The sequence below is a fragment of the Colwellia sp. BRX8-9 genome (assembly GCF_014077245.1).
In the GTDB taxonomy this organism is placed as follows: domain Bacteria; phylum Pseudomonadota; class Gammaproteobacteria; order Enterobacterales; family Alteromonadaceae; genus Colwellia_A.
Genome location: NZ_JACGVN010000004.1, coordinates 1 through 57,671, shown reverse-complemented (window position 1 = coordinate 57,671; position 57,671 = coordinate 1). Strand labels below are relative to the sequence as shown.

Here is a 57,671-nt window from a genome sequence, read left to right as displayed (position 1 = left end):
TTAGCTATTGCTGTTTTTGTTATTATGTGGGCAAATCAAGCCGAATATAGATTTCTTGCCAAACAACCTACCGAACAATTAATCAAAACAATGGACTTTCTAGACGCTAACCAAGTGGATTACCGTCAAGCAAACAACACTATTTCAGTACAAAGTGATCAATATCAAGAAATTAAAATTTTACTTGCTCGTGAAGGTTTATCTGATGAACCAACAGAAGGTAGTGAAATTATTATGCAAGATATGGGTTTTGGTGTCAGCCAGCGCCTTGAAACAGAACGTCTTAAGTTTTCTCGTGAGCAGCAATTGGCTCGCACCATTGAAGAACTGCAAGCTATCTCTAGAGCAAAAGTTTTACTGGCGATACCCCGCGAAAATATTTTTGCTAAACGTACCCGCAGCGCATCTGGCACTGTGGTACTAACTATGCGTAAAGGGCGGATGTTATCTGAAGAAGAAGTTGACTCTGTTGTTGATATTATTGCTTCTGCCGTTCAGGGTATGGAACCTAACCGAGTTACAGTGACAGATCAAAATGGTCGTTTACTTAATTCCGGCTCACAAACCTCTGTTTCTTCTCGCACACGCAAAGAGTTTGAAATGGAGAAAAAAAGAGAAAATGAATATTTAAACAAAATAGACAGCATACTCATCCCTGTCGTTGGTTTAGGGAACTACACCGCACAAGTTAATGTGACCATGGATTTCACCTCAAGTGAAGAAATGCAGCGTCGTTATAATTCAGATTTACCGGCACTGCGCAGTGAAATGAAAGTTGAAGACAACACGATTGGCGGTTTACTTGGTGGTATTCCTGGAGCGTTAAGCAATCAGCCACCACTTGATTCAAATATTCCAGAAAATGCGAATGGTGGTGCACAACAAAGATCAATGCCTGGTCGTAAACACCTTGAATCAACAAAAAATTATGAATTAGACGAAGCTATCAGCCATACCAAACAACAAGCAGGTGTCGTTCGTCGAGTAAGCGTTTCTGTTGCACTTGATTACTTGGCAACTGCTGATGCTGAAGGCGCGATTACCGATTCACCGAGATCTGTTGAAGAAATGTCAAATATTCGTCGCTTATTACAAGGGAGTATTGGTTTTAATTTACAACGTGGTGATGTATTAGAAGTCGTTACCTTGCCATTCTCTCGTCAAATTATTGAGGATGCTCCTAAAGTTCCTTTCTATGAGAATGCCGACATATTAAAGTTTTTCAAATTAGGCATGGGCGCATTAGTCATTATTGTATTGATACTTGCCGTTGTTAAACCTATGCTTAAACGTCTTATTAACCCTGATCAAACACCTGATGACTACGGTGATAAATCACTCGATAGCCACATTGATTTGGGTGATGAAACCATGGATATGCTAACATCAGACTTTGATGCGGCGGCAGTAGGTTTTGCACCTGATGGTAGTTTACAATTACCTGATTTACATCGCGATGAAGATATACTAAAAGCTGTTCGAGCGCTTGTTGCTAATGAGCCTGAACTTTCCTCTCAAGTGGTTAAAAGTTGGTTGAACGAAGATGAGTGATGAAATGCAAGAGTTAGCCCCTGCACCTAAGGGTTTTGACGTTGACAAACTTGATGGTGCAGAGAAAGCTGCGATATTATTGCTAAGCTTATCTGAAGAAGATGCCGCGCAAATATTAAAACACTTAGAGCCTAAGCAGGTTCAACAAGTGGGCATGGTTATGGCTGCCATGGAAGATTTCACCCAAGAAAAAATTACCGCTGTTCATAAGCTCTTTATCCATGAAATACAAAACTTCAGTACCATTGGCTTCCAAAGTGAAGAATTCGTTCGCAAGGCATTAACTGCAGCATTAGGTGAAGACAAAGCCGGCAATTTAATTGATCAAATTGTCATGGGAGGCGGTGCAAAAGGTTTAGATTCATTGAAATGGATGGACTCAAAACAAGTAGCCAATATTATTCGTAACGAGCATCCTCAAATTCAAACCATTGTACTTTCCTATTTAGACCCTGATCAATCGGCTGAAATTATGAGCCAGTTTGCCGAAAAAGTGCGTTTAGATTTAATGATGCGTATTGCTAACCTTGAAGAAGTTCAACCGGCAGCATTACAAGAACTTAATGAAATTATGGAAAAACAGTTTGCCGGTCAAGCAGGTGCACAAGCCGCTAAAATGGGTGGTTTAAAAGCAGCAGCTGACATTATGAACTATTTGGATACCAATGTTGAAGGTATGCTAATGGATTCAATTCGTGAACATGACGAAGAGATGAGTCAACAAATTCAAGACTTGATGTTTGTTTTCGAAAACCTTGCCGATGTAGACGACCGTGGTATTCAAGCGATATTACGTGAAGTACAACAAGATGCGTTGATGAAAGCAATTAAAGGCGCAGATGATGTACTGAAAGAAAAAATTATGGCGAATATGTCCAAACGTGCCGCTGAAATGCTGGCAGATGACCTTGAAGCTATGGGACCGGTGCGTATTAGTGAAGTTGAAGCCGCACAAAAAGAAATATTATCTGTTGCTCGACGATTATCTGACGCTGGAGAAATTATGCTTGGTGGCGCTGGTGGCGGTGATGAGTTCTTATAAACCTTATATTTTTAGGTCAGTCAAAACTTACTGTTATAAAATATTATGAAATTATTAAATAAATCGAATGCTGAAGTTATTAAACATAATCCCGAACAAGAAACCGATGTTTGGTCATTGCCGACGGTTAAATCTGAAAATAAAATTAAAGATGAAACAACCAATGCTATGGGAAAGAAAGCCGCTTGGCGTTTCGAGCCCCCTGAAGATTTTGTTGAAGAAGAAATCGCGCCATTAACGGCAGAAGATATTGAAAACATTCGTCAAGCTGCATTTGATGAAGGCCTTAATCAGGGCAAGGAAGAAGGTTTTGCTAAAGGTTATGAAGAAGGTAAAGTCTCTGGCCATGAAGAAGGTATGGTACTTGGTCACCAAGAAGGTCTTGAAACTGGCTTAGCCGAAGCAAAAGAAAGTATCGATGAACAATCAGCTGCATGGGCGTCACTTACTGAACAGCTTCATAAGCCATTACTCGATGTCGAAAAAAATGTTGAACAACAATTACTTCATCTTGTCGTAGAACTCACCGAAGCGATTACCTTAGAAGAAGCTAAAACTAACCCTGATATTATTATTGCTGCGATTTCTGCGGGTATAAAAGCTTTACCTAGCCAAGAAGCGCAAACGCAAATTTTATTACACCCCAACGATATTAAACGTGTTGAAAAGCAATTTGGCGCTAAACATGTGCAAGAACAAGGTTGGCGTTTACTCGCTGCCCCGCAATTAGTTCCGGGTAGCTGTCAAATTGAAAATAGCACCTCTAATATCGACCTGAGTGTTAAATCTCGAATAAAAGAAGTATTGGACTCGTTTTTGCAAGATGCACTACATCAGTAATTTCTTGTACAAAAGAGTCAAAATACCGCTATGGTTGATATTTCTCGCCTTAATGAAAGACTAAAAAACTGCCAAGAATTTGTGCACCCGCATAAAGTCTCTGTTGCTGGGCGTTTAGTCCGAGTAGTCGGATTAACGCTTGAAGCTGTTGGCGTAAAAGCGGCAGTTGGTAGCCAATGTTTAGTCGAAACAGCACAAGGCGATTTAATCGCTGAAATTGTTGGTTTTTCTAAAGACATAACTTTTCTAATGCCAGAGCAAAGCTTACAAGGTGTTTTACCGGGTGCGCGCGTTGTGCCACTAACAACTAAAGCTCGCTTACCCTTTTCAATGGATTTACTTGGCCGAGTCGTTGACGGTGTTGGTAAACCACTTGACGGCAAAGGGCCAATCAAGAACTCAGGCAATTATCAAATAAACAATAAGCCGATTAATCCGTTATCAAGGCGTGGTATCACTGAACCACTTGATGTTGGTGTGCGCGCTATTAATAGTTTTCTAACGGTTGGTATTGGTCAGCGTATGGGCTTATTTGCCGGCTCAGGTGTCGGTAAAAGTGTCTTGTTAGGTATGATGACACGCGGCACAACTGCTGATGTTATCGTTGTGGGGCTAATTGGCGAACGTGGTCGAGAAGTTAAAGAGTTTATCGAAGAAATTTTAGGCGAAGAAGGGCGAGCACGTTCAGTTGTTGTTGCGGCGCCTGCCGATAATTCGCCATTAATGCGTTTAAAAGGCTGTGAAACTGCGGTACAAATTGCTGAGTACTTTCGTGATCAAGGTCTGAATGTCTTGCTACTGGTTGACTCGCTAACGCGTTATGCCCAAGCGCAACGAGAAATAGCACTGGCTGTCGGCGAACCACCGGCAACCAAAGGTTATCCGCCTTCGGTCTTTTCAAAGTTACCCCAACTGGTTGAACGAGCCGGTAACGGTGGCGATGGTCAGGGATCAATTACCGCATTTTTCACCGTGTTAACCGAAGGTGATGATTTACAAGATCCGATTGCTGATGCGGCGCGTGCTATTTTAGATGGACATATTGTTTTATCTCGTGCCTTAGCCGATTCAGGGCATTACCCCGCTGTTGATATTGAAGGCTCGATTAGCCGTGTTATGCCGATGGTGACCAGTGATGAGCATCAACAACTTGCTCGGCAACTAAAGCAAGTCTACTCACTCTATCAGCAAAATAAAGATTTGATTGCTATTGGCGCTTATAGCCGTGGTAATGATCCTCGCATTGATCAATCCATTGATTTAATGCCGGTGATCAAGTTCTTCCTACAACAAAAAATGTTGGAAATTATTCCTTATGATCAAAGCTTAACGCAACTTCAAGAAATACTTTCTGCAGCGCAAGCACACGCGCAAGCAAAACAAGGCCAGCAAAATGCCTAAACATAATAACGTTAACGCTATTTTCGAAAAATTGATTAGCTGTTTAGCATTATCTAGGAGGACGTTATGCCATTAAAGCAACTAAATACCTTACATCGCTATGAACAGGATAAAGAAAAAAAAGCAGCGCAAGCACTGCAAACTGCTGAATTTGAATACCAACAAAATCTTGAACGTTTACAAAGTGTCAGCGACTATCGTCTTGAATATATGAAACGTTTGAATGCTCGCTCTATGGTGGGTATTGATAGCGCGACGTTTAGTCATTTTCATGCCTTTATTGCCAAGCTCGACTATGCAGCTGGGCAAGTTGATATTGCGATTATGCAGAGTAAGGCGATGGTGGAAAAGAGCAAACAGCTCTGGCTAGCGCAGCGACAGAAAATTCAAGCGGTAGAATTACTGCTTGATAAAAAAACACAAGCGCTGACTCTTATCGCTAACAAGCAAGAACAAAAAATGTTTGATGAAATTGCTACTCAACAATTTGTCCGTCGTAAAATGCGGGGGTAAAGTGAATTAAATTGTAATTTCTAAGTGGAACAATACTTGCTTATTTAACTAATATAAAAAGTATTCGCAATAAACGACGTTGTCATCATTGTAAATATAGCTCAAATTTACCATTGAAATAAAAAGGTTTACTATGCCGCAAGTTACTCCATTAGCCATAGATATCTCGCCAAGTAAGGACTTTAGCCCTGTTCAGTCAGGAGCGATTAACACATCCAAAAATTCAACTAAAGATTTTGCACAAATGGTTGACCAGCATTATCAAAGTCAACAAAGCGGCAAAAAGCAACAGGCAAGTGGCAATAACATGAAACTTGCTAGCGAAATTAATGCTGAAAAGAAAGCACCCCAAGGAAAATATTCCACAACGGATGTGCAACCAAAAGAAAAGGAAATGGGCGGAGTTTCTGATGAGAAGGTTAATACAGAAATTAACCAAAGCGAAGCTTCAGAAAGATTGCCTTATGATGATACAGCGACTAGTGAAAAAAATGTTCGAGTAGAAAATAGCCAAGAAGAAACACCGGAACACAAAGCTAGCGGATTAATTAATCTTGATACTAATTCCACCGCACCTGAAAATACAGATAAAAGTACCGAGCAATTAATGTCATTGTTATCTGCGTCACAACAACTATTAAATGATACGGTGAAAAATGACGGTGCGATACCATCACAACTTAATGAAAAACCATCAATAGTTGTGGCTGGTAGTAATCAACAAGAAAAAACACAGTTAGCAGCAATGTTAAGGCAAGTGCTTGGTGGCAATAGCCAAGAAAATGTAGCGACCAGTGATAATACCCTAGCAAAAGATAGCCTTGCGCCAGAGTTAGCTAAATCATTAACCGTTCCAGTAACGGTTAACAGTGAAATGCCAGCAAAGAAAGTTGACCTAGCTAGCGAACCCAAAGTCGTTGCTGATAAAGTTGTGCAAGGGGAGGCTGAATTAGCCTTATCTTCATTATTGGAGAAAAAAACAAACAGTGAAGGACAAGATCCCTCGCTAAAAACAACGAATGTTAATGGCCAACTTTCCACGCAATCCGTTCCTCCTGCTCAAAGCGAAACGTCGTTAAAAGCAGAGCCGATTGTAGATAAAACCAATAATGTACCGAAACAGGCGCTGGCTTTAAGTGATCTTGAAGCGCTATTAGCGGATATGGAAAAAGCGCCCACGGATACTGAACTTGAACAAATTAAAGCTGCACTTATCGCCAATCAAGACAAAGCTATAATTCCTGATAAAAGTAATCAAAGTATCAGCAATAGTAAAGCGCCGGTCGATAAAGAGTTGGCCGGAGCGGTATTGCCTGTAACCCTTAAAAATGAAAGCTTGGATAACGAAATAGCAATTGATGCTGATAAGGTCAATACGGATAATGTTGTTTTTTCAAGCGTAGCTGTTCCAGGTGAAAAACAAGCTCAGGAAAATAATGCAAATAATAGTCGTGGGGTTAATCAGGTAAACCAGAAACCCCTTGAAACACAAAATTTAAATGCCGGTGAACAATTTAAAGAGCCAGCTAAAGATCAGTCGGCAGAGCAACAAAACCAAAAACAGGCACAAAGCTTAACTCAGCTTGATAAAGTGGCTAACAATGATGCTCAAGTCAAAGAAAAAGCTATTAATGAAATATTTGATAAGAAACAAGTCAGTACAAGTATTGAGAATACTCTTAATAGAGATATGCATCGAGCCAATAATGAAGTAACCAAATCTACGGCTTCTGCGGAGGAAATGATCACTAAATTAACCAGTGACCATGTGCAATCAACGGCCCAATCAGCAACAAATGCCAAGCAAGTGACAGCGTTACAAAATGAAGCCTTATCGGTATACCGTAAAGACTTTACTGGCGCATTGAATGATAAAGTCATGGTAATGATGAACCAAAAGCTTCAGCAGGTTGAAATTCGTCTTGACCCACAAGAATTAGGTAATGTGAACGTAAAAATAAATCTGCAAAATGAGCAGGCGGTTGTTAATTTTACTGTTCAAAATCAGCAGGCTAAAGAAGCGTTCGATCAAAATTTAGGGCGATTAAAAGAGATGCTTGCTGAAAGTGGCGTCAATGTCGGTGATGCGAATGTCGAACAGCAAAGTAAACAAAATAATAATGAAGAAGAACTCGGTGAAGGTCGCCAAGGTGGTGGTGACGGTAACGAGAATGAATTTTCAGATTTAAGTGATACTCAAACACTACATTTGGTTAAAGGTTCGTCAACTGGTATAGATTACTACGCATAAATGACAAAACTCATTGGCTCGCTGACCATTCAACGATATAGTTGACTGAAAGTAATTTTAACATTTAAATAGATAATAAAGGCTTGATGATGGCTGATGATAAAGGCGAAGGTAAAGAATTAGAATTAGACGGTAAAGGCAAAAGCAAAAAGATGATCATTATCATTGCTGCTGTTGTGATATTGGCTGTTGGCGGTGGAGCGGCTTATTTTTTTCTGGCTGGAGATGATGCTGTTTCTCAAGAGCAACTTGATGCTGAGCTAGACGGTGATAGTGCCAGTGAAGGCGAAGCCGTTGAAAGTGTTAGTGCCAGTACAGGCTCTGCGCTTTATGTACCTATGCCAAGACCTTTTCGCTTTAATGTTCCTGGCGCTGCCCGCGACAGATTTGTAGAAATCAGAGTGCAATTATTAGTACGTGGCTCTGATAATGAAGAAGCGGCAAAGAAGCATGTACCATTAATTGAAAGTACTTTACTAGCGACTTTTTCTCAATCAAATGCCGATGATTTAGCAACCAGTGCCGGAAAAACCTCATTGAAACAGAAATCTTTAATAGAAGTTCATAAAATTATGAAAGAAGTTGAAGGTAGCAATGTGGTTGAAAAAGTATTATTTACCGGTTTTGTAATGCAATAAGGCTATGCGATAAAACAATGCATTTAATTAAAGAGACTATTCAGTGAGTGATTTATTATCTCAAGACGAAATTGATGCGCTATTACACGGTGTTGATGACGTTGAAGAAGAGGAGCTAGTTGAAGACTTTGCCCGTGAAGCTGGCAGCACGTCTGACTATGACTTTTCATCACAAGATCGCATTGTTCGTGGCCGGATGCCAACACTGGAAATGGTTAACGAACGTTTTGCACGCCATATGCGTATCAGTTTATTTAATATGATGCGCCGCACTGCTGAAGTATCAATTAATGGTATTCAGATGATCAAGTTTGGCGAATATGTTCATACCTTATTCGTGCCAACAAGCTTAAATATGGTACGTTTTCGCCCATTAAAAGGCACCGCATTAATTACCATGGAAGCACGGCTGGTCTTTATTTTAGTCGATAATTTTTTTGGTGGCGATGGTCGCTATCATGCAAAAATTGAAGGTCGTGAATTTACGCCAACAGAGCGTCGTATTATTCAAATGCTGTTAAAGTTAATTTTTGAAGATTACAAAGAAGCTTGGTCACCCGTGATGGATGTCTCTTTTGAGTATTTAGATTCTGAAGTTAACCCGTCGATGGCCAATATTGTTAGTCCTACCGAAGTGGTAGTGATCAGCTCTTTTCATATTGAACTTGATGGTGGTGGTGGTGATTTTCACATTGCTTTGCCTTACTCAATGCTCGAACCTATCCGTGAGCTACTTGATGCCGGTGTACAGAGTGATAAAGAAGATACCGACATGCGATGGTCGAAAGCCCTACGCGATGAAATAATGGATGTTCCCGTTGAATTAACCACTAAATTTATCTCTGTAGACCTACCTTTACAAAAGATTATGGACTTAGAGAAGGGCGATATTATTCCTATTGAGATGCCAGAACATATTACGGTATTAATTGAAGGTTTACCGTCGTTTAGAGCAAAACTAGGCCGTAGTCGCGATAATGTTGCGATTAAAATATCTGAAAAAATTAAACGTCCTGAATCAGTGAAAAACGAATTAACGATATTAACTAAAGGAGGTAAGCGCCTAGATAGCGACGCTGAATTACATCTTTTAGAAGACGATTTCGATTATTAATAATTTTATTAAAGCAGCAGTAAACAAAAAAATAAATTTGAGGCCAATGGCATGAGTGATAAAGACGATGATTTAGGCATGTGGGATGAAGCGATGGATGAACAAGCCGAAGCTGCAGCCAAAGCCGAAACTGTTGAGTTAGAAGAGCTTGAAGAAGATGCACCAATAACGGGTGATGAAAAACGTAAACTGGATGCGATTTTAGATATTCCGGTGACTATTTCAATGGAAGTTGGACGTAGTCATATTAGCATTCGTAATTTATTACAGTTAAACCAAGGCTCTGTTGTTGAGCTTGACCGAGTTGCGGGTGAATCCCTCGATGTATTGGTCAATGGTACGTTAATCGCGCATGGTGAAGTTGTTGTGGTAAACGATAAGTTTGGTATTCGATTAACCGATGTTATTAGCCAAATTGAACGTATTAAAAAGTTGAAGTAATACTGATGCGTTTTTTACTTTTTAGCTTGTTAAGCTTACTTACTTTTTTGGGCCATGCTCAAGAAAGTATCGTCGCAACAACCGTCGTTGAAACAGACGACGCTCCCGTGATAGCGCAAACAGCACCGGCGACCGTTGAAGTAGGACGACATGTTATGGGTAATATTGATGCCGGTAGCATGATCGTTTCATTATTGGCGGTACTCGTTGCTATCGTTATTGTTGCTTGGCTATTAAAAAAGCTTCAAGTAGGGGGCACCTCAGTAAATGGTTTGAAAGTGGTGACTAGTTTAAATTTAGGCTCCAAAGAACGATTAGTGGTGGTGCAAGTGGGTAAAAAACAATTGTTACTCGGTGTTACCGGTCAACAAATTAATATACTTGATACGCTAGCCGAACCTATTGAAGTTAAAAGTGGTGTGCCGATAGAACTTAGCCAAACATTAGCACGCTTTAGCCGTAATTCTGCGAATAAAGCCAATAGTGAAAAATACTCATGAAAGACTCGATATTAAACGATGGTGCTAAAACGGCGCAATGTTCTGCTAACGCAATGGCAAAAAGAAATCCACTCGAAAATTTACTGATCCGTTTATTTTCTGTAAAAGGTTTTATTTTTTTATTTTTCCTCCTTGTTGCTTTTTTTGCCAGTCAAACGGTATTAGCCGCTGATGATTTGGGTATGTCGGCATTGAAGCTGACCACTAACCCTGACGGTTCACAAGAATATACGGTAACCCTGCAAATATTAATGTTTATGACCGCATTAGGCTTTATTCCTGCTGCGATTATTATGATGACCTCTTTTACCCGTATTGTCGTGATCATGGCCATTTTAAGACAAGCGATAGGATTACAACAAACACCGTCTAATCAGGTGGTTATAGGTTTAACGCTTTTTATGACCATGTTCATTATGACGCCTGTCTATAATGAAATAAATCAACGAGCGATTGAACCTTATTTAGCCGACCAAATGACATCAGTAGAAGCCATAGATAGTGCAAAAATTCCTTTAAGAGCGTTTATGCTTGAACAAACCAGAATTAAAGATCTACAAACCTTAGCCAATATGGCGGGTATTGTTGAAGTTGATCAACCAACTGATTTACCGATGACCGTGATTATTCCTGCCTTTATTATTAGCGAGTTAAAAACGGCTTTTCAAATAGGTTTTATGCTCTTTATTCCTTTTTTGATTATTGATTTAGTCGTTGCTAGTATTTTAATGGCAATGGGTATGATGATGCTATCGCCGATGATCGTTTCTTTGCCCTTTAAGCTAATGTTATTTGTGCTGGTAGATGGTTGGAACTTGGTGATAGGCACTATCGCAACGAGTTATGGCATGGGGAGTATTTAATGAATCCAGAAGTTTTTGTCGACATACTCAGTGATGCACTATTTTTAGTGATTGTTTTGGTGTCTGCGATTATTATTCCGGGTTTGTGTGTCGGCTTAATCGTTGCTGTATTTCAAGCGGCAACATCGATTAATGAACAAACATTAAGCTTTTTACCTCGATTAATCGTGACACTTTTAGCCCTTATCTTTGGAGGGCATTGGTTAGTACAAAAACTCATGGATTTTACTATCCGACTGATTGCAAGTATACCCAGTGTGGTGAGCTAGTGGAATTCACCGAGTCAGTTGTGATGCAATATATTGCTGACTTTATTTTACCTTTCGCGCGCATTTCTGCGCTTATTATGGCAATGATTGGCTTTGGTTCTAAAATCATTCCAGGTAAAGTTAAAATTTTTCTGTGCCTAACATTAACGGTCGCCGTTATGCCGGCAATCCCGCCAACACAAGTTGGCAGCCTGATTTCTTTTGAAACAGCGCTGCTTATGTTTGAACAAATGGTTATTGGTGTTGCGCTTGGCCTAGTTACCGTTATGGTACTTAATACTTTTACCTTAGCGGGTCAAATTATTGCTATGCAAACGGGCTTAGGTTTTGCTTCACTCGTTGACCCGGTTAGTGGCATGAATGTTCCTGCTGTTGGCCAATTTTTCTTGATTCTATCTACCCTGATGTTTTGGGCAATGGACGGACATTTAGCCTATATACAATTTATTGTTGCCAGTTTTGAAACCTTGCCCATCGGGGAGTACAAGTTTACGGCCGATAAATTTAAAGAAGTGGTTGAATGGGGCGAGTGGATGTTTGTTACCGCGTTATCGTTAGCATTAGCGCCGCTAACGGCTATGTTATTGATTAACTTTTCTTTTGGAGTTATGACGCGAGCAGCCCCGCAATTAAATATTTTTGCGATAGGTTTTCCGGTAACTATGTGTGCTGGTTTGTTAATTATGTGGTTAACTATGGGTAACTTTTTTACGCATTATGAATTGCAATGGCAACGTGCACTCGACTTTAGCTGTTACCTCATTAATTGTAAGGCAAACTAATGGCTGATGCAGGTAGCGGTGAAAAAACAGAAGAACCTACGGCTAAGAAAATTGCTGATGCGAGAAAAAAAGGTCAAATAGCACGTTCAAAAGATTTAGGCACTATGTTTGTGTTGGTGGGGAGTGCTGTTGCAATAATGCTGGTTGGCGGTATGTTAACTGAAAGCTTAGCCGGAATTATGAAACGGTCATTTAGCTTGAGCCGTGAAGAAGTCATGGACATTCATGCGTTATACAATGTGCTTAGGGGCTCGGTAGGCACGTTAGTTGCTCCAATGTTGTGGATATTCTCTATTATTATCGTCGCCGCTTTTATTGGCAATACTATGTTGGGAGGGATGAGTTTTTCTTCTGAGGCTATGGCGCCAAAGGCTAGTAAATTGTCACCTTTAGCCGGTTTAAAGCGTATGTTTGGCATAAAAGCTTTAGTCGAGTTATTCAAGTCGTTAATGAAGTTTTTTGTGGTTTTTATTGTCGCGTATCTGTTGTTGAGTAGTTTGTTTCCAGAAATATTAGGTCTTAGTTTGGAGCTGATCCCACTGAGTTTAGAGCACTCGGTAACTTTATTACAATGGATGTTTTTAGCATTAGCCTTATCGGTAGGTATTATTGCTGCGATTGATGCGCCCTATCAAACTTGGGATCACAACCGTCAGTTAAAAATGACTAAGCAAGAAATTAAAGACGAAATGAAAAATTCTGAGGGTAGTCCTGAAATCAAAGGTCGTATTCGTCGTACTCAATATGAAATGTCGCAGCGTAAAATGATGCAAGAAGTGCCAGACTCTGATGTGGTTATCACCAATCCGACGCATTATGCGGTTGCGTTGAAATATGATGTCACCGCCGGTGGTGCGCCAATGTTAGTGGCAAAAGGTATTGATGAAATGGCGATGCATATTCGTACTATCGCTAAAGAAAATAATGTTGAAATTATTGCTTCTCCGGCATTAGCACGGTCTTTATATTATAGCGCAGACGCCAATCAAGAAATCCCAGAAGAGCTCTTCGCTGCGGTTGCTCAAGTGTTAGCTTTTATTTTTCAACTTAACGAACATAAAAAAGGTAAAGCCAAAAGGCCGACACCGATTGCAAAAAACCTTCCTATCCCCGATGAGTTCAAATATTAATACTCTTTATAATCATTAGGTTAAGTGTTTTGTTGTCGATTTATCCATCACTCTAATTATATTTAATCGACGTTGGTCTACTTATTGCTATTTCATGGTATGCGTCAAAAAAATATCATAAGAGTAATATGCAGTTAATTACTTCATTTAAAGAGTTCAAAAAAAGTAAAATAAACCTATTTTCTGGTTTAGGTACGCCAATATTAATTATGGCGGCGCTTGGAATGGTTATTTTACCTATGCCGGCATTTTTACTCGATATACTTTTTTCTTTTAATATTGCCTTATCTTTGGTGGTATTACTGATCACCGTTTATACCTTAAAGCCTCTTGAATTTGGCTCTTTTCCTGCCGTACTGTTAATTGCCACTATTTTACGTTTAGCACTAAATGTCGCGAGTACACGAGTGGTGCTACTTGAAGGCCATGAAGGGCCTGATGCTGCGGGTAAAGTTATTGAAGCCTTTGGCTCTGTGGTTATTGGTGGTAACTATGCGGTTGGTTTAGTGGTTTTTGTTATATTAATCATTATTAACTTTGTGGTTGTTACTAAAGGTGCTGGGCGTATTGCTGAAGTAACCGCGCGTTTTACCCTCGATGCTATGCCCGGTAAGCAAATGGCAATCGATGCTGATTTGAATGCTGGCTTTATTACCGCTGACCAAGCAAGAGAAAGACGTATCGAAGTCACCAGTGAAGCTGATTTTTATGGCTCAATGGATGGTGCCAGTAAGTTTGTTAAAGGTGATGCGGTTGCCGGCATATTAATTTTATTGATTAATATTATCGGTGGACTCGTTATCGGTATGGTACAACACGATTTAAGCTTTGACAGAGCGGTTGAAATATACACCTTATTAACGATTGGAGACGGCCTAGTAGCGCAAATTCCAGGTCTACTTTTATCGGTAGGTACGGCGATTGTTGTTACGCGACAAAATACCTCTCAGGACATGGGCGAGCAAGTCAGCAGCCAATTAGGTCAAGAACGTTCTTTGTATATTGCTGCCGCCGTTATGTTTGTCATGGGTGTTATTCCGGGCATGCCACACTTTGCATTTTTATTCTTTGCTTTTATGATCGCTGGAACCGCCTTTTTAAGTGGAAAGTACAAAATTGCCAAAGAAAAACAATTAGCGGATAAATCAGATGCTGAACAGGTTGAAACCCAGCAACAAGAAGCAGAAGTAAAAGACTTAGGTTGGGACGATGTTAACCATGTTGACATTATCGGCTTAGAAATTGGTTATCGCCTAATACCTCTAGTAGATAAATCTCAAGGTGGGGAACTCCTTAACCGTATTAAAGGTGTTCGTAAAAAACTATCCCAAGAGTTTGGCTTTCTAGTGCCGGCGGTACATATTCGCGATAATCTTGATTTAGACCCTAATGTTTATCAAATATCATTAATGGGCGTGACTATCGGTGAAGCTGAAATTAGACACGATCATGAATTAGCGATAAATCCAGGGCAAGTGTTTGGCAAACTTGACGGCGTGGCAACAATCGATCCTGCTTTTGGACTAGAAGCAGTATGGATAAAACCAGCACAACGCGAACATGCTCAGTCTTTAGGCTATACCGTGGTTGACGCATCGACTGTCCTTGCCACTCATTTAAGTCAAATACTAACAAATAACGCGGCACAGTTACTTGGTCATGAAGAAGTACAAAACCTTCTTGATATGCTAGGCAAAAATTATCCTAAATTAATTGAAGGGTTCATCCCTGATGTTTTATCACTGGGTACTTTGGTTAAAGTACTACAAAACCTAATGAATGAAGGTGTTGCTGTTCGTGATATGCGCAGTATTATTCAAACGTTAGTTGAGTATGGTCCTAAGTCCCAAGACCCTGAAATTTTAACCGCCGCTGTTCGTATTACCTTGCGTAAATTCATTGTTCAAGAGTTAGTGGGACCCGTGACTGAGGTACCTGTCATAACTTTGGCGCCAGAGTTGGAACAGATGTTGCACCAGTCTATGCAAATGGCTGGCGACGATGGTGCTGGCATTGAACCAGGTTTAGCAGAACGGTTACAGAAATCATTAGCTGATGGTGCTCAACAACAAGAAATGGCGGGTGATACGCCAATATTGTTAACCTCAGGGATTTTAAGAGCGGTACTGGCTAAATTTGTTAAATATACTATTCCAGGCTTGCGGGTGATTTCATACCAAGAAATTCCTGATGATAAGCAGATAAAAATAGTAAGCGCCATAGGTCAATAATTACGATATCAGTAATGAGCAGCAGAAAATATTTGCGGTTAAATGAATAAGTCATTAACAGCGATTGCAGTTGATAAGGGGTTAGTTTTGAAAATTAAACGTTTTGTAGCAAAAGATATGAGAAGTGCGCTGACACAAATCAAAGACGAGCTAGGTGCTGACGCTGTGATTATGTCAAATAAACGCGTACCTGAAGGCGTTGAATTAATGGCTGCGGTTGACAACAACGTCGAAATTAAGGCAACACAACCCGCAATGCAAAATTCTCCTAAAATCAACTCAACAGCGCAAGCAACAAACAGTTTTGACCGTTCGATTGACAATGATGTGGTCAATATTAGACAAAATAATCCTTTGACCAGTCCTAGTGTTTCGCACAACTCTACAGCAGAAGATACTCGCTTACCTTCAGACAGTTTAGCGGCTTTATTAAGCCGTCAAGTTCAGCAAGCACCTGCAAATATTGGTCAAGGTATTAATCAAGCTCAGCATGATAAAATCGTCCAGGCAGCCGCTAAGCTAAATAACCCTAGTAACTCAGCGCAAGTTTCAACGCCAACACCGTCAAGCAATATTGAGCAGCAATTTAAAAGCTTCACCGACCGTTTAGAGCAAAATAGCCAAGAACAAGGTGATGAACAATCAAGCGACTCATATCAACAGCCGGTGATGAACCAAGCACAGTCTTTAGTAAGCGATGGCTTACCGCCACAAAATGTAAATAACGCCGACTTAGAGAAAATGAAACACGAAATGTCTTCTATTCGTGAATTACTAGAACATCAAATTTCGGGGTTAATGTGGCAGGATATGGCGCAAAAAGATCCCGCTCGTGCGATGTTGGTTAATCGACTAATGTCTTTGGGTATGAGCGAACAAGTTTCAGATCAAATTGCAGGTTATATTCCAGCACAAAAAAATGACCAAGATACTTGGTTATTAGCGAAGAAATTTATCAGCCAACAAATTAATACCACTAATAATGACATTATTCATCGTGGTGGCGTGGTTTCATTAGTGGGACCTACCGGCGTAGGTAAAACAACTACCGTAGCTAAACTCGCGGCGCGGTTTGCTCAGATTCATGGCGCAGACCAAGTGGTGATGATCTCAACAGATAACTACCGTATTGCTGGATTTGAACAATTAGCCACTTACGGCCGAATTATTGGTTGTGATGTAAAGCTTGCTGGTGATGCAAAAACCTTAGATACATTGTTGCAACAGTTCTCCAAAAAGAAACTGATACTTATTGATACTGCAGGTATGGGGCAACGTGATATGCGTTTAGCTAAACACCTAACTACTTTAGTTTCTAATGCAAGGGTCAGAATTCGCAACTATTTAGTGTTAGCTGCTAATACTCAACAACGAGTTATGCAAGAAAATGTTGATCGCTTTAAAAAAGTACCTTTAGCTGGCTGTATTTATACTAAACTTGATGAAAGCCTTAGCATAGGAGAAATAATTTCCACTTCGATTCAAAACGGTTTAGCGATAGGCTACTTAACGGATGGACAAAGAGTTCCTGAAGATATTAAAGTTGCAAATGCTGAAAAACTCGTTACGCTAGCAGATAAAATGAGCGCGAAAAATCAAATTAATAATCCAATAAATTGGCGAACAGCACCGATGAGTGCTAATACAGCTGTATTTCCATAACTTGTTCTAAATATGTGAATTTTGAAGCTATAAAAATATGCAGATTAAATGATTATAGGGTTATACTAAATTAAATTGATAGCTATTCGTAAGAAAGTAGAGAAATACGATAAATGAATGATCAAGCAAGTGGCTTAAGAAAAATGCAAAATTCAGCTCCGGTAAAAGTCATTGCTGTCTCTGGCGGTAAAGGCGGAGTAGGTAAAACTAACGTTTCGCTTAATACCGCTATTGCACTTGGACAATTAGGACAACGAGTTTTAGTTTTAGATGCCGATTTAGGCTTGGCTAATGTCGATGTTATGCTAGGTTTGCGGGTAAAACGTAACTTATCACATGTGCTTTCTGGCGAGTGTGAATTAGACGATATAATTATTGAAGGTCCCGCTGGTATTAATATCATTCCTGCTACGTCAGGTTCACAATCTATGGTCGATTTAACGCCTGCTGAACATGCGGGTTTAATTCGCGCTTTTAGTGATATGAACACAAAATTTGATGTACTTATTGTTGACACTGCCGCCGGTATTTCCGACATGGTACTAAGCTTTTGCCGTGCCTCACAAGATGTGATGTTAGTGGTCTGTGATGAACCTACATCTATTACTGATTGCTACGCCTTAATGAAATTATTAAGTCGAGATCATGGTGTATTTAAATTTAAAGTTGTTGCCAACATGGTGAGAACGCCAAGAGAAGGACAACAACTCTTTGGTAAGCTTTCTAAAGTTACCGATCGATTTTTAGATGTTGCACTTGAACTCGTTGCTGTCATTCCATTTGACGAAAATATAAGAAATTCCGTTAGAAAACAAAAAGCAATTGTTGAAGCTTATCCACAATCGCCTGCAGCGGTTGCTTTTAAATCTTTAGCAGGTAATTTAATTAAATGGCCGGTGCCTAAACAAGCGTCAGGTCATTTAGAGTTTTTTATTGAACAATTGTTAGAACATTAATAACAATAGTAATCAGATATGAGTACTTTGTTGAAAGTTCTATATCTTTCCTATAATTTAGCGAGTGAGCGATAGTGGTAAAACCAAATGCTTACAGTATTCAAACTGATAAATCTGCTATAATTTCGCAGCATACAGTTTTAGTGAAAAGAATCGCTTATCACCTATTAGCAAGGTTGCCTGCGAGCGTGCAGGTTGATGACCTTATTCAGTCAGGCATGATAGGCCTGCTTGAAGCGTCTAATAATTTTGATCACGGCAAAGGTGCAAGTTTTGAAACCTTTGCTGGTATTCGTATCCGTGGTGCTATGCTTGATGAAATACGCCGTGGTGACTGGACTCCCCGCTCTGTTCATAAAAATAGCCGCATGGTCAGTGAAGCGATAAAATTGCTTGAAGCAAGTTTAGGTCGTGATGTAACTGATATTGAAGTTGCTGAAAAACTTGATATTTCGTTAAATGACTACCATCATATTCTAAGTGAGGTCAGTACCGGTAAAATAATTGGTATTGAAGACTTAAGTACGGGGGCAGATGCTATATCGAATATGGAAGATGTGAATAATAACGATCCCTATGATAATTTTGAAAAAATAGTTTTTAAAAAATCGTTAACAGCATGCATTTCCACTTTACCCGAACGCGAAGCTCTAGTACTGTCACTATATTACGACGAAGAATTAAATCTTCGAGAGATTGGTCAAGTGCTTGATGTAAGTGAGTCGCGTGTTAGCCAAATTCACAGTCAAGCGATGCATAGGTTAAAAGGACGTATGCAATCTTGGCAAAGTTGAGTAGAATATACATATAATCACAATTTTAAAATGTTCTCACCGGAGGGTGCCTTGGATAAAAATATGAAAGTTCTTGTTGTTGATGATTTTTCAACGATGAGACGTATCGTCAAAAACTTGTTACGAGATTTAGGTTTCACTAACATTTCAGAAGCAGATGACGGTAGCACTGCTTTACCGATGTTAAAAGAAGGCTCTTTTGACTTTGTTGTAACTGATTGGAATATGCCAGGTATGCAAGGTATTGATTTGCTCAAAGCCATCCGTGCCGATGCGAAGTTATCACATATCCCAGTATTGCTGATTACTGCTGAAGCAAAGAAAGAACAAATTGTGATGGCGGCTCAAGCGGGTGTTAATGGCTATATTGTAAAACCATTTACCGCAGCGACGTTAAACGCCAAGTTAGATAAAATATTTCAACGCTTAGGTTAATTCCTTAATTAGATAGATAATTAATTAATCTAAACGTGAGGTTTTTGCATGAGTGCGAATACAAATGTGCATGTTTCTTTGGAAGAAGCAAAGCTACTGGTCGAATATTTAGAAAGTGGTCAACAAGACAAGGCAGATGAATTAATTGCTGAAATTCAAAATCCAATTAATTCTGAATTGTTTGCTGAAATAGGCAAGCTGACTCGCCAACTACATGACTCATTAAATAATTTTCAATTAGATTCCAGGTTAAATGATTTAGCGACAGCAGATATCCCCGATGCTCAAGAACGTCTAAACTACGTTATAACGCGAACGGAAGAAGCCGCTAATAAAACCATGGATGCTGTTGAATCTATTTTCCCCGTTGTGGATACGATACAAAAGCAAATAAAGGCTGTTAATCCGTTATGGCAAAAATTAATGCATAACAAATTGGAATTAACCGAATTTAAAAGTTTATGTGTTGATATAGATTTATTATTAAAAACGACAGATAGAGAATCAGTGCGTATGCATGATTTAATGACTGATGTTTTGATGGCGCAAGATTTTCAAGATTTAACCGGACAAGTTATTCGTAAAGTTATTGATCTAGTTCGTGAAGTAGAGGATAGCTTGATTGGTATGCTAACCGCTTTTGGTATTACGACAGATAGTAATGCAGAGCGAAGTAAACCTAAAGTAGGTGATAACTTAGTTGAAGGCCCGATCGTTAATGCAGCACAACGTGATGATGTTGTCGCTGACCAAGATGATGTTGATGACCTTTTATCAAGTTTAGGATTTTAATAGGAGTTGCTGGATGTCATTTGAGCAAGATGAAGAGATTCTTCAGGATTTTTTAATAGAAGCTGGAGAAATACTTGAAACGCTTTCGGAACAACTCGTAGAACTTGAAAACGACCCCGATAATGCCGAATTATTAAATGCTATTTTTAGAGGTTTTCACACCGTTAAAGGTGGGGCCGGATTTTTAGCATTACATAATTTAGTTGACGTATGTCATGGCGCGGAAAATATTTTCGATCTGTTACGTACCAACCAACGTAGTGTTAGTGCAAGCCTAATGGACGTTATTTTACAAGCGCTTGATGTTGTAAATGAAATGTTTGTACAAGTTCAAAACGGCGAGAAACTTGATAAAGCTGATGCTCAATTACTTGCAGAATTGCATCGTTTAAGCCAACCAGAAGGCAAAGAGCAAGCGCCTGCGCCAGTCGTTGTTGAAGCAGTAGCTACTCATGAAAGCGAAAGTTCTTCTAGCGATGAAATGTCAGAAGATGAATTTGAACGACTTCTCGACGAACTCCATGGTGGTGGCTCAGCTTCTACGCCAGCCCCAGCACCTGAAGCAACAGCAACGTCTTCAGACAGCAATGATATTTCAGATGACGAATTTGAATCCTTACTCGATGAACTTCACGGTCAAGGTGCTTTTTCGCCTGAAGTTGCTGCTAATAATTCAAGTAAACCATCTTCATCGAATAACAGTTCATCAGATGAAATAAGTGACGATGACTTTGAAGCTTTATTAGACGAATTACATGGTCAAGGTCAAGCGCCGAAATTATCTGTTACTCCAGCACCTAGCGCACCAACACCAGCACCAACACCTGTTGCTCAAACACCAGCCGCGAAGCCAGCACCTGTAGCTCCTGCAGCTAAACCTGTCGCTAAAGCGCCAGTGCCAGAAAAAGCACCCGCTAAAGCAATGCAGGGTGAAACAACTGTTAGGGTTGACACTAAACGTCTTGATCAAATTATGAATATGGTTGGTGAGCTTGTTTTAGTGAGAAATCGCTTAACAAGTTTGGGCTTAACCAAAGAGGATGAAGATTTAACGAAAGCTGTTTCTAACCTTGATGCGGTAACGACTGATTTGCAAGGTGCGGTAATGAAAACCCGTATGCAGCCAATCAAGAAAGTCTTTGGACGATTTCCTCGAGTTGTTCGAGATTTAGCGCGCAGTTTAGACAAAGAAATTAAATTAGTGCTCAAAGGTGAAGAAACCGATCTAGATAAAAACCTTGTTGAGGCACTCGCTGATCCATTAGTGCATTTAGTGAGAAACTCTGTAGATCACGGTATAGAAATGCCTGATAAGCGCGAAGCATTGGGGAAACCAAGAGAAGGTGTCGTGGTGCTTTCTGCTTCTCAAGAGGGTGACCATATATTATTAACCATCAAAGATGATGGTGCAGGCATGAATGCAGAAAAGCTCAAAGAAATCGCGATTACTCGTGGTGTTCTTGACGCTGACTCTGCGGCTAGAATGACAGATAAAGAAGCCTTTAGTTTAATTTTTGCTCCAGGGTTCTCTACCAAGACTGAAATTTCAGAAGTTTCAGGCCGTGGTGTTGGCATGGATGTAGTCAAGACTAAGATCACCCAGTTAAACGGTACGGTAAGTATAGATTCTGAAATGGGCGTAGGTACAATCTTAGAGATTAAAGTACCGTTAACGTTAGCTATTTTACCGACATTAATGGTTATTGTTGGTAAGCAAACATTTGCTTTACCACTTGCTGGCGTGAATGAAATATTTCATCTTGATTTAACCACCACCAACGTTGTTGATGGACAATTAACCATTATTGTTCGTAAAAAGGCGATTCCACTCTTCTACTTAGATAAGTGGTTAGTACGTGATTTTGTTGAGAAGCCAAGAGAAAAAGGTCATGTGGTTATTGTTCAATTGGGCAATCAGCAAATTGGCTTTGTGGTCGACAGTCTAATTGGTCAAGAAGAGGTGGTGATAAAGCCACTCGACCGTCTATTACACGGCACACCAGGTATGGCCGGCGCAACAATTACCAGCGATGGTGGTATAGCGTTAATTATCGATGTGCCTAATATGCTGAAGTTTTACGCAAAAAAATCTGTTGTTAATAAAAAATTACGCTCTTAACGTATAATAAAGCCCTATTAAATTTTATTAGGGCTTTTTCATTCATAATAACAAATGAGATAATAAATGCCCTATAAGGTGTTGGTTGTTGATGACTCGAGTTTCTTTAGACGTCGAGTTACCGATATTTTAAATAAAGATCCGAACCTTACTGTTATTGATGTTGCTGTAAATGGTAAAGATGCTGTTGAAAAGGCTGTATCATTAAAGCCTGATGTGATCACCATGGATATAGAAATGCCATTGCTTAATGGTATTGAAGCTGTGAAACAAATAATGGCGAAAGCGCCAACATCAATCTTAATGTTTTCATCGCTCACTCATCAAGGTGCTAATGCGACCCTCGAGGCCTTAGAAGCCGGAGCACTTGATTTTCTCCCGAAAAAATTTAGTGAAATAGCCAAAACAACTGATGATGCAGGTAGTTTGCTGCGTCAACGAGTGGTTCAATTAGCGAAGACTAACGGTTTATTGAAAAGAAAATTGGCAGTAAAAGCTCACGCGTCACGAATTAGCCTATCTTCAACGGCCACTAATCCGGTGAGTAAACCCATAAATAAATTCGACATTCAATCGAGAACTCCGCTGCGAACAACTAAAACTGAACCGAGTCAAAGCGAAAGTATTCGCAGTCAGGTTGTTAAAAGAAGCTCAGGTAAAAGTTACCAACTACTTGCTATAGGTACATCAACGGGGGGACCAATTGCCTTACAAAAAATATTAACGCAATTGCCACAAAATTTTCCGCTACCCATTATTTTAATACAGCATATGCCCGCTGCTTTTACTTTTGCTTTTGCCAATCGTTTAAATACCTTGTGCAATATTAATGTTAAGGAAGCAGCAGATGGGGATATTTTAAAACCTGGTTGTGCTTACCTAGCGCCTGGTGGCAGGCAAATGATTATTGACGGTACGCCAAAATTAGCCAAGTTAAAAATTATAGAAGATAAGTCTGAAAAAATTGCTTTTAAACCAAGTGTTGATGTGAGTTTTGGCTCAGCAGCTAAGGTATTTGGTGGCTCAGTATTGGGTGTTGTATTGACCGGTATGGGCTCTGATGGCCGAGAAGGTGCTCGCATGTTAAAAGGTAAAGGGGCGACAATATGGGCACAAGACGAAGCTTCTTGTGTGGTTTATGGTATGCCGCAAGCCGTTACCGTTGCAGGTATTTCTGTTTTATCTTTAGCATTAGAAGATATCAGCCAAAGTATTATCAAGGAAGTGGACCATGGATAAGTTAACCATTGCCGGTCTTTTTGTCGCAATTACGGCCATATATTTAGGTTTTATTCTCGATGGAGGCTCCCTCGCTGCGTTATTTGAGTTACCTGCCTTTATCATTGTCTTTGGCGGTACTTTAGGGGCTGTAATGTTACAGTCATCTTCAGCGCAATTTTTTCATGCGTTGTCTTTATTAAAGTGGATATTTTATCCACCCAAGTATGATATTGACCAAGGTATTGATTCGATAGTTTCTTGGTCTGAAAAAGCACGAGAATCTGGATATTTATCACTGGAAAATATTGCCGAAGAAGAACAAGATTTTTATACTAATAAAGCGCTTAACTTATTAGTTGATGGTATAGAAGTAGACAACTTGCGTATCTCATTAGAATTAGATTTAGATCTTTATCGCGAGCATAATTTGCGCTCTGCTCATGTTTTTGAGTCTATGGGCGGTTACAGTCCTACCATAGGTATTTTAGGAGCGGTACTTGGCCTCATTCATGCGATGAGTAACCTTACCGATCCCACTTTACTTGGACAAGGCATTGCAACGGCTTTTATTGCGACTATTTACGGCGTTGGTTTTGCCAATTTAATATACCTACCCGTTGCTAATAAAATAAAGGCTATTATTCACCAGCAAACCATGTACCGAGAAATGATTGCTGAAGGCCTTATTTCTATTGCATTAGCAGAAAATCCACATGCCATTGAAAATAAGTTGTCGGCCTTTCGGTTAGAGCAATGAACCACTTAAGGAAACGTCGACATTCAGTCGAAAATGATAATGTCGACAGATGGTTAGTTTCATACGCCGATTATATGACCTTGCTCTTTGCGTTATTTGTTGTTTTATATGCAATGGCAATGGTTGATGAAGAGCCCTATGAAACCGCGACAGAATCGATAGGTAAAGTTTTTCAAGCCAATAATAAACTACCTAAAAATCGGGGGCATGGTGACGATATCCTCGATGTTAACAGCTCAAAAACTAATAAGCGCTTGTATGGTAATGGCATTTTAGATGTCGCTGGCCCTGAACTTTTTGACGGAGAGAAAACACTTTCTAATGTTTCTGACAGTCAGGTAGGCACTAATCTAACGTCACTAGAAAAAGAATTACATACCGCCTTGTATGAATTAATCGAATCAGGTTATGCGCAACTGCAGATTGATGGTGATTGGTTAGAAATAGAATTAAACAGTGGTATGCTTTTCCCCAGCGGCTCATCATCAGCAACCAACAATGCAACAACAATACTTGCGGTTATTTATGATGTAATTGGTTCATCCAGCAATTTTATTCGCATAAGAGGCTATACTGATAACCAACCGATTAATACTGAGATATTTTCTTCAAATTGGGAATTATCAGTTTTTAGAGCAACGGCTATTTTACGAGTGCTTGAAGACTTATCCCTTGATCCTGCTCGTATGGCTATTGAGGGTTATGGGCAATATTATCCACGAGAAGACAATAAAACAGCACAAGGCCGCGCGCAAAACCGTCGTGTTGTTATCGCTATATCAAAATATGGTTTAGAAAAGTCAAATTTACTTGCGACCCCTACCATCAGCATTAAAGACGTCGAAGCCATAAAGCAGATAGATAATGGTGATGATGAGGATAATGAAATACGTATCATAAGACTTGATAATGGTGGCATTAGAATTACAACACGAGAAGATGATAACCCCTCTTCTGAGCAGAACAATAATTAGCACAACGAAATAAGTAGGTTAGCAACTTGGTAGTATGGACCGTAGCAAATCAAAAAGGTGGCGTTGGTAAAACCACAACAACAATCTCCTTAGGTGGCTTATTAGCTGAGCAGGGCTATAAAGTGTTGTTGGTAGATACTGATCCCCATGCTTCTTTGAGTTATTATTTTGGTATCGAATCTGAAGATCTTGAGTTAAGTGTTTACGATTTATTTGTTCAAGTTTCAACGAAAGAACAAATAATGCAAAGTTTATGTCCAACGAAATACGACAATATAGATATACTCCCGGCAACTATGGGCTTAGCTACTTTAGACCGTTCACTCGGTAATAAAGGTGGTATGGGCTTAGTGTTGAAAAAAGCGATGATAAAAATAGCCGATGAATATGATTATGTCTTAATTGATTGTCCACCGATTTTAGGTGTGCTGATGGTGAATGCTTTGGCGGCATCGCAACGTATTATTGTGCCAGTGCAGACTGAGTTCTTGGCCTTGAAAGGCTTAGACCGCATGATGAAAACAATGGATATTATGCAAGTTGAGCAAGATAAGCCGTTTAAATATACCATAGTGCCGACTATGTTTGATAAACGTACTAAAGCATCATTACTGACCTATAGAAAGTTACAAGAGCTATACGATGATAGTGTTTGGGCCGGTGTTATACCGGTAGATACTAATTTTAGAAATGCCAGTTATGCAATGCAGGTACCTTCAGATTACGCACCGTTAACACGTGGTGTTAGTGCATATAAAAAACTACTAAGCAGTTTATTAGAACTGCAAAAATTAGGTTAATTGTCCAATGGCAAAGTCACTCGCTGCAAGTAAGAAACTAATGCAGAATTATTTATCAGAATTGTTGACTGAAGATCAGCAAGAATCGGACCTGCCAATTATTTCTGTAAAAGCAAAATATCAGCAACCGTTAGAAAAACTTTTACAAAAAGTTGATATTACTGAACGTATTGCCGACCCAATAGATGAACCTGTTTATACTGTAAAAAGCTCAGTAAAAAATGAACGACCTAAAATAGTTGAAGAAAAAATTCAGGACAAAGTCGAAGAAAAAACGCAATTGACTCTTGATGAACCGCTTAAGACAAGAAAAAGTGATCAGCCATTAATTGTTCATCAGAGTAAAAATTATCGAAAGGGTAGTTTTCAAGCGATGTTCTTTAATGTTGCGGGTTTAACGATTGCAGTGCCGTTGATTGAATTGGGTGGCATACATAACGAAGACAAGACAACGAGTCTAATGGGTAAGCCTAAATGGTTTACTGGTGTTATGTTACATCGAGATGAAAAAATTAATGTAGTGAATACCGCTTTATGGGTAATGCCAGAAAAATGTGACGAAGCGTTAATAAATTCGCTAAACTATCAATATATTGTCATGCTAGGTAATAGTCATTGGGGATTATCGGCTGAAACATTAGTCGATACAGTGACGTTAGAGCAAGAAGATGTAAAATGGTTAGACCTACCGAACAAACGACCTTGGTTAGCCGGTTTAGTCAAAGAACGTATGTGTGCACTGCTTGATGTCGAGTCTTTGATTAAGTTACTTGACGCAGGCGCAAATATTAACCAAGATTAATGGCTAGATCTCCAGATAGTATTATACTATGTACACTAGACGAATAATCAAACAGATTGATTTTCAATAAGATATTTAAGAGGCAGGCTGTATGGCTGATGATAGACGTAATGCAAATGAAAACGTAGACAACGATGAAGTGTTGCAATGGGTAACCTTTAAGCTTGATAGTGAAACCTACGGTATTAATGTAATGCAAGTGCAAGAAGTCTTGCGCTATAGTGAAATTGCACCGGTGCCAGGAGCACCTACATATGTATTAGGTATCATTAATCTGCGAGGGAACGTTGTTACTGTCATTGATACCAGACAACGCTTTGGGCTTAAACCTGCGGATATTTCTGATAATACTCGTATTGTTATCATTGAAGCCGAAAAACAAGTTATTGGTATCTTGGTAGATAGTGTCGCTGAAGTTGTTTACTTAAAAAATTCTGAGATAGATGATGCTCCGAATGTTGGTAATGACGATAGTGCACGATTCATTCAAGGTGTTTCAAACAGAGAAGGTGAGTTATTGATTTTAGTCGACCTAAATCAGTTACTTTCTGACGACGAATGGGATGAACTTAAACAGTTCTAGGCTGTTTACTGAGTCTCTTTAAATAAAGCCTGGCTTATCAGGCTTTATCTAGTTGTAATGGTTTAAGAAGCGTTTATGTTTATTATCTCGCCACTTTTGATTTTAGTTAGCAGTTTTGTGCTTTTTATAGTGCTAATGGGTTATATTTATCGCCAAAAAACTTATTTTCATCGAACTAATAAAGTGCTGAAAACACAACTTGAAACGCAAGAGTTGTTTATAAATGAGCTACAATCGTCGCAAAATAGCGTAAATAAACAATTGCTTGAGTTTAATAATAAGCTTGAAAGTCTGCAGTTAGAAAACGAGCAAGTCAGTAAACAACTTGAACATCGTATTAAAATACTGCAACAAGAGAGTGGGCTTCAAAAGCAATTAATAGATCAATTTCAAAATCAGCAACCGCAAGATAAACTCTATTCACGTGCTTTTAAACTCGTTGAGTTAGGCGCAGAGATCGATGAGGTCGTTCGAGAATGTGACATCCCACTTGCTGAAGCTGAGATGTTAATATCTGTCCACAGAAATAAAACATCGCCTTCTTAAAACCAGTCATTTTATGGTTTTTCCGCAGATAAATAGTTAAAGCTTTTATGTTGCATTGCATTTTTGCGTGGTAAACTGCGTCATTATTTTTTTACTCAATATCAAGGACGCTAAGTGAAAGTAGCCGCTATATTTTCTTATTTGTTCAATAATCCAACAAAAAAAATTGTTGTCATTCTACTGGCATTAGTTATTTCTGCCTGTTCATCAACACCTGCTGAAAATAGTGCTAGTGTTTCAGATCCTAAAGATCCATTAGAATCAATTAACCGACCGTTTTGGACTTTTACCTGGGATTATGCAGACAAATATGTGCTTAAACCGACAGCCCAAGCGTATGTTGAATATATGCCAACAGACTTTAGGTCCGGGATACATAATGTTGCCTTAAACCTAAACGAACCATCAACGGTTATAAATAACCTGCTGCAAGGAAAGTTTAGTGAAGCGGGTAAAAGTACGGGGCGTTTTATCCTTAACTCTACTATTGGCATATTTGGATTTTTTGACCCAGCAAGTGACTTCGAGTGGATCAGAGCACAAGAAGAGTTTGGTGAAGTCTTAGGCTCATATGGTGTTGGAGATGGACCTTATCTAGTTATACCGGCTCTTGGGCCAAGCTCAGTTCGTGAAGAAGTGGGTGACTATGTTGATAAATACTACTGGCCATTAGCGATTATTGATTTTTGGCCTAACTTACTTCGCCAAGCCGTACTCGGGCTTGAACAACGAGCTGCGCTTGTTGATCAAGAGCAAATTATTAATGAATCTATTGATTCATACGAATTTGTAAAAAATGCTTACTTTCAAAATATGGAATTTAAAGTTTATGATGGTAACCCGCCCATCGTGATTGATGAAGACAGTGAAGACGAAATTAATGCCTTTTTAGAAGAACTCGATAACATGGCAGACGTTGATCAATAAACTTGCTTTGCAGAGTGAAGCTTAAAATACTTCAAGCTTCACTCATTTTTACAAAACTATTAATTAAAAAAAAGGCTGTGGTGTTAATGTAAATCGCGGTTTTTTTGATGTGATAATTAAAGATTAAGCTAATTTATTATACTGCTTGATCGCAACACTGAGATATTTACGGGTAAAAATTAACGATACTGGCCGAAGTAAAATAAAATACACGGCTAGAAAACTAAACAAAGATACCACAAAGAGCAGCCCATCTAATTGTGCCATAAATATAAAAGGTGGCACCAACATGATTAACTTCAAAATATTTAATACGAACTTCTCTGGTGCGGTCAATTTAGCGGCAGCGAGTGTTAAAATCTGCTGTCTTTGCCCAAGCGTATAGCTTTCGAGTTCGGGAAGTTTATTTGTTGAAAATATAAAAGCCATAGGTATCGTATTTTTAGTGAGTAATAGCAGTATTCTACAGTATTTTTACACTTAATTAAGCAAACAAGTACCGAATTGTCTCTGGGTTTGGTAGAATTGCGGCAAATTTTTTGTGAGTGAAATATAAATGAATATCATTGAAGCTAATTTTGACGCAGCAGGTAAAAAGTTTGCCATCGTTGTTTCACGTTTTAACAGTTTTGTAGTTGAAAATTTATTAGAAGGTGCAGTTGATGCACTTAAACGCCATGGCAATGTTGCAGATAACGACATTACTATTGTTCGTGTTCCTGGCGCATATGAATTACCCCTTGCTGCTAAGCGTATTGCAAGTAAAGGCGAGTTCGATGGCATTATAGCTATTGGCGCCGTTATTCGTGGCGGAACTCCACATTTTGATTTTGTTGCGGGCGAATGTAATAAAGGCTTAGCGCAAGTTTCAATGGAATACACTATTCCTGTTGCTTTTGGTGTCATTACAACCGATACCGTTGAGCAAGCAATAGATCGTGCCGGACTTAAAGCAGGTAATAAAGGCGCAGAAGCGGCTTTAAGTGCTTTAGAAATGGTTAATGTTTTAGATAAAATATAAGCGGGAATTTTTGTGAAACCAACTCCTAGAAGGAAAGCTCGTGAGTTAGCTGTTCAAGCTATTTACTCATGGCAGCTTAGCCAAAACTCAGTAACTGATATCGAAGTTAACTTTTTAACTGATAACAGTGCGCGCCGTTTTGATATTCCATATTTTCAACAATTACTCCACGGTGTAACCAAATCAGTTGGTTCTATCGATGAAGCTATTTCTCCACATGTTGACCGTCCTTTAAACGACGTTGACCCAGTAGAAAAAGCTATTTTACGTGTCGCCATTTATGAATTGAAAGATTGTAAAGATGTGCCATACCGAGTTGTTATTAATGAAGCTATCGAATTAGCAAAATCTTTTGCTGCTGACGATAGTCATAAATTTGTTAATGGTGTTCTTGATAAAGCCGTTAAACTGATTCGTCCAGAAGAATAATTTGCGTTCATTTTCTCAAAGCAAAGCAAAGGATTGGTTGTTGTATGAAAGAATTTGAAGTCATTCGACGTTATTTTACTGAACAGGTAGTGAAGCGCAAAGACGTTTATTTAGGTATTGGTGACGATTGTGCACTGGTTACTCCGGGTGAACGCCAACACATTGCAGTAACGACAGATACCTTAGTGGCAGGTGTTCATTTTCCTTTAAATACATCGCCACGTGCTATTGGTCATAAATCGATAGCTGTTAATTTGTCTGATCTTGCCGCTATGGGGGCAGAGCCTAGTTGGGTTTCTTTAGCACTCACGCTTCCTGAAATTGATGAAAATTGGATCAATGAATTTTGCCTTGGTGTTTTTGACCTTTGTGAATTTTATAATGTCCAGCTTATTGGTGGTGATACGACGCAAGGACCATTGAGTATAACCATTACAGCGCAAGGACAAATTCCTTTTGGACAACATATTTCCCGTTCAGGTGCTAAAGCCGGAGAATGGTTATATGTTACCGGTGAGATAGGTGCAGCGAACCTCGCTTTACAACATATCCAAGGTAAAGTGAAAGTAGCAGCTAAATATCAGCAAGAAATACAAAAACGCTTAGACTTTCCAAAAGCAAGGGTTTTGGCTGGACAAGCTTTACGTAAATATGCGACTTCTGCTATAGATTTATCTGATGGTTTAGTCGCAGACCTAGCTCATATCTGTAATGCTTCTGGTGTTGGTGCTAATATTGTTCTTGATGCTTTACCACTTTCTGCCGCATTAAGTGATACTGTTGGTATAGACGCAGCGTACGATATAGCTTTAGAAGGTGGCGATGATTACGAGCTTTTATTTAGTGTTACTGAAGATAACCGCGTAGGCATGGAAACAGCCTTAGCTAACTCAGGCAATAAGATCACCTGTATTGGCCAATTGAATGGTTCAGGAAAAATTACCACGACATTAAATAAAAAAGCGGTAAATATTAAGGTTCAGAGCTATGAACATTTCTCTGATACTCCTTCTACTAAATAATGTAAGTTAAATGTAATGAGTAAATCTACCGAGAACTTTCGTATAACTAACCCCATCCATTTTCTTGCTTTAGGGTTTGGTAGTGGTTTATTACCTAAAGCACCAGGTACTTATGGCACGCTTGCGGCCATTCCTTTGTACCTGCTGTTAGCGCCTACTTCAGTCAGTACTTATTTAGCTATTGTTATTATCATGAGCATTGCCGGTATCTATATTTGTGGAAAAGCCGCAGAAGATGCAGGTGTACCTGATCATGGCGCAATTGTCTGGGATGAAATTGTTGGTTTTTTAATCACTATGTTTCTTGTTCCTTTGACATGGCAAAGTATTGTTGTTGGTTTTATCTTATTTAGAATTTTTGATATTTTTAAACCTTGGCCTATTTCCTATGTAGATAAAAATTTACATGGCGGTCTAGGTATTATGGTTGATGATATTCTTGCGGGCTTAGCATCACTGGCTTGCATGCACCTTATCTTTTAATCCATAGCACAGAACGTCGAGTTTTAGTGTCTGGTCACTTCTTTTTAAAACCTTGATTAAATGACGGGTTACTTGATACATATCAGCCTATTTATTTTTCAACTTGCTACTATAAATTAAAGACATACTTTAATGCGGTAGTGATAATGGAAGAATGGGTTGGTGGGATTTGGCATAAGTATATTACCCGTAAAGCCAGTACCGAATATGAGCAAGCAAGCGTGTGCTTTAGTGAGGTCAGTAAATCTGTTGGTATGGTTTTTCGTGCCTTAGGTGGCGACGTTGTTAAGCGTATAGAGGCGGCGAGTTCAAGAGATTATCTCGTTCGTCGCACCTTTCTGCAAAAAGTATCGGGTGAAAATCAACAAATCAGTCTTGCGTGGCAAGACCCTGAGAGTTTACGTTTACCTGAACGTTTAGCGGTATTTCCAACGACTGAACTCAATCGTGACCTTTATATTTGGCTAGCTATTTTAGCTGCGCATCATAGTGGACGCTTTCAGCATTGGGCGATAGATAATCAGCAACTCGTTGTTGAAGTCTTAACAAAATTTCCAGCATTAACTCCCCGTTATCAACGATTAGCCCAAGCTTTTTTAGTAAGCAGACCCCCGTTAAAAAAACTACCCGAGCAAGAAAAAATAATGGAGCAGGCGATTGTCCAAGCGATTCTAGAACCGGGCACTGTTAAAATATTTCCTACGGTTAATTACGCGCCGAAAGCGGTATTCCTTTGGTTATATCCTTCAGCTCATGTTGATCCATTACTCTTGCCTGATTATCAAGACATTACTGAAGACGAAAACCAAGCTCAAGAAAGTAAGCAATCAACAAAAAATAAAATTAGCCGTAAAAAAGCAGATCGCGAACAAGCAGATGAAAGTAACGATGGCATGATGATTTTTCGTTTAGAAAGCCTTTTTTCATGGAGCGAATTTTCAAAACTAGATCGAGGCTCTGATGATACCGATGAAGATGAAGAAGATTTATTACGTACAGCAGAAGATCTCGACAATATTACTTTATCGCAACAACAAGACCAAAAAAGTGCCAATATAAAAATTGATTTAGATTTACCTTCCGCGTCCGAAGATGATATTCCGCTTGGGAAAGGCATTTCTTTACCCGAATGGAATTACAGAACGCAGCAGTTAGAAGCCGACCGTTGTTTACTACAACCAATGCTGCCAAAAAATTATACAGCTCAATCTTTGCCTATTAAGCTTCAAAAAACGGCAAAGGCTATTCAAGCTCAATTTGAACAATTAACCAGTGTACGTTACTGGCTAAAAGCCCAACCGCAAGGCGAAGAACTTGATTTGTCTGCTTGGTTAGACTTTTATGTAGAAAGTAAAATAGCGCCGACTCAAGAAAAAGGACTTTACCAAAGTTTTAGAGGTAACAATCGCGACATTTCTAGTTTATTACTGGCTGATTTATCTATGTCTACTGATGCTTATTTAGATGATGATAACCGTGTTATTGACGTGGTTCGCGATAGTATGCTGTTATTTGGTGAGGCGTTAAATAGTGTTGGTGATAACTTTGCTATGTATGGTTTCTCTTCAGTAAGACGTTCAAATGTTCGTCTTACTATGCTAAAAAACTTTAATGAACCATACAATGATGAAATTCGTGGCCGCGTTCAATCTATTCGCCCCGGTTTTTATACACGAATGGGAGCGGCTATTCGCCAAGCAACCAAGGTTTTACAAGAGCAGCGTAGTACGCAAAAATTGCTACTGATTTTAACCGATGGAAAACCTAATGATATAGATCATTATGAAGGGCGTTTTGGTATCGAGGATACTCACCAAGCGATTGCTGAAGCAAATAGGTTAGGCATTAAACCGTTTTGTATTACCATTGACCAAGAAGCAGAAGAGTATTTACCTTATTTATTTGGTCGTGATGGCTTCACCGTTATTTTACGACCAGCACAATTACCGATACGTTTGCCGCAACTTTATCATCAATTAACGAGTCATTAATTATGTCTGCGAAACAGTTACCTTGTCTTTATTGCCAAACAAAAAATGAGATTAATTGTCAAAATTGTCAAAATTGTGGAATGCCGTTAGCAAAAGATCATCCTGACGGTGAAAATGCGCGGCAACGATTTTTTGTCAAAGCCTTCTGGGGTATTGTTATATTTTGTATCGTGATGATGATTTACTTACCGAGATACCTTTTTTAATCAGATTATGGGCTGTAAACTCTTTAGTGCAACTATTTGTTGACAGCTTAACCCTCAGAAAAATAACTCAATGCTATCATTAATACCAATTATTGTTCTCGCTGGTATAATGCCGCTATATTATATCGTTATCTTCTATACTTACTTGTATTTTAAAACGTATTTTGACGTTTTATCAAAGTAAGCCATAAATTTCAGGAGTTCTTCAAGCAATGTCTACTATGAATTTATTAAACGAAACCCACAATTCAGCCCGAGTTAGTTGGCTTGTCACTGCGAATAAAGCAGATACCGACTTTCCTATTCAGAACTTACCTTTTGCGGTTTTTAAACGTGCAAATAGCGAAGAAGCATTCCGTGGTGGTGTAGCAATTGGTGATCAAGTTATTGACTTAGCTGCCTTGGCTAACGCAAATGTTTTTGACGGTCTAGCCCAAGCAGGCGTAAAAGCCTGTAATGCACCACAGTTAAATGATTATATGGCGATGGGTAAAGCGACATGGAGCGCTTTACGTTTAGCACTCTCTGATGCTTTGAAAGAAGGCTCAGCTTTACAAGATAAAGTGGCCGCTTGTTTAATTGCTCAAGCTGACGTTGAATATGCACTACCTTGTAATATTGGTGATTACACTGATTTTTATACCTCAATTCACCATGCTACGTCAGTGGGTTTGAAGTTCCGTCCAGACAACCCATTATTACCTAACTATAAATGGGTACCGATTGGTTACCACGGTCGTTCATCTTCTATTGATGTTTCTGGTCGAGATTTTAAGCGCCCTTCTGGACAAACTAAAGCGCCGACAGCAACTGAACCATCATTTGGCCCTTGTAAGCGTCTCGATTATGAATTAGAAGTAGGCATATTCATTGGTAAAGGTAATGACTTAGGCGATGCTATCTCTATCGATAACGCCGAAGATCATGTCTTTGGTTTATGTTTATTCAACGATTGGTCTGCGCGTGATATTCAAGGTTGGGAATACCAACCCTTAGGGCCATTTTTATCGAAGAACTTTGCGTCAACAGTCTCACCTTGGATTGTGACGACAGAAGCATTAGCACCTTATCGCTCGGCTTGGACACGTGTTGAGACAGATCCTCAACCAATGCCATACCTAGAGTCAGACAATAATCGTGCGATCGGTTCATTTGATATCCAGCTACAAGCCTTGCTTGAAACCCAAAATATGCGTGAAAAAAGTGAAGAAGCGGTTGAAATGTCACAATCTAACTTTAAAGATTCATACTGGACAGTGGCACAAATGGTCGCTCATCATACCGTTAATGGTTGTAACCTTCGCGCGGGTGATATGTTTGGCAGTGGTACGCAATCTGGACCTAAGCCTGAAGAAGCTGGTTCAATGTTAGAGCTTTCAAATGCGGGTGCCGATCCTATTACTTTACCTAATGGTGAAAAACGTACTTTCTTAGAAGATGGTGACAACGTCATAATGAAAGGTTGGTGTCAAAAAGAAGGTGCGGTACGCATTGGTTTTGGTGCCGTATCAGCGACAATTTTACCAGCGAGTTAATGGCTAAATTAGCTAATTGCTCATTGAGTTAATCGCAAAGCGTTGGTTGTTTATGATCAGCGCTTTTTTTATCACTAAATTTCAATAGTAATAATCTATTTTATTCCCCCACTACTTCTCATTAAATTTTGTTTTGATCTAGATTATCTTTTTTATAAATCAGCCCTGCGAATACAAAATTATTCAATAAGTGTGCATAAATAAGCGACGAAATGCTAAAAAAAGACGATGAATTACTTTGTATATTGTATGCACTGTGAAGTTAGTGTTAATTTTTAGTGCTTTGACTGTGACTTCACTAAATAGTGCAATATTTTTATAATTTATTTTTATGTCAATTTGGAATAAGAAAATTCTTTTAGGTCTATTTAGGTCTATTTGATTACGAAAATATTCGGATATTAATTTCTGGTTAATAAGTCCACAGTCACTAGCCTGTATAGTCCTTATAGAGAAAACCTCTTTATCAATAACTAGACTTCTTTTCGTAATTAAACGTTATTTAATGAAGAACATCTATTTTCGCGCTATTTTCAATTAATTTCGCCCTTGTAAACACTTTTAGGCTGTTTTATAAAGTACCTGCAAGTCTAGGTAGTTTCACCTATTGACTACCTAGTCTAAAAAAACATAAAAATATAAAAATATAAACATAAATCTATGAAGGAAGTAACATGTCTACTCAATTATTTCGTACAGCAACGTTAACGTTAGCGGTAAGTATTGCACTAGGTACTGCGCCAGCATATGCAGAAGAAAACAGCTCAAAAGTAAAAGTAAAAGATGTAGAAAGAATAGCGGTTGTTGGCTCACGTTCAGCGCCTCGTTCTGTTGCTGACTCTCCTGTTCCAATTGATATTATTGGTGGTGAAGATTTAGAGAAAATGGGTTCAAGTGACATGCTTGATCAACTTGTCGGCAGTGTTCCTTCATTTAACGTACACGCTAACCCAATTAGTGATGCGGCGACATTAGTTCGTCCGGTAAACTTACGTGGTTTGTCTTCAGATAGCACATTGGTGTTATTAAATGGTAAACGTCGTCATCGCGCTTCAGTTATTGCCTTCCAAGGTGGCGGCATTAATGATGGTGCACAAGGTCCAGATATTTCTGTTATTCCAAGCATAGCGTTAAAGCAAGTTGAAGTGTTACGTGACGGTGCAGCAGCACAATACGGTTCAGATGCAATCGCTGGTGTAATGAACTTTGTCTTAAAAGATGCTGCAGAAGGCGGTAGTTTCTCTGTTAAGCACGGTGAATATTACGAAGGCGATGGCGCTACAACAACCTACGCAGGTAACGTTGGTATGCCATTAACTAAAGATGGTTTCGTTAACTTAAGTTTTCAATATAAAAATGCTGATGCGACAAGCCGCAGTGTTCAAGTAGCCAATGCTGCGACCATTGCAGCGGCAGGTAACTCATTCATCGCTGAAGAAGCTCAAGTTTGGGGCTCTCCAGAAGTTAATGATGACACCACACTTTTTGGTAATATTGGCCTTGATTTAGGCAATGATAAAAAATTCTACATGTTCGGTAACTATTCAGAACGTGATGTAAAAGGTGGCTTTTACTGGAGAAATCCACATAACCGTTCAAGCATTTATTCAAATGATGGTGGTGACACACTACTTGTTGGCGATTTAGATGGCGTAGATAACGGTATTACTTGTCCTACCATAGCTATTGGCGCTAATGTTTTAGACCAAGCTGATTATCAGTCTATTGCCGACAATAGTACGGCTTTAGGTAAAAACTGTTTTGCGGTTAACGAAACATACCCAGGCGGTTATACGCCAAACTTTGGTGGTAATGTAGTTGATACATCATTAACTATGGGTGTTGAAGGTGAAATTAATGGCGGAATGCTAGACGAAGTTTTCTTTGATATCAGTGGTTCTGTTGGTCGTAATAAATCAAGCTTTAGTATTGTAAATACCATTAACTCTTCAATGGGTCCTGAATCTCCACGTGATTTTGATTTAGGTGATTACACACAATTAGAAAAAACGTTTAACTTAGATTTATCTAAGGGCGTTGAAGTTGGTCTAGATTCACCAATGAATGTTGCGGGTGGTTTAGAATGGCGCGAAGAGACATTTGAAATTGGCGCGGGTGATCAATACTCATTCCTTGCTGGTCCATTAATCGACCAAGGGTTTAACCTAGGCTCACATGGTTTCCCTGGTTTTCAACCATCACAAGCCGGTGTGTTTTCTAGACGCAGTGTTGCTGCATACGTAGATGTTGAAGCATACATTACTGACGACTTTTTACTTGGTGCAGCTTTACGTTATGAAGACTTCTCATCATTTGGTGATACGTTAAATTATAAATTAACGGCTCAATATTCTATTAATGATGAGTTATCAATACGTGGTTCTGTAAGTACTGGTTTTAGAGCTCCTACCGTTGGTCAAGCTAATGTAAGTAACGTTTCTACCGCATTAGAAGATGGTGAATTAACCGATTCAGCGTTATTACCACCAACAAGTGAATTTTCAAAATTATTTGGTGGTAAAGAATTAGAGCCAGAGCAGTCAAGCAGCTATGCATTTGGTGCTGTTTATCAAAATGGAGATTTTTTCTTTACGGCTGATTACTATCATATTGAAGTTGATGACCGTATTACACAATCTGACCGTACAAAATTAGAAGAAGCTGACTATGCTAAATTAGAAGCATTAAATGTAGCTAACCCTCGTTCAGTAGGTACAGTAAGTTTCTTTGCTAACGACTTTGATACCACAACACAAGGTGTTGATATTGTTGCAAACTACGGTATGCAGTTGTTTGAAGGTGATACTAAATTTAGCTTAGCTTACAACTGGAATGAAACCGATGTTACAGGTAGTTCTGATATTACAGGTGCTTTTAAAGTTAAACGCTTAGAAGAAGGTTTACCAAAGCATAGAGGCTCATTCACTGTTTCTCAAAGCTGGGATAATATCAGTATGTACGTTCGTGGTAACTACTTCGGTGAATACCATGCGGTACACGTAGATTATGACCTAGCCGCTCAAGATGCTGATGCAGCAATTACTTTTGATGCTGAAGTGAGTTACTTTATTAATGACTCATTTACAATAGCAGCTGGTGCACAGAACATCTTTGATCAACAAGCTGAAGAGTTAGAGTTTGAAGAAGCTTCACGTAATCATCCAGATGGTTTTACACCTAATAACCAATGGGGCGGTAAGTACTACGAAACATCTCCATTTGGCTTTAACGGTGGCTTCTACTACGTAAAAGCAACCTATAGCTTTTAATTGAGTTGTAAATAGCGGTTAGAACATTAATCGTCTTACTTAAAAAAGTCAGCTAATTTAGCTGACTTTTTTATATAACAATATTGAGGAGTTGAATAGGTTAGTTAACTATGTCGAGAATAATAACCTGCTCACAGTGAAGCTAAATTAGCGTGGGGCTGGGTAAATTTACTTGGTACTTGAATGTTGTTTTTGATTTTTCAGCCAAAGGTTAAAGATTGTTAACTTGCACATGACCTACTTTAAAGCTCTGAACAAGTTCAATGCGTTTTTTATTTATGGCTTCTTTAATATCTGCACCTTTTATTCCTTGTTCGATAAACTCTTTAGCGGTTACCGTTAAGGCCGCTTCAAAAGCACTACGTAAGTAATCTACTTGCGGATAGGGTTTGTTCTCATTGTACAATCGACCGCGAAAATCAGCCGTACAGGCAGTCAAGAAATCAGTAAACTCTTCAGGCTTGCGCCATACATCTAAACTATTAAATAACTTAACTAGCGTGTTGGCTTTTAATTCAAATGCTTTATGGCAATGTAAATGAAATTCACAGACTTTACGCGCTAATATTTTGTGATCTTTAGGCACTTTTAATTGCTCACATATTTTGTCAACTAATGCTAAACCTGAGTTCTCATGACCTCTGTGGCTGGGCCAATTTTCTTCTAAGGTCAAAGATTTACCCAAGTCATGACAAAGTGCCGCGAACCGTACAGATGTTTTAGGGGAAAGCTTAACCGCTTGTTGCAGTACCATCATAGTATGAATACCCGAGCAAATTTCTGGGTGCCATTTTTCTGGATTAGGGATCCCCCATAGCGAGTTAAGTTCAGGCCATATTTTCGCTAATGCACCACATTCACGTAACACTTGAAAAAATACTTCGGGGTTATTTTCAGTCAAACTGCGCTGCATTTCTTGCCAAATACGTTCACCTGACAGTGTAGCTAATTCTCCGCTTTCACTGATTTTAGTCATCAAGTCTACTGTTTCGCCTGCAATGGTAAAACCATAATCATGATAACGGGCAGTAAATCGAGCTACCCGTAAAACACGAAGTGGGTCTTCAACAAATGCTAATGAAACATGTCGCAATATGCGGTTTTTTAAATCAACTTGGCCATTATAAGGATCAATAATAGTGGTGCTTTCAGCGCTATCGTTAAAGGGCATCGCCATTGCATTAATAGTGAGATCGCGGCGAAGGAGATCTTCTTCAAGGGTAACAGCGCTACTGGCATCGCAAACAAAACCGGTATAGCCTTGGCCTTGCTTACGTTCAGTTCTTGCTAAGGCATACTCTTCTTTAGTCTTGGGATGCAGAAATACCGGAAAGTCTTTACCGACTTGGGTAAAGCCTAATGTCAGCATCTGTTCAATCGTTGCGCCAACAACAACATAATCATGATCATAGACCTTGTGTCCTAAAAGTTTGTCGCGAACGGCACCGCCGACTAAATAGCGGTTAAGTACTGAAAGGTCATTGTTGATCATTATTACTCTTTATTTATTAAAGCTGACATATTTTCAGAAAGCTTAGCATATTTATATAAATTATTTACCAGCTAGTTTTGACTTATGATGGACTACAGGGTAGTTTCTATGACAGTTTATTGACTTTAAAAATTACTTAAATCTATTATGTATAAAGGTTATTTTGGTTTAAAAGAAAGCCCTTTTTCAATCGCACCTAATCCTCGCTTTTTATTTATGAGTGAACGCCATAAAGAGGCCTTGGCTCATTTAAGTTATGGCTTGGGTGAAACAGGAGGCTTTGCACTGTTAACGGGTGAAGTTGGCACCGGAAAAACCACGATCAGTCGGCGCTTAATGGAGCAGTTACCCGAAAATACGCAAGCGGCTTTTATTCTTAATCCAACATTATCAAGCCAAGAGCTACTGGCTACTATTTGTGACGAGCTAAAAATTCGTTACCGAAAGACGGGGGCAACGTTAAAAACACTCACCGATAAAATATATGAAAAACTCAATAAAAATCATCAAGCTAATCTTAATACGTTATTAATCATTGATGAAGCGCAGCATTTAGCGCCAGAAGTTTTAGAGCAGTTACGTTTATTAACAAACTTAGAAACAGATACTAAAAAATTACTACAGGTCATTTTAATTGGTCAGCCTGAATTAAAACAATTGTTGCAACGTCGAGACTTGCGACAATTGGCACAACGCATTACTGCTCGCTATCATTTGCTACCGTTAACTAAGGGGGAAGTAGGGCATTATATCCAACACCGCTTGTCAGTAGCACAATGTGAACGTATGTTATTTGAGCGTGCCGCAGTGGCGGAAATTCATCGCATTTCACAAGGTATACCGCGGATAATTAATTTGTTATGTCAGCGTTCACTGACCAACGCCTATTGCAGTAATAATGCTTTGGTGACTAAAAAAATTGTTTTATTATCTGCACAAGAAGCATTAGGCGATGAATATCAAGCGACCTATTGGTGGCAACACAAAGTGATTAAGGCGCTAGCCGCATCTACAGTGTTAGCGGTTATTGTCAGTAGCTCGTATTTCCTAGGTCAATTCTTTGGTGAAGATATTAACGAAACGTCGGCGCTCAATATTACTGAGCCTGCGGTTAATAACCCTATAAGTGACACTAGCGCTCCAGCGTTTATTGCTGCGGATAATGAAAGTTTAGCGACTAACAATAAAAAAACACCAGATGAAAATTTAGTTGCAGTAACAACAGACAATGCTTCTAAAGTGTTTGAAATAGAAAGCGATGGTGACAAAAAACGTGCTGTTGAGCAGCGTATCGTAACAGCCGATAACACAGCAAACGTGCTTATGCAGGACAAGAACTCTTCAGAGCAACTGTCTACCTTAGCAGACAGTAAATTAGCGGAAGATAAAGCGATAAACAAGGTTAAAGAAAAGCTTTCTGTAAAGGCGGTTGACGGTGTTTCTGATGATTTACTGGCGCTTTTTCAAAGCGCAATAGATGATACCGAGCAAGACCCTCAATTCAAAAATAGCGCAAACCAAGCTGTCGAACCTGAGGTTAATGCTCCGACATTATCAGATATGCCTGCTTGGGTGCAAAGTGAGTTACCTTCATTAAATTTTCAACAACATATTTATACCAGTGAAGGTGAAAGTTGGGTAAAAGTTAATGGCAGAGATCGCTATGAAGGCGACACTATTTCTGAGGAATTAGTGTTAAATCATATTTATGGTCAGAAAGTTATTTTAACGTTTAAAGGCCAACAGTTTAGTTTACCGGCGCTTTCTTCTTGGTAATATCATCGTTTACGTCGTCTGACTAATGTTTATCTGCAAGCGCTAAACATTAGTCGATAAAGGCGGTTTTGAAAAAACCTAATAAATTAAGGTTAAATTCTTCAGGTCGAATACAGCAGTCAATTTGATCTTTGTATTTTGATTCACTCAAGTTAACTTCTTTAATCGGTATCGCTTGATTGAGGCGTATATTATAAAAAACGCGTACGTAGGGGTGTAAGGGTTTTTGTTTATTTAAGCGGCTAATTAGCCCTAATTTACCACTGTTAAGTTTGACTAAGGTACCGACGGGATAAACGCCCATACACTGAATGAAGCTTTCAACTAATTCTTCGTCATAACATTCGGGGGATTCAGCAATAAGTTTCTTAAAAGCATTAATAGGGTGAACACTCTTTCTATATGGACGATCACAGGTCATGGCGTCGTAGCTGTCAATGATAGCAAGCATCTTGCCATATTTTGATATGTCATCTCGCTTAAGGTTATTAGGATAACCCGAACCATCTAAACGTTCATGATGCTCTTGTATCATGGTCATCGCGACATGAGAAATGCTAGGACTGTCTTCTAATATCTTTAAGCCAAGCGCAACGTGACTGCGAATAATACTTTGCTCTTTAGCGGTTAAAGTACCTTGTTTATTTAAAATATCGCTAGGTAATAATACTTTACCAATATCATGCAAAAAGGCACCCAGCGCTATTTCTTGGATCAAACGTTTGTCAAAGCCTAAATGTTTAGCAAAAACAGCCATCAAAATTGAAACATTGAGTGAGTGTTCAATAAGATAAGAGTCTTTAGTTTGAAAACGGGACATACAGGTTAGGGCATCTTGATTTCGAAAAATAGAGTCAACCATAGCGTTAGCTGATTCTTCAACCTCGCCAATATTAATTGATTTTTTTTGTCTAATTTGCGAAAGGATTTTTTCTTGCAGTAATTTTGCGTTTTTATACAAGTCGTTGGCTTTTTTCATTTCGCTGTCAAATGATATAGCTAACTTTTCCAGCGAATTATTTTTTAGTTCAATAAGTTGCCTGGTTTTAATGTCAGCGAAAACCTTTTCAACATTAACGGTTTTCTTCTCTTTATCAGGCACAATAACGAGCTGAACAATATCAGCGTTACGTAATTGAGTAATACTTTCAAGACACGAAATATAACCTTCAGATTTGATCGAAAGATGATTGTTACTGGAAAATGATTTTACATACATGCCAGGTTTGAGCTGATCGATAGAAATAATTTCGGTGATTTCGCTCGTTGTTATTTTGGACATATTGTTAGGCGGCTAGTTACAAAGCTATAATTGATAATAGCTTATTACTAAACAATACTTTAGATTAATTTTAGTCATTAGTGCAATTGATGGGTGAAAGGGTGCAAAAATAAAGCTTCATCTACAATTTATCGGTAAAGAGCAGATGAGGCTTTAGGACGCAACACTTAACTTATTGCCAGCTTGGCATTTTTGCTTCAAAAGCTTTTATCGTGTCTAGCTTGTTTAATGTCCAGCCAACACTGTCGATGCCTTGTTCTAAACAATATTGATGAAACTTATCTAAGCTAAAGGTGAAACTTAATTCGCCACAAGTGATTGTGTTATTGATTAAGTCGACGGTTAACTCGAGGTTTTCTTGGCTGCTCATTTTAAATAACGTGTCAATTTCTTCATCACTAAGTTTTATTGGCAGTAAACCAATATTAATACAGTTACCATAAAAGATATCGGCAAAACTCGGTGAAATAATGGCTTTGAAACCGTATTCCTCTAATGCCCATGGTGCATGTTCTCGACTTGAACCACAGCCAAAATTTTCACGGGTTAGTAGAATGCTTGCACCTTGGTATTGAGGTTTATTCAAAATGAATTCAGGGTTGTTTACTTTCCCTGATACGTCTAAATAGCGCCAGTCATGAAATAAATGCTGTCCAAAGCCTACTCGCTCTGTTTTTTGTAAAAACTGTTTTGGGATTATCTGGTCGGTATCTACGTTTGCTGCATCTAAAGGAACAACTAACCCCGTATGTGTTGTAAATTTTTCCATGATTATATTCCTTGTGAATTCAAGTCAACAAAATGACCGGTAATTGCAGAAGCAGCAGCTAGCTCTGGGCTCACTAAGTGCGTTCGGCTGCCACGGCCTTGTCGGCCTTCAAAGTTACGATTACTGGTTGAAGCACAGCGGTCACCTTCTGTTAGCACATCATCGTTCATGCCTAAACACATTGAACAACCAGGTAAACGCCATTCAAAGCCGGCATTACTAAAGATTTTGTCTAAACCTTCCGCTTCTGCCTGTGCTTTTACGCGATATGAACCGGGAACAACGATGGCATCAACATTTGCTGATACTGATTTTCCCTGTGCTTGATAACTTGCAACAACACCTGCGGCCGCGCGTAAATCTTCGATACGAGAATTTGTACACGAACCAATAAAGACTTTGTTAATGGTAATATCTGTAATTTTTGTACCCGCCGTTAAGCCCATGTAGGTTAAGGCGGCGGCACAAGAATCTTTTTCTACTTGCTCGGTAAAGTCATCCGGCGATGGTACTACGCTATCGACTGAAGTAACCTGTCCCGGTGTGGTTCCCCAGGTAATTTGCGCTTTAATCTCTTCGGCTTTAAGGGTTAATATCGTATCAAACTCAGCGCCTTCATCTGTTTTGAAGGTTTTCCAATCATTTAACGCTTCAAGCCATACGTCGCCCTTTGGCGCATATTCTTTACCTATTAGATAATCGAAGGTGGTTTTATCAGGAGCGATTAAGCCCGCTTTCGCGCCAAATTCAATGCTCATGTTACAAACGGTCATGCGTTCTTCCATGCTCAGTGCTTCGATAGCACTACCGCAATATTCAACGACATAACCGGTCGCACCCGCACTACCTGTTTTGCCAATAATCGCTAAAATAATATCTTTTGCGCTAATTCCAGCGCCTACTTGACCATTAACTTCAATTTTCATGGTTTTTGCTTTTGTTTGGCGTAAGGTTTGCGTGGCAAAAACGTGTTCAACTTCTGAAGTACCAATACCAAAGGCTAATGCGCCAAATGCGCCATGGGTTGCGGTATGAGAATCACCACAGACAATTGTTGTACCCGGTAATGTTAAGCCAAGTTCTGGCCCAATAACATGAACAATACCTTGATTTTTATGACCCATACCAAATAGTTCAATACCAAACTCTTTACAGTTTTTTTCTAATGTTCTTAATTGATTGGCTGCGCCTTCACCCGCAGCATCAATTTCTATTGAGCGGGTTGATATGTTGTGATCCATCGTGGCAATCGTACGCCCTGGATGACGAACAGGGCGGTTATGAAACTTTAGGTTAGCAAACGCTTGTGGTGAGGTAACTTCGTGGATCAAATGACGGTCAACATAAAGCAAAGGTGTTTCACCCGCTTTTTCTTCAACAACATGCTGTTGCCATAATTTTTCATATAGTGTGGTAGCAGAATTTTTAGGACTCATCGGTTATGCCTCTGTTATTTTTTGATTAGCACTATTTTGTGCACTACTTTGTCGCGCAATAATCTGTTGGCAAATATAATCACCAACTTCAGTGGTGTTTTTAGCCTGATGTCTTTGGTTTGCGGGCAGTAAATCAGCGGTTAACACGCCATTGTCTAATGCGCTTGCTACGGCATCTTCAATAGCTTGTGCCGCTGCACTTTCATTTAAGCTGTAACGTAGCATTAATGCTGCTGATAAAATTTGCGCGATAGGGTTAGCGATACCTTTTCCGGCAATGTCAGGCGCACTGCCACCGGCAGGTTCATACATACCAAAACCTTCGCTATTTAAACTTGCAGAAGGTAATAACCCCATAGAGCCGGTTATCATTGCGCAGATATCCGAAAGAATATCGCCAAATAAATTAGGGCATAATAAAACGTCAAATTGGTTGGGATCGCGAACAAGTTGCATGGCGGCGTTATCTACATATAAATGCTCTAAGGCAACATCGGGATATTCACTCGCGACTTCTTCAACCACTTGGCGCCATAACTGACTGGTCGCTAAAACATTGGCCTTATCAACAGACGTTACCTTATTGTTACGTTTTTGCGCTGCTTGAAACGCCAAGTGAGCAATACGTTTAACTTCTCGACGAGAATAAAACATCGAGTCAAAGCCAGTTTCTTCTTCACCTTCACCGCGACGTCCTTTTGGCTCACCAAAGTAGATGTCGCCGGTTAACTCGCGAATAACCAGTACGTCGAAGCCTTGCTGTGAAATATCACTGCGCAATGTCGATAATGATGATAAAGCCGGTTGTAAGGTCGCTGGGCGCATATTACAAAATAAATCAAAACGGCTACGCAAGCCTAATAATGCACAACGTTCAGGTTGCTGTGTAGGAGGTAAGTTAGCCCATTTTGGACCGCCAACCGAACCAAATAAAATAGCATCGGCTTGTTCACAACCTTTCATGGTCTCATCGGGAAGGGCGTGACCGTGGCTATCAATAGCAGCACCGCCTATAGCGTAATCTTGTGTCGATATTTTTATATCAAATATTGTTGCGATGGTACTTAATACTTTTTTAGCTTCAACCATTACTTCTGGTCCGATGCCATCACCGGCTAATATTGCTATGTTCGACATGTCTTTTATACCTTTAGTCAATCTTATATGTTTGAATTTATTATAATGAAGCTTGAACGTCGTTTTTTAGTTCGCTTTTTATTTCATTAATGGTGATGGCGCGATGAATACTATTCAGTGCGTGTATCAAGGCTTTTGCTGAAGCGTCGATAACATCGGTCGCTAAGCCGTAGCCATGAAATTTTCTGTCTTGCCAGGTAACCACTAAATCAGCTTTACCTAAACCGTCTTCACCTTCACCTTTATTTGATATTTTGTAATCAGCGACCTCAAAGTCAATATCAACCGCTTTTTTAATCGCTCTATATAATGAGTCAACCGGGCCATTACCCGTTTCAGAAACAATATGGCTCTCTTTACCGGCTAATAATTTAATACTTGACGTAGAAAACTCTCCGCCGCCACACTGCACGTTTAATGTTTCTAGATGATAAAATTCTTGCTCTTCACCTTGTTGTTGAATATTAAAGTGCAACGCTTCTAAATCATCATCAAAGACTTGACCTTTTTTATCGGCTAGCGCCAAAAAGTCACTGTATAACTCTTCTAAGTCAAACTCAGTTTCGGTATAACCTAAACTTGCCATGCGGTGCTTAATAACGTGTCGACCACTGCGTGAGGTTAAGTTTAATTTTGTTTTACTGATGCCGACACTTTCTGGGGTCATAATTTCATAAGTATTACTGGCTTTTAACATGCCATCTTGGTGTATACCTGACGAATGACTAAAAGCGTTACCGCCGACAATCGCTTTGTTTAATTGCACGGGCATATTACATAATTCGCTGACTAACTTTGAAGTGCGGGCAATTTCTTGATGGTTAATATTGGTGTGTACATTTAAGAAGTCATGCCGGGTTTTCATGATCATCGCCACTTCTTCTAATGAACAATTACCGGCGCGCTCACCAATACCATTAATGGTACATTCAATTTGTCTAGCGCCTGCTTGTACCGCAGTCATTGAGTTGGCAACGGCTAAACCTAAATCGTTATGGCAATGCACCGAAATTACCGCTTGGTCAATATTAGGCACACGATTAAATAATTGGGTAATAATGCCGCCAAACTCATTGGGTAGGGTATAGCCAACCGTATCAGGAATATTAATGGTGGTGGCACCCGCTTTTATAGCGTTTTCAACCATGCGACATAAATTGTCGATAGGGGTACGGCCAGCATCTTCACAAGAAAACTCGACATCATCAGTAAATTTTCGGGCAAATTTAATTGCATGGATTGCCATTGCTTCAACATCGGCAAAATCTTTCTTCAATTTTTGTTGAACATGAACATCTGACGTTGAAATAAACGTATGAATACGGAATTGGTCAGCGACTTTTAACGCATCGGCACAGGCTTGAATATCGCCTTCGACAGCTCGAGCTAAAGCACAAACTCGGGAGTTTTTAATGGTGCGGGCAATTTGTTGCACTGACTTAAAATCGCCTGGCGAAGAAACAGGGAAGCCAACCTCCATTACATCTACCCCTAAGCGTTCAATGGCTAGCGCAATTTGTAACTTCTCATGCACTGAAAGGCTTGCATTTAGTGCCTGCTCTCCGTCACGTAAGGTGGTGTCGAAAATAATGACCTTGCTGTCCATGTTTATTCCTTAATATTTATTGTGCTTAGGGTATTGGCTACTTACATAAAATACGGGTATAAAAAAACCCGCGGTAATATGCGCGGGTTTTAATGTTTATCTTTAATTTACAACAATAAAAAACCTATCCGCGCATTGATAATGTGAGGAGGAGGTTAATGCGAATAATATTTTTTATGGTCATTGTCGTTGTCATTAAAGTTGTCTTATTAGGTTAGTTTAGCTCGCTAGAGCAAACAGTCATCTATTAATAGCGTATTTACTCAAATAATGTCAATTAATTATTAATATTTAAAAAGTATAATGATGGCGCTAATGAATATAAGGCGTTTAAAACTTCCAATAATTAAGAATTTTGCGTTGCTTTAAGTTTCTGATGATATTACGCGGTAGTGTTTTTATTGCCTGCTTGCCATTGAGTCGAATATCTTCTACAGCCTCTAATATCCGAAATGACGACTTACCATCACTATAAGGATGTAGCTCCTGGGCATAACGATTTATCGCTAAGATAAGTGTTTCTGAAGGCGATAATGCAACAGTTAATGCTTGGGGTAATTCTTTTGCATCGGTAATGTTAATTAAGTAATCACCGGGTTGGCTGTTATTGAACGCGATAACCGGCTTACCCAGTAAAGCAAACTCACCAATAACCGATGAAGTATCCGATACCATAATATCAGCCGACTGCAATAAGCTATTTATACTCGACGATGTTATTATTTTCAGGTTTTCTGAAGAGAGTTGAGCATAAAGCTCTAACCACTTTTTATCCATTTTTGGGTGAAACTTAATCAGCCAATTATATTTTTTATCATCCACTAAAGCGGCAATTTCTTCATATAAAAAAGGTGCGCAAGTCAACGCGGGTGAAAAAGTGGGCGCAAAGAGTATTGTTGGCAGGTTATTACTAAAATATTGCTCTTTGGGGGTATTAAATAAATTATCTAATTTTGGCCAGCCTGTTTCTTTAACATCGAAAAACTTATGCTGGTTAGCTAATTCATTAAAGCGATTGGTGGTCGCTGCCCCATGAGTACAATAGAGATCAAAGCAGTCTCTAATAACAAAGTGACCTTTTTTCTTCCACTCTAAACCATGGAAAACTTGTACTTTAATACCGGGAATAAATCGTGGGATGATATTACCCGGCACAAAGCTAGCGACAGGGTTAAAACTAATCACATCAGCAACACTGCTAAGTACCACTTCATCGTCAGCAAAATTACTCAGATTAACATCACTACCGGCCACAAACCACGCAACTTGGCTTCCTTGGCTTAGTATTTCTCGCTGTAAAGGTCGCAAAATTTCAAAAGAATAATTTTGTGAAATATAGAAAAGGTATTGTTGATTATTGTTCATTAACTGCGCTTAGTTTTAACTATTTCGATAATTTCTGTGGTAGAAACTGAAGGTGTCCTTGGTAAATATATCACCTGACAAAGGTCTTTTAAATGATCAAATTTACCTTGCCAGTCATCACCCATAATTAATATATCGGCATTGTAGTATTTAATATATTCAGCTTTTAGCTCTAAAGATTCTTCAAGAAAAACTTCATCGACGCATCTTAAAGACCGGATAATATGCTTTCTATCTTCATCACAATATATAGGTGCTCGACCTTTTTTTGAAATATTTAATTCATCCGATGAAACACCAACAATTAAATGAGAGCCATGAAGACGAGCACGCTCTAAAATATTGACATGGCCAACATGAAAAACATCAAATGTACCAAAAGTAATTACGCGCATAGTTAAATCTCTGAGGTTATAAAATTCGCAATTCGTTCACTGCATTTACCATCAACCGTTCCCGTAAGCAGCTCAGTCATGGCTATGCGGTCAGCTTCCTTTAAATCGGGATGCATAAGTTGATTGCTAATTTCATGAATTAATTGTTTTATGTTTGTTGTTTGACAGGCCACTTTGGCAAAATATTTTAAATCATCATCTAATCGATTGTTTAAACGCCATTTAAAAATCCCACGATAAGACCAGCGGACCTTATAAAAGTCACACCAGATAGCGGGTTTATTTAGTGCAGTAAACTCAAAGAGTGTTGATGATGCATCACTAAATAACAAGTCGGCAACGCCCATAAAAGGAATAATAGATGTTTCTTCAATGGAGGAAACATAGACATTATTATAGGTGTCCCAGTGTTTAAATAGTGCTTGATGCTTTTTATATTTGTTTTTTATCAGCGAAAAAAAGTGAGGTTTCAAAATTAAATTATACTGGCCTACCAAAGAGGGGAAATCATCAGGTAAGCACTCTATACTGCTGGGATAGAAAGTGGGAGCATAAAGAATCGTTTTCTTTTTAGGGTCTAATCCTAAATCAGATAAGTTGATGCAATCTGAAGTTTGCTTAATAATAGGGTCCAACTTAGCATAACCCGTATCAACAAATACTTTATTGGGAAATAGGTTCTGTAAACGTTTTAATCTATGCTGACCTTCGACAAAACGGTAAGTTATATCTGATTTAGATACATCGTAATAGCATGATTTAGGACCAATACCATGTTGCATCAGTGCTGTTTTTGTAAAAGCGTTAATTTTTTTTAAGCCATTGAAGGCATTTCCAAAAATAATCCAATGAGGCTTTTTTTGCAGATAAAGTTCTCTCGCCTCATCAGAATCTTCAACAAGGGTATAACTTAGTTTTTCTTGTTCAACACTCTTTATTAATACAGTCTGTAGTTCTTTTTGATTGTATAAAAGAAAATGACAATTTACGCCATTTTTTTCAAGTGCATTTTTTACCGGCAAATACTGAGGTAAATAATAAAGATGTTGAATATCAAAAAAAACATTCATAAATTACCAGTTATAACCCAAAGTCGCACGGTAGAAAGACTCTCCATAAATATCACTACCAGCTGTTAACGAATAATTAATAAATCCATTTTTATATACTTGTTTTAAACTTAATTCTATCTCTTGGGCTCTAGAGTACTTATCTTGCGCCAAAGAATCTATAGCAGCGGTTCGAAATAGTGTTTGTAAATGATACTCGGGTGAAAAATCCCAGTTTAGTCGAATTAACGAAGTATTCCCGGCTGAGCCATCTTTCAGCTCTTTGTTATTACCCCACCAATGCCCCATTACAACTTTATCATTACGGTAACCTTCACCGTAAATATGGTGAACATACCATAAATTGTGAAATTTAGAATGCTCAGCATACAATGAAAAGTCCTTGTTAATATATGGAAAGAATAACCCGTAGGTTTGACTTATGTTACCTAACTGAGTGTTATTGTGTCTTTTGGTATCCTCACCTGCATATTCCATATAAAAGGTAAAAGGGAAACCCTGGTAAGACAAATCAAATTTATTGGTTAACGAAGCAATTTGATTGCCCACTTCTTCATCGGTATTGGCACAGCCAGTTTCACCTGAACCACAGTTATCTGAGTTAACGGGGTCAATAATCGCATTCCAAATATCACTTAGGCCAGTGCTTCTTTCGCCACCACCAAATTGAAAGGTTCTATTAGCACCTATCGTCCACCAGCTAAAGGGTTGAAAGCTCATATGCATAGTCATTAATAATGGCTTTCCTGATGATGCATAACCCTTATATGTTATACCCTCCATTTCCTCTAACTGTCCTAATGAAAACTCGTATTTAATATGCCAAGAGCTAATAGGTTTTACATTACTCATGGTAATAGAAAAGGTTGGGGCAGCGTTAGTAGACAGTAATGATGCACTTTCTTGTGAGGGAGATAGCCAATGTTCGCGGTAGCCAATATCAAATTGAGCATATTCATAACCCAATGAAAAGTAGCTGTTATGGGGAATAACATTCTTACCATCAACGATGGTCCCACCTAAATTTGCGATAGCATATTGATTGAACTGATAAAATCCAGAAGCACTTGCTTGGGCCGTGCTGTCCATGGCAACACCGCGATTATTGGCTATGGTGAAGTTTTTATTGTTAGATGTTGAAAGTGTGGTTGATAAATGAGTAATAGCACGCTGCTTTTTATAACGTTTTATATAAGCAGAAATTCTATAAAAAAGCTCAGGATGAGAGCCTTTGATTTTTTTTAGATAATCAACAACCGTGACAATATGGTAGGGTTTACTCAACATTGGCATTCGAGAAATTGTCGCTAGACGTGCGATTTCAAGTTCAATAAGAGCATCAGTTTTTAACGGTAAGTAAGGGCTAACACCATCGGCATTAGCCTGTTTTATATAAAATAATATAAATAAAGTGATAAAAAATAAGTATTTAGTTTTGTGCACAAAAAAAGCCATCATATAATCTAAAAATCGCGGTGATTATACGCGAGTTTTTCTAACATAATAGGGGTTACTTCCAATTATCCATTGAGCCTTTGCGGCGAGAAGTTAATCTTGGCAGAATCAAACCTAAAAGTAAGCCAATGACTAACACTATAGCGCCATTATAAAACCATTCTTTTTTGATATTGGTATCTTGGTCTTTTAATTTGGCTCGTATCGTTATAAGCGTTTTATTAAGCTGGCTTATTTCATTGTTAAGTTGGGCTTTTTCACTGCTAAGGTTTTGAATAGTATTTCTACTTTGGGAAAGTTCCTCGGACATACTGTCAGTATTGCTGTTGGTATTGGCTAATTTTTCATTAAGCTCGGCAATAACAAAACGTAAGCCGGGTTTTAATGATAGATACTTACTTTCAACCCAGACGTTTCTATTTTTATCATCAATGATTTCAGAGTAATCATTTTCATTTTTACCGGTTACTTTCACTTCAGTGCCTGAATTTATACTGCCTAGAATTCGATAATTATTACCCGCTCCTGAATGCATATAAATAAATAAATCGTCTGAAATATAGCCAGAAGGAAGGTTGGTTGGGCTGTCTTCTGCAAAAAGAGGGGAAGATGAACTGAGAACTAAACCAACCAATAAAGCTTTTATTATTTTCATGAAACTACCATTAACCTTTATAAAATTATGCATAGCAAAATACTAGGGGTTTGGCGGATTGATAGCAAGTTAAGTTTACGAACATTAAGGTTTTATTGGTAAAATACATAAGTGTTCTCAATATTTTGTAAACAAGGTATTACATAGTTAATTCATTATGGTAGTTTTTACTAATAGTTTGTTAGGGCATCAGCAGTCAGTTAAATTTTTTCTATATCGCTATATTATATGAAAGAAACTTATCGGAATTGGCATTCGCTATTTGTTTTCATATGTCGCTGTTGTAAACTCACTATGTTGACATAATAAAACAAATTATTGGAAGAATATGGTTACCGAAATTGAGCTTAAGTATTTTGTTACAAGTGATAATACTCAAGAAAAAATCACCCAGTTATTCACCACAAAACAGCTGTCATTTAGCTGTGAAACAAAGCAATTATCGAACTGCTATTACGATACAACTAATTTAGATTTTCGCCGTCATGATATGGGGCTAAGAATTAGAGGTTGTGACGGAAAGTTAGAGCAAACCATAAAAACAGCTGGGGTGGTAATTGCAGGTTTACATCAGCGACCAGAGTATAACGTTAATATTGTTAATAACTTCCCTGAACTTTCCTTGTTCCCAAATGAAATTTGGCAGTCAACCCAAAAGGTAGAGCAGTTACAAGAATCGTTAATCCCCCTTTTTTCAACGGACTTTACCCGTATTATTTGGTTAGTTACTTTAGCGTCGGGTACCGTGGTAGAAGTTGCCTTCGATCAAGGTGATATTAGTAGTGATGGTCGCAGTGTTAAAATTTGTGAACTCGAACTCGAACTTGTCAGTGGCATAACCTCAGATTTACTGTTGCTTGCCAAGTTATTATTTTCTGTACTGCTTGTTAGGCCAAGTAGCCAAAGTAAAGCGGCTCGTGGCTATGGTTTATGGAAAAACATCCCCGTTAATTATAAAAGAAATATTACCGATATTCTTCCCATTGACCGCAGTCACTCTATTTCTAATGCCTTTTCTACCGGTATCAATTATTGCTTAGTTAACCTACATGATCATATTGAATACTATATAACGTCGCCAAGCCTAGTCGAGTTAGAAAAAATAACAGAAACTTTAGCGTTAATCCGCCATGGCTTTTGGCTATTTGCAGACTATTTACCCGAAGAAGCCGTAAAAATTCGTGATGAACTAAGCTATTTTGTGCACTTACTCTCGTGGGTTGATAATGCCGTTAACCTACAAGAGCTTACTAATAAAACGGGTAATTATAGACGCAAGTTAAATTACAGCGAACAATTAGTAGAACAACTAAGAATGGAGAAACGTCGTCTTCCAACGAGCGAAAATGTCATCGAATTATTGCATGGCCAGCGTTTTAATACCCTGCAGGCTCATTTATTGGAAATGCTATTAACTGAAGATACACAGTTTAGTGACTCGTTGTTACCTTTTGCGCAGCAAAGTTTAACGAAAAGTATGGCGGTGTTATTTGCTGATAGCACACCATCGCAGTCGCTGAGTAGTGAGCAATACTTATCGCAAGCAAAACTGTTAAACCGAAGTTTACTGACAGGAACTTGGTTTGGTTTATTGTTTGATGAAGAAGAACGTAAACACTATCGAGCACCTTGGTTGGACATTCAGCAAGGGATCAGTGAATTACAAACATTATGGATTATTCACCAGCAACTACAAACGTTAGATGAAAAACCTAAAAAACTCGTTTTATGGCAAGGAAGCAAAGTTGAAGGGTTACTCATCGCGTTAGACAGCTCTAGAAATATGGCGTTATTAACAAAGCCGTACTGGTTAGATGAGTCATAGCTGTTTATTGGTTCGAATAGAAAAAGGTTTTAAATAATGTTGAAGATAATTCGTAGGGTCATAAATTAATGAAGTGGGTTGTTAAATTAAGTTTATTGTTAAGTAGCTTTATTACCTGTGTAAGTTTGGCGAGTGTTTATAATCTCCCAGCCGCCAATTCAAGGTTAGTGGGCGAGGATATTATCCATAAAGCAGTAAAAGGTGATTACTTTCAAGCTTTAGCTGAAAATTATAACGTAGGTTTTTTTGCCTTACTTGCCGCTAACCCCGGTGTTGATCCTTTTTTATTGCCTCTTGACCATAATATAGTTATTCCTAAGCAGATGCTTCTACCCTTTGGTAAGCGTGAAGGTCTTGTCATTAATCTCGCTGAGTTACGCTTGTACTACTACCCAAAAGGAGAGAAGTTAGTGTATGTTTTCCCTGTGGGTATTGGTAGAGAAGGACTAGAAACACCACATTTAACCAGTACTATTGGCGATAAACGTAAAAACCCGAGTTGGCGTCCAACAGCAGAGATGCGCGCACGTTATTTTGCCGAACATGGCAAAGAGATGGTAAGAGAAGTACCCGCAGGACCAAGTAATCCCTTTGGTAAATATGCATTACGTATTGGCACAAGTGAGTACCTACTTCATGGCTCCAATAAGCGCTTTGGTATCGGTATGCGAGCAAGCTCTGGTTGTATTCGTATGTACGATGATGACATCGAATGGTTATATAATAATATTCCCGTAGGCACGCCTATTCGCATATTCGAACAGCCCATTAAAATGTCTTATGAACAGGAAGGAAAAAAGATAGAAGTACATCGTCCGTTGACACCCGATGATGGCGTCGAAGTTGAATTAGCGATGACAAAGGCAGTAAAACATTTTATCGGTAATGATGCTCAAATGTTAAAAAAAGTGAGTTCACTACTAGCTAATCCAGAAGGTGTAGTCGTATCATTAAATTGAGCTAAAGGGATATTGTCAATTAGAGTAAAATAGAACTTCGTTAGGATGAATTCAAGCTCTTTTAGGATGAACTCAAACTTCGTCAGTATGAACCAAACGCCGTCATCCTGAACTTGTTTCAGGATCTCGTCCCTAACAACTCAAAGCCCAGATACTGAAATGAATTCAGCATGACGAGAGTGGATACTGAAATAAATGCAGTATGTACTCTAACCCCATCAGCGTGAACTCAAACTCCATCAGAATGAACCCAAGTGCCGTCATCCTGAACTCGTTTCAGGATCTCGTCCCTAACAACCCAAAGCCCAGATACTGAAATAAATTCAGCATGACGGGAATGGAAGCTGAAACAAGTTTAGTGTGAACCCAAACCCCATCAGTATGAACCTAACCGCCGTCATCCTGAACTCGTTTCAGGATCTCGTCCTTAACAACCCAAAGCCCAGATACTGAAATAAATTCAGCATGACGGGAATGGATACTGAAATAAATTCAGCATGACGGGAATGGATACTGAAATAAATTCAGCATGACGGGAATGGAAGCTGAAATAAATTCAGCATGACGATAGTGGATACTGAAACAAGTTTAGTGTGAACCCAAACCCCATCAGTATGAACTCAAACTCCATCAGAATGAACTCAAACTCCATCAGAATGAACGCAATCACCATTAGCATGACTCAAAACGCCGTCATCCTGAACTCGTTTCAGGATCTCGTCCTTAACAACTCAAAGCCCAGATACTGAAATGAATTCAGCATGACGAGAGTGGATACTGAAATAAATGCAGTATGTACTCTAACCCCATCAGCGTGAACTCAAACTCCATCAGAATGAACCCAAACTCCATCAGCATGAACCCAACCTCCATCAGCATGAACCCAACCGCCGTCATCCTGAACTTGTTTCAGGATCTCGTCCCTAACAACCCAAAGCCCAGATACTGAAATAAATTCAGCATGACGGGAATGGAAGCTGAAACAAGTTCAGTGTGAACCCAAACTCCATCAGCTGAACCCAAACCCCATCAGTATGAACCCAAACGCCGTCATCCTGAACTCGTTTCAGGATCTCGTCATTAACAACTAAAAGCCCAGATACTGAAATAAATTCAGCATGACGGGAATGGAAACTGAAACAAGTTCAGTGTGAATCCAAACTCCATCAGGATGAACTCAAACTCCATCAGCATGAGCTCAAACTCCATCAGCATGAACCCAACCGCCGTCATCCTGAACTTGTTTCAGGATCTCGTCCCTAACAACCCAAAGCCCAGATACTGAAATAAATTCAGCATGACGGGAATGGATACTGAAACAAGTTCAGTGTGAACCCAAACTCCATCAGAATGAACCCAAACTCCATCAGAATGAACCCAACCGCCGTCATCCTGAACTTGTTTCAGGATCTCGTACCTAAAAACCCAAAGCCCAGATACTGAAATAAATTCAGCATGACGGGAATGGATACTGAAATAAATTCAGCATGACGAGACCAGATACTGAAATAAATTCAGCATGACGAGACCAGATACTGAAACAAGTTCAGCATGACGGG

General features: G+C 39.0%; 51 protein-coding genes (1 of these 51 running past the window's edge). 39 read left to right on the top strand and 12 right to left on the bottom strand.

Translation table 11 applies throughout. The features are described from left to right. From fliF to H4J70_RS04360, 29 genes are all read left to right on the top strand, one after another. On the top strand, window positions 1-1,551 hold the 3' portion of the coding sequence (gene fliF / locus H4J70_RS04500; RefSeq protein ID WP_182250689.1) for a flagellar basal-body MS-ring/collar protein FliF. 171 nt of this gene lie to the left of the window's left edge; only the last 1,551 of its 1,722 coding nucleotides appear in the window; its start codon lies off the left edge, out of view; it ends in the stop codon at window positions 1,549-1,551. Next, the gene (gene fliG / locus H4J70_RS04495) at window positions 1,544-2,593 is read left to right on the top strand and encodes a flagellar motor switch protein FliG (RefSeq protein ID WP_070374632.1); all 1,050 of its coding nucleotides are present in this window, start codon (window positions 1,544-1,546) and stop codon (window positions 2,591-2,593) included. Before fliF ends, fliG begins: the two co-directional genes overlap by 8 nt. Before the next feature lie 45 nt (window positions 2,594-2,638). Beyond that, entirely contained in the window at window positions 2,639-3,433 is a 795-nt protein-coding gene (fliH, locus tag H4J70_RS04490; RefSeq protein WP_182221067.1) for a flagellar assembly protein FliH, read from the top strand. Between the two features lie 30 nt (window positions 3,434-3,463). Next, window positions 3,464-4,834 carry a flagellar protein export ATPase FliI gene (gene fliI, locus H4J70_RS04485; protein ID WP_070374630.1) on the top strand — a complete coding sequence of 457 codons (1,371 nt, stop codon included), beginning with the start codon at window positions 3,464-3,466 and terminating at the stop codon, window positions 4,832-4,834. A 66-nt stretch (window positions 4,835-4,900) separates the two neighbouring features. Next, window positions 4,901-5,347 carry a flagellar export protein FliJ gene (gene fliJ, locus H4J70_RS04480; protein WP_070374629.1) on the top strand — a complete coding sequence of 149 codons (447 nt, stop codon included), beginning with the start codon at window positions 4,901-4,903 and terminating at the stop codon, window positions 5,345-5,347. A 133-nt stretch (window positions 5,348-5,480) separates the two neighbouring features. Next, window positions 5,481-7,598 carry a flagellar hook-length control protein FliK gene (locus H4J70_RS04475; protein ID WP_182250688.1) on the top strand — a complete coding sequence of 706 codons (2,118 nt, stop codon included), beginning with the start codon at window positions 5,481-5,483 and terminating at the stop codon, window positions 7,596-7,598. A gap of 89 nt (window positions 7,599-7,687) precedes the next feature. Then, on the top strand, window positions 7,688-8,236 hold the full coding sequence (gene fliL / locus H4J70_RS04470; protein WP_182213519.1) for a flagellar basal body-associated protein FliL: 549 nt from the start codon (window positions 7,688-7,690) through the stop codon (window positions 8,234-8,236). Window positions 8,237-8,279: 43 nt separating this feature from the next. Next, window positions 8,280-9,350 (top strand): flagellar motor switch protein FliM, encoded by a 1,071-nt coding sequence (gene fliM, locus H4J70_RS04465; RefSeq protein ID WP_146799119.1) that lies wholly within the window; start codon window positions 8,280-8,282, stop codon window positions 9,348-9,350. A gap of 51 nt (window positions 9,351-9,401) precedes the next feature. Continuing rightward, a complete protein-coding gene (fliN, locus tag H4J70_RS04460) occupies window positions 9,402-9,791 on the top strand; it encodes a flagellar motor switch protein FliN (protein WP_070374625.1) in 390 nt (129 codons plus the stop codon). Window positions 9,792-9,796: 5 nt separating this feature from the next. After that, window positions 9,797-10,291 carry a flagellar biosynthetic protein FliO gene (gene fliO, locus H4J70_RS04455; RefSeq protein WP_070374624.1) on the top strand — a complete coding sequence of 165 codons (495 nt, stop codon included), beginning with the start codon at window positions 9,797-9,799 and terminating at the stop codon, window positions 10,289-10,291. A gap of 182 nt (window positions 10,292-10,473) precedes the next feature. Further along, the gene (gene fliP, locus H4J70_RS04450) at window positions 10,474-11,154 is read left to right on the top strand and encodes a flagellar type III secretion system pore protein FliP (protein WP_259364650.1); all 681 of its coding nucleotides are present in this window, start codon (window positions 10,474-10,476) and stop codon (window positions 11,152-11,154) included. Beyond that, the gene (gene fliQ / locus H4J70_RS04445; RefSeq protein WP_070374623.1) at window positions 11,154-11,423 is read left to right on the top strand and encodes a flagellar biosynthesis protein FliQ; all 270 of its coding nucleotides are present in this window, start codon (window positions 11,154-11,156) and stop codon (window positions 11,421-11,423) included. The genes fliP and fliQ overlap by 1 nt, the downstream gene beginning before the upstream one ends. Further along, window positions 11,423-12,205, top strand: a complete 783-nt coding sequence (gene fliR, locus H4J70_RS04440; RefSeq protein WP_182213520.1) for a flagellar biosynthetic protein FliR — start codon at window positions 11,423-11,425, stop codon at window positions 12,203-12,205. Before fliQ ends, fliR begins: the two co-directional genes overlap by 1 nt. Next, entirely contained in the window at window positions 12,205-13,335 is a 1,131-nt protein-coding gene (gene flhB, locus H4J70_RS04435; protein ID WP_182213522.1) for a flagellar biosynthesis protein FlhB, read from the top strand. Before fliR ends, flhB begins: the two co-directional genes overlap by 1 nt. Window positions 13,336-13,463: 128 nt before the next feature. After that, window positions 13,464-15,566 (top strand): flagellar biosynthesis protein FlhA, encoded by a 2,103-nt coding sequence (gene flhA, locus H4J70_RS04430; protein ID WP_182213523.1) that lies wholly within the window; start codon window positions 13,464-13,466, stop codon window positions 15,564-15,566. An 87-nt stretch (window positions 15,567-15,653) separates the two neighbouring features. Next, window positions 15,654-17,228, top strand: a complete 1,575-nt coding sequence (flhF, locus tag H4J70_RS04425; protein ID WP_182250687.1) for a flagellar biosynthesis protein FlhF — start codon at window positions 15,654-15,656, stop codon at window positions 17,226-17,228. Between the two features lie 113 nt (window positions 17,229-17,341). Further along, complete coding sequence (locus H4J70_RS04420) at window positions 17,342-18,184, top strand: MinD/ParA family protein (protein WP_182213525.1); 843 nt, start codon at window positions 17,342-17,344, stop codon at window positions 18,182-18,184. Between the two features lie 74 nt (window positions 18,185-18,258). Continuing rightward, window positions 18,259-18,978 (top strand): RNA polymerase sigma factor FliA, encoded by a 720-nt coding sequence (locus H4J70_RS04415; RefSeq protein ID WP_070374618.1) that lies wholly within the window; start codon window positions 18,259-18,261, stop codon window positions 18,976-18,978. Window positions 18,979-19,029: 51 nt separating this feature from the next. Then, complete coding sequence (cheY, locus tag H4J70_RS04410; protein ID WP_182176128.1) at window positions 19,030-19,413, top strand: chemotaxis response regulator CheY; 384 nt, start codon at window positions 19,030-19,032, stop codon at window positions 19,411-19,413. Window positions 19,414-19,461: 48 nt separating this feature from the next. Beyond that, entirely contained in the window at window positions 19,462-20,205 is a 744-nt protein-coding gene (locus H4J70_RS04405) for a protein phosphatase CheZ (protein ID WP_182213526.1), read from the top strand. A gap of 13 nt (window positions 20,206-20,218) precedes the next feature. Beyond that, a complete protein-coding gene (locus H4J70_RS04400; protein WP_182244591.1) occupies window positions 20,219-22,324 on the top strand; it encodes a chemotaxis protein CheA in 2,106 nt (701 codons plus the stop codon). A 66-nt stretch (window positions 22,325-22,390) separates the two neighbouring features. Continuing rightward, a complete protein-coding gene (locus H4J70_RS04395; protein WP_182250686.1) occupies window positions 22,391-23,563 on the top strand; it encodes a chemotaxis response regulator protein-glutamate methylesterase in 1,173 nt (390 codons plus the stop codon). Beyond that, complete coding sequence (locus tag H4J70_RS04390; protein WP_182213531.1) at window positions 23,556-24,302, top strand: flagellar motor protein; 747 nt, start codon at window positions 23,556-23,558, stop codon at window positions 24,300-24,302. Before H4J70_RS04395 ends, H4J70_RS04390 begins: the two co-directional genes overlap by 8 nt. Then, window positions 24,299-25,276 (top strand): flagellar motor protein MotB, encoded by a 978-nt coding sequence (locus tag H4J70_RS04385; RefSeq protein ID WP_182213533.1) that lies wholly within the window; start codon window positions 24,299-24,301, stop codon window positions 25,274-25,276. Before H4J70_RS04390 ends, H4J70_RS04385 begins: the two co-directional genes overlap by 4 nt. A 26-nt stretch (window positions 25,277-25,302) precedes the next feature. Continuing rightward, entirely contained in the window at window positions 25,303-26,076 is a 774-nt protein-coding gene (locus tag H4J70_RS04380) for a ParA family protein (protein ID WP_182176122.1), read from the top strand. Window positions 26,077-26,083: 7 nt separating this feature from the next. Further along, a complete protein-coding gene (locus H4J70_RS04375) occupies window positions 26,084-26,878 on the top strand; it encodes a chemotaxis protein CheW (protein ID WP_220465978.1) in 795 nt (264 codons plus the stop codon). A gap of 91 nt (window positions 26,879-26,969) precedes the next feature. After that, window positions 26,970-27,461 (top strand): chemotaxis protein CheW, encoded by a 492-nt coding sequence (locus H4J70_RS04370; RefSeq protein WP_146799106.1) that lies wholly within the window; start codon window positions 26,970-26,972, stop codon window positions 27,459-27,461. Between the two features lie 75 nt (window positions 27,462-27,536). Next, on the top strand, window positions 27,537-28,007 hold the full coding sequence (locus tag H4J70_RS04365) for a DUF2802 domain-containing protein (protein ID WP_182230041.1): 471 nt from the start codon (window positions 27,537-27,539) through the stop codon (window positions 28,005-28,007). A 114-nt stretch (window positions 28,008-28,121) separates the two neighbouring features. Continuing rightward, window positions 28,122-28,934, top strand: coding sequence for a VacJ family lipoprotein (locus H4J70_RS04360; protein ID WP_310733495.1), 813 nt, complete (start codon window positions 28,122-28,124; stop codon window positions 28,932-28,934). Between the two features lie 123 nt (window positions 28,935-29,057). On the opposite strand, the gene H4J70_RS04355 is transcribed toward H4J70_RS04360, so the two are convergent. Next, window positions 29,058-29,363, bottom strand: coding sequence for a DUF6170 family protein (locus tag H4J70_RS04355; RefSeq protein WP_182213536.1), 306 nt, complete (start codon window positions 29,361-29,363; stop codon window positions 29,058-29,060). A gap of 127 nt (window positions 29,364-29,490) precedes the next feature. On the opposite strand from H4J70_RS04355, the gene ribE reads away from it, so the two are divergent. The 7 genes from ribE (at window position 29,491) to H4J70_RS04320 (ending at window position 38,890) form a co-directional block, all read left to right on the top strand. Continuing rightward, entirely contained in the window at window positions 29,491-29,955 is a 465-nt protein-coding gene (gene ribE, locus H4J70_RS04350) for a 6,7-dimethyl-8-ribityllumazine synthase (RefSeq protein WP_070374607.1), read from the top strand. A gap of 12 nt (window positions 29,956-29,967) precedes the next feature. After that, on the top strand, window positions 29,968-30,384 hold the full coding sequence (nusB, locus tag H4J70_RS04345; protein ID WP_070374606.1) for a transcription antitermination factor NusB: 417 nt from the start codon (window positions 29,968-29,970) through the stop codon (window positions 30,382-30,384). 44 nt (window positions 30,385-30,428) lie between these two features. After that, complete coding sequence (gene thiL, locus H4J70_RS04340; protein WP_182213538.1) at window positions 30,429-31,406, top strand: thiamine-phosphate kinase; 978 nt, start codon at window positions 30,429-30,431, stop codon at window positions 31,404-31,406. Window positions 31,407-31,421: 15 nt separating this feature from the next. After that, window positions 31,422-31,889, top strand: coding sequence for a phosphatidylglycerophosphatase A (locus tag H4J70_RS04335; protein WP_182250685.1), 468 nt, complete (start codon window positions 31,422-31,424; stop codon window positions 31,887-31,889). A 146-nt stretch (window positions 31,890-32,035) separates the two neighbouring features. Continuing rightward, complete coding sequence (locus H4J70_RS04330; protein ID WP_182230043.1) at window positions 32,036-33,880, top strand: nitric oxide reductase activation protein NorD; 1,845 nt, start codon at window positions 32,036-32,038, stop codon at window positions 33,878-33,880. A 427-nt stretch (window positions 33,881-34,307) separates the two neighbouring features. Further along, the gene (fahA, locus tag H4J70_RS04325) at window positions 34,308-35,621 is read left to right on the top strand and encodes a fumarylacetoacetase (protein ID WP_182250740.1); all 1,314 of its coding nucleotides are present in this window, start codon (window positions 34,308-34,310) and stop codon (window positions 35,619-35,621) included. A gap of 674 nt (window positions 35,622-36,295) precedes the next feature. Next, window positions 36,296-38,890, top strand: a complete 2,595-nt coding sequence (locus H4J70_RS04320; protein WP_182250684.1) for a TonB-dependent siderophore receptor — start codon at window positions 36,296-36,298, stop codon at window positions 38,888-38,890. A gap of 211 nt (window positions 38,891-39,101) precedes the next feature. Here H4J70_RS04320 and H4J70_RS04315 read toward each other — a convergent pair whose 3' ends face one another. Beyond that, a complete protein-coding gene (locus tag H4J70_RS04315; RefSeq protein WP_182250683.1) occupies window positions 39,102-40,382 on the bottom strand; it encodes a multifunctional CCA addition/repair protein in 1,281 nt (426 codons plus the stop codon). 147 nt (window positions 40,383-40,529) lie between these two features. Here H4J70_RS04315 and H4J70_RS04310 point away from each other — a divergent pair, with 147 nt between their 5' ends. Beyond that, window positions 40,530-42,158 carry an AAA family ATPase gene (locus tag H4J70_RS04310; protein ID WP_182250682.1) on the top strand — a complete coding sequence of 543 codons (1,629 nt, stop codon included), beginning with the start codon at window positions 40,530-40,532 and terminating at the stop codon, window positions 42,156-42,158. A 49-nt stretch (window positions 42,159-42,207) separates the two neighbouring features. On the opposite strand, the gene H4J70_RS04305 is transcribed toward H4J70_RS04310, so the two are convergent. From H4J70_RS04305 to H4J70_RS04260, 10 genes are all read right to left on the bottom strand, one after another. Next, a complete protein-coding gene (locus H4J70_RS04305) occupies window positions 42,208-43,440 on the bottom strand; it encodes an HD-GYP domain-containing protein (RefSeq protein WP_182250681.1) in 1,233 nt (410 codons plus the stop codon). A 172-nt stretch (window positions 43,441-43,612) separates the two neighbouring features. After that, window positions 43,613-44,209, bottom strand: a complete 597-nt coding sequence (gene leuD, locus H4J70_RS04300; RefSeq protein WP_182213549.1) for a 3-isopropylmalate dehydratase small subunit — start codon at window positions 44,207-44,209, stop codon at window positions 43,613-43,615. Window positions 44,210-44,211: 2 nt separating this feature from the next. Next, a complete protein-coding gene (gene leuC, locus H4J70_RS04295) occupies window positions 44,212-45,645 on the bottom strand; it encodes a 3-isopropylmalate dehydratase large subunit (RefSeq protein ID WP_182250680.1) in 1,434 nt (477 codons plus the stop codon). A 3-nt stretch (window positions 45,646-45,648) separates the two neighbouring features. Then, entirely contained in the window at window positions 45,649-46,782 is a 1,134-nt protein-coding gene (gene leuB / locus H4J70_RS04290) for a 3-isopropylmalate dehydrogenase (RefSeq protein WP_182221051.1), read from the bottom strand. A 40-nt stretch (window positions 46,783-46,822) separates the two neighbouring features. Then, window positions 46,823-48,388, bottom strand: coding sequence for a 2-isopropylmalate synthase (gene leuA, locus H4J70_RS04285; protein WP_182250679.1), 1,566 nt, complete (start codon window positions 48,386-48,388; stop codon window positions 46,823-46,825). A 330-nt stretch (window positions 48,389-48,718) separates the two neighbouring features. Beyond that, window positions 48,719-49,753 carry a CDP-glycerol glycerophosphotransferase family protein gene (locus tag H4J70_RS04280; RefSeq protein WP_182250678.1) on the bottom strand — a complete coding sequence of 345 codons (1,035 nt, stop codon included), beginning with the start codon at window positions 49,751-49,753 and terminating at the stop codon, window positions 48,719-48,721. Further along, window positions 49,753-50,148: an adenylyltransferase/cytidyltransferase family protein gene (locus H4J70_RS04275; protein ID WP_070374594.1), complete on the bottom strand. Its 396-nt coding sequence runs from the start codon at window positions 50,146-50,148 to the stop codon at window positions 49,753-49,755. Before H4J70_RS04275 ends, H4J70_RS04280 begins: the two co-directional genes overlap by 1 nt. A 2-nt stretch (window positions 50,149-50,150) precedes the next feature. After that, a complete protein-coding gene (locus H4J70_RS04270; RefSeq protein WP_182250677.1) occupies window positions 50,151-51,218 on the bottom strand; it encodes a CDP-glycerol glycerophosphotransferase family protein in 1,068 nt (355 codons plus the stop codon). Between the two features lie 3 nt (window positions 51,219-51,221). Continuing rightward, complete coding sequence (locus H4J70_RS04265; protein ID WP_182250676.1) at window positions 51,222-52,661, bottom strand: capsule assembly Wzi family protein; 1,440 nt, start codon at window positions 52,659-52,661, stop codon at window positions 51,222-51,224. Window positions 52,662-52,728: 67 nt separating this feature from the next. Further along, the gene (locus tag H4J70_RS04260; RefSeq protein ID WP_182250675.1) at window positions 52,729-53,328 is read right to left on the bottom strand and encodes a TIGR04211 family SH3 domain-containing protein; all 600 of its coding nucleotides are present in this window, start codon (window positions 53,326-53,328) and stop codon (window positions 52,729-52,731) included. Between the two features lie 328 nt (window positions 53,329-53,656). On the opposite strand from H4J70_RS04260, the gene H4J70_RS04255 reads away from it, so the two are divergent. Together H4J70_RS04255 and H4J70_RS04250 are read left to right on the top strand one after the other, a co-directional pair. Next, window positions 53,657-55,153, top strand: a complete 1,497-nt coding sequence (locus H4J70_RS04255; protein ID WP_182250674.1) for a CYTH domain-containing protein — start codon at window positions 53,657-53,659, stop codon at window positions 55,151-55,153. 68 nt (window positions 55,154-55,221) lie between these two features. Then, entirely contained in the window at window positions 55,222-56,112 is an 891-nt protein-coding gene (locus H4J70_RS04250; protein ID WP_182250673.1) for a L,D-transpeptidase family protein, read from the top strand. Window positions 56,113-57,671: the final 1,559 nt, after the last annotated feature.

Excerpts from the sequence above, each read along its gene's own strand:
- fliG (WP_070374632.1), top strand. The coding sequence starts at position 1,544 with ATGAGTGATGAAATGCAAGAGTTAGCCCCTGCACCTAAGGGTTTTGAC.
- fliH (WP_182221067.1), top strand. The coding sequence starts at position 2,639 with ATGAAATTATTAAATAAATCGAATGCTGAAGTTATTAAACATAATCCC.
- fliI (WP_070374630.1), top strand. The coding sequence starts at position 3,464 with ATGGTTGATATTTCTCGCCTTAATGAAAGACTAAAAAACTGCCAAGAA.
- fliJ (WP_070374629.1), top strand. The coding sequence starts at position 4,901 with ATGCCATTAAAGCAACTAAATACCTTACATCGCTATGAACAGGATAAA.
- H4J70_RS04475 (WP_182250688.1), top strand. The coding sequence starts at position 5,481 with ATGCCGCAAGTTACTCCATTAGCCATAGATATCTCGCCAAGTAAGGAC.
- fliL (WP_182213519.1), top strand. The coding sequence starts at position 7,688 with ATGGCTGATGATAAAGGCGAAGGTAAAGAATTAGAATTAGACGGTAAA.
- fliN (WP_070374625.1), top strand. The coding sequence starts at position 9,402 with ATGAGTGATAAAGACGATGATTTAGGCATGTGGGATGAAGCGATGGAT.
- fliO (WP_070374624.1), top strand. The coding sequence starts at position 9,797 with ATGCGTTTTTTACTTTTTAGCTTGTTAAGCTTACTTACTTTTTTGGGC.
- fliP (WP_259364650.1), top strand. The coding sequence starts at position 10,474 with ATGTCGGCATTGAAGCTGACCACTAACCCTGACGGTTCACAAGAATAT.
- fliQ (WP_070374623.1), top strand. The coding sequence starts at position 11,154 with ATGAATCCAGAAGTTTTTGTCGACATACTCAGTGATGCACTATTTTTA.
- flhB (WP_182213522.1), top strand. The coding sequence starts at position 12,205 with ATGGCTGATGCAGGTAGCGGTGAAAAAACAGAAGAACCTACGGCTAAG.
- flhA (WP_182213523.1), top strand. The coding sequence starts at position 13,464 with ATGCAGTTAATTACTTCATTTAAAGAGTTCAAAAAAAGTAAAATAAAC.
- H4J70_RS04420 (WP_182213525.1), top strand. The coding sequence starts at position 17,342 with ATGAATGATCAAGCAAGTGGCTTAAGAAAAATGCAAAATTCAGCTCCG.
- H4J70_RS04405 (WP_182213526.1), top strand. The coding sequence starts at position 19,462 with ATGAGTGCGAATACAAATGTGCATGTTTCTTTGGAAGAAGCAAAGCTA.
- H4J70_RS04400 (WP_182244591.1), top strand. The coding sequence starts at position 20,219 with ATGTCATTTGAGCAAGATGAAGAGATTCTTCAGGATTTTTTAATAGAA.
- H4J70_RS04395 (WP_182250686.1), top strand. The coding sequence starts at position 22,391 with ATGCCCTATAAGGTGTTGGTTGTTGATGACTCGAGTTTCTTTAGACGT.
- H4J70_RS04390 (WP_182213531.1), top strand. The coding sequence starts at position 23,556 with ATGGATAAGTTAACCATTGCCGGTCTTTTTGTCGCAATTACGGCCATA.
- H4J70_RS04385 (WP_182213533.1), top strand. The coding sequence starts at position 24,299 with ATGAACCACTTAAGGAAACGTCGACATTCAGTCGAAAATGATAATGTC.
- H4J70_RS04375 (WP_220465978.1), top strand. The coding sequence starts at position 26,084 with ATGGCAAAGTCACTCGCTGCAAGTAAGAAACTAATGCAGAATTATTTA.
- H4J70_RS04370 (WP_146799106.1), top strand. The coding sequence starts at position 26,970 with ATGGCTGATGATAGACGTAATGCAAATGAAAACGTAGACAACGATGAA.
- H4J70_RS04365 (WP_182230041.1), top strand. The coding sequence starts at position 27,537 with ATGTTTATTATCTCGCCACTTTTGATTTTAGTTAGCAGTTTTGTGCTT.
- H4J70_RS04355 (WP_182213536.1), bottom strand. The coding sequence starts at position 29,363 with ATGGCTTTTATATTTTCAACAAATAAACTTCCCGAACTCGAAAGCTAT.
- ribE (WP_070374607.1), top strand. The coding sequence starts at position 29,491 with ATGAATATCATTGAAGCTAATTTTGACGCAGCAGGTAAAAAGTTTGCC.
- thiL (WP_182213538.1), top strand. The coding sequence starts at position 30,429 with ATGAAAGAATTTGAAGTCATTCGACGTTATTTTACTGAACAGGTAGTG.
- H4J70_RS04335 (WP_182250685.1), top strand. The coding sequence starts at position 31,422 with ATGAGTAAATCTACCGAGAACTTTCGTATAACTAACCCCATCCATTTT.
- H4J70_RS04330 (WP_182230043.1), top strand. The coding sequence starts at position 32,036 with ATGGAAGAATGGGTTGGTGGGATTTGGCATAAGTATATTACCCGTAAA.
- fahA (WP_182250740.1), top strand. The coding sequence starts at position 34,308 with ATGAATTTATTAAACGAAACCCACAATTCAGCCCGAGTTAGTTGGCTT.
- H4J70_RS04320 (WP_182250684.1), top strand. The coding sequence starts at position 36,296 with ATGTCTACTCAATTATTTCGTACAGCAACGTTAACGTTAGCGGTAAGT.
- H4J70_RS04315 (WP_182250683.1), bottom strand. The coding sequence starts at position 40,382 with ATGATCAACAATGACCTTTCAGTACTTAACCGCTATTTAGTCGGCGGT.
- H4J70_RS04310 (WP_182250682.1), top strand. The coding sequence starts at position 40,530 with ATGTATAAAGGTTATTTTGGTTTAAAAGAAAGCCCTTTTTCAATCGCA.
- H4J70_RS04305 (WP_182250681.1), bottom strand. The coding sequence starts at position 43,440 with ATGTCCAAAATAACAACGAGCGAAATCACCGAAATTATTTCTATCGAT.
- leuD (WP_182213549.1), bottom strand. The coding sequence starts at position 44,209 with ATGGAAAAATTTACAACACATACGGGGTTAGTTGTTCCTTTAGATGCA.
- leuC (WP_182250680.1), bottom strand. The coding sequence starts at position 45,645 with ATGAGTCCTAAAAATTCTGCTACCACACTATATGAAAAATTATGGCAA.
- leuB (WP_182221051.1), bottom strand. The coding sequence starts at position 46,782 with ATGTCGAACATAGCAATATTAGCCGGTGATGGCATCGGACCAGAAGTA.
- leuA (WP_182250679.1), bottom strand. The coding sequence starts at position 48,388 with ATGGACAGCAAGGTCATTATTTTCGACACCACCTTACGTGACGGAGAG.
- H4J70_RS04280 (WP_182250678.1), bottom strand. The coding sequence starts at position 49,753 with ATGAACAATAATCAACAATACCTTTTCTATATTTCACAAAATTATTCT.
- H4J70_RS04275 (WP_070374594.1), bottom strand. The coding sequence starts at position 50,148 with ATGCGCGTAATTACTTTTGGTACATTTGATGTTTTTCATGTTGGCCAT.
- H4J70_RS04270 (WP_182250677.1), bottom strand. The coding sequence starts at position 51,218 with ATGAATGTTTTTTTTGATATTCAACATCTTTATTATTTACCTCAGTAT.
- H4J70_RS04260 (WP_182250675.1), bottom strand. The coding sequence starts at position 53,328 with ATGAAAATAATAAAAGCTTTATTGGTTGGTTTAGTTCTCAGTTCATCT.
- H4J70_RS04255 (WP_182250674.1), top strand. The coding sequence starts at position 53,657 with ATGGTTACCGAAATTGAGCTTAAGTATTTTGTTACAAGTGATAATACT.
- H4J70_RS04250 (WP_182250673.1), top strand. The coding sequence starts at position 55,222 with ATGAAGTGGGTTGTTAAATTAAGTTTATTGTTAAGTAGCTTTATTACC.